Genomic DNA, 56,213 nt, shown 5'->3' with positions numbered 1-56,213 from the left:
GGGCGGCGGGTCGGATCCAGGGGGCGCAGGGCCTCGGTGACGTCCTTGGGGTCGAGGTGGTGGCCCTCGCGGACGCTGACACCCGCGACGGCCAGAGTGCGGCCGGAGTCGGTGGTGTGGGCGAACGCGACCTCCATGTCGACGGCGGCGATGTCGTTGAGCGCGTCGACGATCGGCTGGCTGTAGACCGGGCCGCGGGCTGTGAGCGTGACAGTGTCGCGGCGGTCCATCAGCCAGTAGTCGCCGTCGGAGTCGCGGCGGAACAGGTTTTCCGTGGGCATCCAGGCGTCGCCGGGCGCGAATACCCCGCGCAGGCCGCCCGAGGAGATGTCGACCGCCTCCGAGGCCCGGCCGATCAGCAGGCCTACCTCGTTGTCGGCCGTGCGGCGCGCGAAACCCCTTGCGTTGGTGATGATCTCGCCCTTCACCGGATCATAGGAGATCAGCTCCACCCGGGCCGTTCCGGGCACCGGGCGGCCCTTGCAGCCGATCTTGGATCCGGCCACGTTGGCCAGCACCACATCGCCCTCGATGGATGCGTAGAACTCCAGAACCCGCGCGGGCGAGAATCTTTCGACCGTCCGGCGCCACAGTCCGGCGGGCATGCCCGAGCCGATGAACAGCCGGATCGGATGCGTGTGCCCGCCGGGGAAGGTGTCGGCGTCCAGGATGTCGCGCAGCATCGTCCAGGTGTAGGTGACGACGGTGACCCCGTAGCGGTGCACCTCCTCGGCGAACCGGGAGGGGTCCAGCGAGCGGGCCAGCGCGATGCGGCTGCCACCGGCCACCGCGCCGCCCAGGCTGACCAGCAGTCCGGACGAATGATGCAGCGGCGCAAGGCAGTACACCGTGTCGCGACGGTCGAGGTCGGCGGAGGTCGCGGTGCCGAACGCGGACAGCGCCCAGCGGTGGTTGGTGATGTACTTCAGGTCCAGCTTCGATCCGGTGCCGGTGACCAGCACGAACGCCAGCTCGCGCGCCAGCCCCGGATCGGGCCGGTACCAGCCGGGCAGCGGCACCCGGGACGGATCGATCTGCTCGAGGTCGACCACGTCGGCGCCCGGCGGCACGGCCAGTTCGCGCGCGTCGCCGCCGCCCAGCACCAGCACCCGGCTGCCGGTGGCCGCGGCGTCGTGCAGATTCTCCGGATCGCAGACCACGATCGTCGCGCCGCTGAGCTCGACCGCGCGGGACAATTCACTGCCGGGGGCAAGCAGCACCGCCACCGCGCCGATGCGCGAGAGCGCCGATACCGCGGCCAGCGCGCTGGGCCTGGTCTCCATCAGTACGCCGACCCGGCTCGCCGGGCGCACGCCCGCCGAGATCAGCCCGCGCACCACGTTGTTGATGCGGGTGTCCACGGCCGCGTTGGTGTGCACACGGTCGTCGAACAGGAACAGCTCCCGCAGCGGCCCTCGGCGCGTCTGTTCGGACAGCAGGCGCCCCAGCGAAATTCGGGTGTGCGGCTGAATCATGCCCAGGCGGGTCAGCCGGGGCAGCGCGCGGGCGGCCTCGCCGGTCAGCTCCACCGAACCACGCAGCGCGCTCTCGGCGATATCGCCCAGTACACCGCCGAATTCGGTGCCGGCCTCGGCGATGGCGCCCATGGCGTGCACGACGCGGATGGCCGCCGAGCGCGGCCGGTCCACCGGGACGTTCTCACCCATCGGCACGATCTGCTCGGGTCGCTGCGCCTGACCGCTCAGCCAGCGCACCCATTCGCGCACCAGCGGCCAGGTCTGGTTGGTGGCGGTACTGCCGGCCACGAGCCCGAAATGCCCGGCCACCAGCGATGCCTCGTACACCTCGGCATTGGGCGCGGCGCGCACGATGCCGCGCACCGCCGGGGGCTGCCCGATATCGTCGACCTCGCCGACGAAGGCCAGGATCGGGCATTCCAGTTCGGCCAGGGAGACCGGTCGGTCGCGAATCACGAACCCGCCCAGCATCATCCGGTTGTGCACCACGAACTGTTCGAGCAGATCCGCCGCGGCCGGGCCCGAATACCCGACCCAGCCGTCGTGTTCGAGGAAACGGCGCTGACGCTCCTTGGGCAGCAACGCCTCCCGGTTGTGCAACTGACGCAGGAAGTCCAGCCGGGACTTGGCGGTCTTGACCGGATCGAGCATCTGAAAGCCCAGGCGCACCATGGAATCGGTGATCGGCAGCCGGGTCAGCACGTGGTTCGCCAGGAATTCGGCCACATCGGACACCAGGCCGTACGGCAGGCCGAACGGTAGCCCCGCGACGATATCGACCGGGCTGCCGAAGGTGACGATGCTCTCCACACCCTTGCCGTACCGGTAGGCCGCGGCCTGGTAGGCGAACATGCCGCCCTGCGAATAGCCCATGAGGTGCACACCGCGGCCGGTCAGCTCGTTGACCGTGTCGATCGCGGCGCTCAGTGCCAGCACGTGGTCGGCCAGATCGCGCTGCCAGCCACCCTCTTCGGTGGCGGGCGAGCCGAAATCCACCACCCAGCAATCGATCCCGGCGCGGTTCAGGATGCTGACGGCGCCACCGTCGGCGTTCACGTCGTAGACGTCGGCGCTGACCATCAACGGCGGCACCAGCACGGCGACCGGACCCGAGGCGTTCGCAGGGTCGGCCGCCTCGCTCCCGGGGAAGTAATGACGCAGCCGGTACATCCGCTTGCGCTCGGTCACCTCGTACGGCGAGGACTCCTCGTCCGTGGCCAGCCCGCCGAACCGGATAACCTCGAGCCCGTTCTGCGCAGTTGCCACCAGCCGCCGAACCGACCCGGCGACCGACTCCGCACCGAAGAACTTCACGCCTGACTCCCAGCACTTACCAGCACGTGGCGCACCCACCACGAACCCCTGCGTACACCCGACGAGCTTGCCACATCAACAGCCTACGCAGTGCTTATTTGCCGGCGCTTCGCTCCACCGTGTTTCCGGCGTCCGCCGGCACGGCGTCCGGTTGCCCCATGACGTTGTGGAACATGGTCACCACCGGGTCCGGGCTGACGCTCAGGTCGCCCCGGAAGGGGTAGTCCATCGCGGCGATGAGGAAGATCATCGTGCCCAGGAAGAACGCGAACAGACCGCCCAGCAGCATATGCGCCCCCCGCGTGGAGATGCTGAACAGGCACAGCAGGGAGAAGTTCACCAGTGCGCCCAGCACGATCACATCCCACAGCACGTCGGGCAGCCCGCCGGAGCCGGCGTTGATGCGCTGGCGGCGCTCGTCGTCGAACTTGGCGAACTGCTCGATCGCGGCCTGGTGGATGATCTCCTGCGGCTTGGTCTGCGGCTGGAAGGACAGCAGGTCGCGCTGGAACCGGGTTTCCAGCGCGGTGCCGCCCGGCGGGTCCTCGCCCTTGCGTAGGTCGGGGAACGCGACATTCATCAGATTGTCCGTATAGTCGACCAAATCCTTTTGCAGCACAGGGCGTTCGGGCTCGGGATAGGCCGAGACCTCGCGATACAGGGTGCTGATCGCGGCGGCCTCGCTGGAGACGAGATCTTGGGCGGTGTCGAAGGCCTGATAGGTGGCGGCGGCGACCAGGCCCAGGAGCAGGCCGTAGAACACGCCACCGACCGTGAGCACCATGGTGACCTGTTCGTTGCGACCCGGTTCGGGTCCGAACACCTTGTGGACGAACGGACGCAGCAGCCAGATGCCGCCGCAGGTGAGCAGTACCGAGACCCCGGTGATGATCAGGAACCCGGACCAGACGGGTATGTCGTAGAGCCAGGTGAACATTGGCGACTCCCAGGGCGTGCGCGACAGAGGACGGACCTACGGGGAGAACGAGTGGCGAATGCCGAGCTACACGGTAGCGCATGCCCCGGCGGATGATTGATCGTTCGACCAGAGGTCGGTCCGGACTGTTTTCCGGCCGCATCGATGCGACATCGTTATCACCCGCGAGCTACCTATGTGCATTCGCCGATAACCCTTCCAAACGTACTTGCGGATGCTTATGATCGAGGTGCTGGAACGCACTGTCGCGCTACACAATTCATTCATGTGTATGTCACCCGCAGGCCTCTGTCGCCTGCCATACCCGCCTGTCATCATATCGCCCCGTCGCTCCGTGGCAATCTCAAGGTGAGGACGCAGCATGACCATCGATACGCCACCACAGACCGAAAACCACGTCCGCAAGACACTTTCCACCGAGGCCGCGCACCAACTCGCGCATACCACCAAGTCCGAACCGCAGATGCAGGGCATCACCTCCCGGTGGCTGACCCGCGCGCTGCCCTGGACCCAGGTGCACGGCGGTGTATACCGGGTCAACCGGCGCCTCACGCACACCCTCGGCAACGGCGAGGTGGAGTACGTCATCGACGGCGGGCAGGCCCGCGTCATCCCGATGGAACTGCAGGAACTGCCGCAGCTGCGCGGGTTCGAGGACGAGGAGATCCTGCGCGCGCTGGCGCAGCGTTTCGTACAGCAGGATCTCGAACCCGGCACGACCGTAGCGGAATTCGGCAACCCGATGGACCGGGTGCTGCTGATCGTGCACGGCAAGCTGAACAAGTTCGGCACCGGCGAGTACGGCGAGACCACCAGGGTCGGCATGCTCGGCGGCGGTGATTTCTTCGGCGACACCATGCTCACCGACACCGATGCCATCTGGCCGGTCACGCTGCGGACCGTCACCCGCACCACGCTTCTGTCGCTGCCGCGCACCGCGCTCGACCAGTTGACCGAGGAGATCCCCGCACTGCGTGAGCATCTCGACGGTGTCGCCGCGGCGCCGACACAGCGGCAGAACAAGCACGGCGAGGCCGAGATCGAGATCCACTCCGGCCACGACGGCGAGCCGCTGCTGCAAGGCACCTTCGTCGACTACGACTCCACCCCGCGCGAATACGAATTGAGCTTGGCGCAGAGCGTACTTCGCATACACACCCGAGTCGCGGACCTGTTCAACGAGCCGCACAACCAGATCGAGCAGCAACTGCGGCTGACCATCGAGGCCCTGTACGAGCGCCGCGAATACGACCTGGTCAACAATGCGGACTACGGTTTGCTGAACAACTGCGACCTGAAGCAGCGCATCTACACCGAGCAAGGCGCGCCGACACCCGACGACATGGACGAACTGCTGAGCATGCGCCGCAGCACGAAACTGTTTCTGGCACACCCGAAGGCGATCGCCGCGTTCGGGCGCGAGTGCAACAAGCGCGGCCTCTACCCGGATCCGGTGGAGATCAACGGCCACCGCATCCCGTCCTGGCGCGGGGTGCCGATCTACCCATGTGGGAAGATTCCGGTCAGCGAGGCGCACACCACCTCCATCCTGGCGATGCGCACTGGCGAGCAGGAGCAGGGCGTGATCGGCCTGCACCAGACCGGAATTCCCGACGAGTTCGAGCCGAGCCTGAATGTCCGATTCAAGGGCGTCGACGACCAGTCGATCATCTCGTATCTGATCAGCTGCTACTACTCCGCGGCGGTGCTGGTGCCGGACGCGCTGGGCATCCTGGACAACGTACTGGTCGCCCGACAGGGCGAGTAGCGAAGGGGCACAGGCCATGTCGGTGCTCTCGCGCGCCGCGGCACCGCCCGCCACCTCAGAGGTGGCGGGTGTGATCGTCGCGCTGCTGTCCAATCTCGACAACGCTCCCCCGGCCAGCTTGGGCTGGGTGCCGGAAAACAAGCTGCCCCAGTCGCATTCGACGGACGAGTCACTGGCGGCCGCCACGGCGCCGCTGGCAGCGATGATGATGCAGGGCGGGCCGCAGCGACTACTCGGCCCGGTCGGCCTCGGGGCGGCGGCGGTGTCGATCACACCGCCGCAGGTCAGCGCACCCGTCGGCGCCACGGCCGACCCCACCGCGGTCACCGCCGCGCCCGAGACCGGCGCACCGCAGCGCGGCCCCGTGCCTTCGGGAACGGGACTGCCGTTCGGCCCCACCGGAATCGGCACGACATCGACGCGCCCGCACGCGTTGATCACCCCGGCGCCGGATCCGGCGACCGGCCGGGGCAGTTCGTCCGGCCACGGCATGCTCGGTGACAGAGCCAGGGGATTGCTCGGTGGCGGAACGAGTCTGGCACTGCTGCGCCACGGCCCATCGGACAAGGCCGAAACGCCCGAATCCGAGAGCCGGCCCTCGGCGATTCCCGCCCTCTACTGCCCGCCCCCGGTCCGCGACAACCCCGCGCTGGCCGAAGCGGTCAATCAGGGAATCCTGTTGTGGGCCCGGGAGATCGGACTCTACGAAGGTCGCCTGGAGGACCTGAGCAAGGCGGATTTCGGTCGCCTTATCATGCTCGCGCACCCGGATTGCGACGATCCGGACCGCCTGCTGGCCGCGGCCAAATGCGCGGTGACGGAATGGTCGGTCGACGACTACTACTGCGAGGAGGACGCCGACGACCACGCGCCGGACGGCACCCCGTCCACCGCCGAGTTCGAGCTGGGCCCCCGACTGGAATTGGCCGCCGCGGCAATGGATCCGGTGCATCTTCCGGTGAGGTACCAGGCGCGGTTGGAGGAGGCGATGGTGGCCGATCCCATCCTGCGCGCCTTCCGCACCTCGTTCGAACACCTCTCGCACTACGCGACCCCGGCCCAGGTGGCACGGTTGCGCACCGAGATCGCGGGGTGGTTCATCGCCCTGACGGCGGAGGGCGGCTGGCGGGCGGCGAATCGCATGCCGCCGGTCTGGGAGTACCTCACCAACCGGCAGCCGCACAGCTTCCTGCCGTGTATGGCGCCGATCGATGCGGTCGGCGGCTATGAGCTCGGCGCCGCCGAATACACCGATCCGCGGATGCGCCGGGTGGTCACCACGGCCGCACTCGCCTCGCAGATGGTCAACGACCTGTATTCGATGGCCCGCGAGGACCTGTCCGAGGGCCGGGAATTCAACCTGCCCACGGTCCTGGCGGCCGAGGAGGGGTGCAGCCGCCGCGACGCGGTCCAGCGAACCGCCGAGGTACACGACGAGCTCGTCCACCGCTTCGAAAGCGAAGCGACCGTGCTCGCCGCGACCGGGTCACCGGAGCTGCGACGGTTCCTGGGTGGCTTGTGGGCCTGGATGGGCGGTAACCGCGCCTGGCATGCCGGTAGTCGTAGATATAACGAATTGTCCTGATACACAACATAATAGCTGATTATCGACGCGGCGCTCGCCCATGCCGCGCCGACGGTTCAGTGCACCCTGTTACCCGAGAGGATGATCCGACATGACCATGCTCGAGCCCCAGACCGATACCGTTTTACAGTCCAGCTACCAGCGTTCGGTGGCGAACTACTGGAACAACAACCCCAACGACGACCGTGTCAACGTCAAACTGGGCGAGGTCGATGGCCTCTATCACCATCACTACGGCATCGGCGAACCCGATCTGTCGGTGCTGGAGGGGCCCGAGAGCACCCGGCAGGAGCGGATCGTGCGCGAACTGCACCGGCTGGAGACCGCCCAGGCCGATCTGCTGCTCGACAGCCTCGGCGATGTGCGGTCCACCGATCGGCTGTTGGACGGCGGATCGGGGCGCGGCGGCACCAGCATCATGGCCAACGCGCGCTTCGGCTGCCGAGTGGACGGGGTGAGCATCTCCGAATACCAGGTGGGTTTCGCCAACGACCAGGCTCGGCAGCGCGGGGTCTCGGACAGCGTGCAATTCCATTACCGCAACATGCTGGATACCGGATTCGACTCCCGGTCCATGCGGGGGGCGTGGACCAACGAGACCGATATGTACGTCGAGCTGCCGGATCTGTTCGCCGAACTCTCGCGGCTGCTGGAACCGGGCGGGCGCTACGTGTGCGTGACCGGCTGCTCCAACGACGTCACCGGCGGTCGCTCCGCGGCGGTGAGCTGGATCGACGCGCACTACGGGTGCATGATCCATCCGCGCAGCGAGTACTTCAAGGCGATGACGGCCAACAACCTGGTACCGATCGCGGTGACCGATCTCACTCCGGCGACGATCCCGTACTGGGATCTGCGCACCCATTCCGAGCTGGCCACGGGTGTGGAGAAGCCGTTCCTGAGCTCCTATCGGGACGGGAGTTTCCAATATCTGCTGATCGCGGCGGATAAAGTGGGCCGGTGACCACCGCACCGGAGACGAACCATGCGGCCCGGACCGCCGATCGCGAGACCCTGCCCGTCGAGCTGGTGGACGAGCAGGGCCGGGCGACCGGCGAGTGCCCGGTCGCGCGGGCGCACACCGCGCCCGGTCTGCTGCACCGCGCGTTCTCGGTGCTGCTGGCCGACGCGCGGGGCAGGGTGCTGATGCAGCGCCGGGCCGCGGTGAAGACCCGGTTCCCGCTGCTGTGGACGAACACCTGCTGTGGGCATCCGGCGCCCGGCCGGTCCGTCACGGCCGCCGCGGCGGTACGGCTGGGCGAGGAACTCGGCATCGTGATCGATCCGGGCGAGCTGACCGAGGCGGGTGTGTTCAGCTATCGGGCGGCGGACTCGGCCTCCGGCCGCGTCGAGCACGAATGGGATCACGTCGTCGTCGGCCGGTTCGAGGGCGATCCGCCGAATCCGGATCCCGCCGAGATCGCCGAGTGGGCGTGGGTGCGTCCGGAGGACCTGATCACCGCGGTCCGGGCTTATCCCGCGCACTACACACCCTGGTTGCCCGGAGTTCTCGAGATCACCTATCCGGAGTGATCGGGGCGATCCGTCATCCCAGTGCGGGATCTACCCCTCACCTCGCACTGGATACCGCCCTCACCCCGCGGCGGAATCCAACCGTCACCCGCGGCGGAATCCAATCCGGCCACCCCGCGGCGGAATTCAGCCGTTATCCCGGCGCGCTTATCGGCCGGGATCCACCAGGACCGACTCGGTCACGGTGGATCCCGGCCACAAGCATGCCGGGATGATGGACAGCGGCCCTGCCGGAGATGACGGACAGGAACAGCGACTACGCCGGGACGACAGCGATCAGACGTTCCGCACGAACCGGGGCGCGAGCAGGCGGTAGACGATCAGCGCCAGGGCGCAGCCGATGAACCAGCTGTACTGGGCGGCGGTGTACATGCCGGGCAGGCTCCCGGCCAGGACCGGGATCACCGCGACGACCGCGCCGACGACGGTGGCCGCGATAGCTGCTGGGTTGTATCCCTTTCGGTACCAATAGATTCCGGTCTCCGAACGGGTGAACAGCTGGTCCACCACGATATTCCGGCGACGCACCAGGTAATAGTCGGCGATCAGCACACCGAACAGCGGGCCGATGAACGCGCCGAGCACCTCGAGGGTGTAATGGATGACATCCGGGTTGTTGTAGAGGTTCCACGGCGTGATGACGATCGAGCCGATCGCGGCGATCATGCCGCCCGCCCGCCAGCTGATTCGCTGCGGACTCGCGTGGGAGAAGTCGAAGGCCGGGGAGATGAAGTTCGCGACGATGTTGATGCCGACCGTCGCGATGGCGAAGGTCAACGCGCCCAGCACGATGGCGAACGTGCTGTCGATATGCGCGACGGTCTGCACCGGATCGGTGATCAGCTTGCCGTACACCGGCACGGTCAGCGACGCGGTGATCACCACCAGCAGGGAGAACATCAGGAAGTTCACCGGCAGCCCCAGCAGATTGCCGCGCCGCACCGCGGCCATCGACCGGGTGTAGCGGGAGAAGTCGCCGAAGTTCAGCATCGGGCCCGAAAAGTACGACACCACAAGCGCTATCGCGCCGAGCATCACCGGAAGTGCGTGCAGGCCGCTGTACTGCACCCGGCCCAGATTCAGATCGATCGCACCCCATCCGGCCTTGGCGATCAGGTATCCGCACAGCGCGAACATCACGACATACACCGCGGGACCGCAGAAGTCGATGAATCGCCGGATGGACTCCATGCCGCGCCAGAACACACATGCCTGCACCACCCACAGCAGCAGATACGCGCCCCAGCCGAGTGCCGACAGCCCGACGAACCCGTACCGGTGCACATCGGCGTACGGCGCCAGTCCCGGCCACAGCTTCAGCGCGACCACCAGCAGCGCCGCCGAGGCCAGATAGGTCTGAATTCCGTACCACGCCACCGCGATCAGTCCCCGGATGATCGCCGGGATATTCGCGCCGAGCACCCCGAAGGAACTGCGGCACACCACCGGATACGGCACCCCCGCCCGCTGGCTCGGCATCGCGACGAGATTGCACAGCCCGTATACGATCGTGATACCGATCAACAGCGCGACCAACACCTGCCAGCTGGCCAGTCCGAGCGCGAACAGGCTTCCGGCGGTGACGTATCCGCCGACGCTGTGCACGTCCGACATCCAGAATGCGAAGATGTTGTAGGTCCCCCACTTCTGTTCCCGCAGCGGCGCCAGATCCACGTTGGTCAGGCGCGGGTCGTACTCGGGCGGGAACTCGGCGGCCGTACTCGCCGCGGGCTCGATGGTCTCGGTCATGGTGCATCCGATCCGAAGTCGTAACTAACGAACCGAACGGTAGATCCACCCCATTGCCCACCGATTGCTCCACTATTTCCCCCCTATTGCGCGAAAGATATATCCTTCTCGACCGTCTCGGCATACACGCGTCAGTCGCCGAACGGCTCATCGTGGCAGCGCCAGCCGGCCGTCCCGTCGCCGTGAACGTGCAGCAGGAACTCGGCCACCGGGCTGCCGTCGGGAAACGTCATCGACAGTTCCGCGCGAATCCGCGAATACGCCTCGTCGAGCCGGTCCCAGTCCTCATCGTCCGCCGCCCGCAGTTGCTCCTCGAACAGCTGCCGGAACGGCTCGAAGCCCGGCGATGTCTCGATATTCGCGCGAATCCAGGGCCAATCCACCTCGGTCTCCGTCATCCGCGCCAACTCGTCGCCGCCCCGCCACAGTTTCCAGACGCGCCCCGCAGCCGGTTCACCGTTCGTCATGCGGCCAGTATGGCCGCGACCACCGACATGTCGGTGGTCGATGCGCCCGGCCGCAGCACGCCGTGGTCCCGGAGGGATGTCGCGCTCACATAGCAGTATTTCCCGCGATCGCTGATCTCGGTGTGATGATTTTTCCTCTGATGCCTGGCAATATGACCGGAATGGAGCTGATCGGGCTGGATCGGATCGAGGCGGCGACGAAGCTGGTGGGGCCCGCGGTGCGGCGGACGCCGCTCATCGCCGCGCGGGTGCTGGCGGAGCGGGCCGGGGTCGAGGTGCGGCTCAAATGTGAGAATCTGCAGCGGACCGGGTCGTTCAAGCCGCGCGGGGCGTACAACCGGATCGCCAATCTGCCCGAGGCCGAGCGCGCGCGGGGCGTGGTCGCGGCCAGCGCGGGCAACCACGCGCAGGGGGTGGCGTGGTCGGCCACGACGCTGGGCATCGCCTCGACGGTGTTCATGCCGGTCGGTGCGTCACTGCCGAAGTTGGTGGCCACCAGGGCCTATGGCGCGACGGTGCATCAGGTCGGCGAGACCATCGATCAATCACTCGCCGCCGCAATAGAATTCGCCGAGCAGACCGGGGCGACGCTGATCCATCCGTTCGACCATCCCGATATCGTCGCGGGGCAGGCGACGGTCGGAGTGGAGTTGCTCGAGCAGCTTCCGGAGGTGGATACCGTGATCGTGCCCACCGGCGGCGGTGGACTGCTGGCGGGCATCGCCGTGGCATTGGAGCATCTCGCGCCGCATGTGCGCGTCGTGGGAGTTCAGGCGGCCCAGGCCGCGGCGTGGCCGGGATCGCTCGCGGCCGGTAAACCCGTTGCGCTGGACAAGATGTCGACGATGGCCGACGGCATCGCGGTGGGACGGCCGGGCGAGGTGCCGTTCGCGCATGTGGCGCAGCGCGTATCGAAGGTCGTCACGGTCGACGAGGATGCGTTGTCGCGGGCCATGCTGCTGTGCATGGAGCGTGCCAAGCTGATCGTGGAGCCCGCGGGCGCGGCGGCGGTCGCGGCGCTGATGACGTACTCACCCGACGAACTCGGCATCGGCGGCCCGGTCTGCGCGATCCTGTCCGGGGGCAACGTCGATCCCCTGCTGCTGACCCGTTTGATCGGCCATGGCCTCGGTGCCGCCGGGAGATATCTCGTTCTGCGCGTGAAGATCTCGGATCATCCGGGCAGCCTCGGGCGGCTGCTGGCCGAGATCGGGCGCACCGGCGCGAGCGTCTTCGAGATCGCGCATTCACGCACCGGGACATGGCTCGCGATGGACGAGGCCGATGTCTCGCTCACCCTGGAGACGCGCGGTCCCACGCACCGGGACGAGGTGATCGAGGCCCTGGAGGACGCGGGATACGCGGTGCGCGTACAGGAGTGATCAGCACTTGCTCTTGTAGAAGTACTTCGACATCGAGTCCGTATCGGCCTGGGTGATCGAGACCATATCGGTCTGGATGTGCCTGGTCACCGGCTTGCCGGTGAGCGCATCGACGGCCTGGTCGACGCCGTCCACGCCGATCGTGCCCGGATCCTGCGCGATCAGCGCCTGGATCGTTCCGGCCTTCAGGTCCTGGACCTGCTGCGGGCTCGCGTCGAAGCCGACGATCTTGACCTGACCGAGTTTGTTCGCGTTGCGCAGGCCGGTGGCCGCGCCCTCGGCCGAACTCAGGTTGGTGGCGAAGATTCCGGCCAGATCCGGATGCGCTGCCAGCGTCGCGGTGACGATCGAGGCAGCCACGGCGGCGTCATTGTTGTTGTACTGCACGCCGAGTGAACTCATGCCCGGATGGCTCTTCAGCTCGTCGCCGAAGCCCTGCGCCCGCTGGTCGGTCGTGGAGGTTCCGGCCTTGGTGTTGATCACCAGCGTAGATCCCTTGTCCCCCACCAGTTTCGCGAGAGTCTGCGCGGCGAGCTTGCCGCCGGCGATATTGTCCGAGGAGATCGAGGACAGCGCGATGGACTGGTCGTCCAGGGCGGTGTCGACCTCGATCATCTTGATCCCGGCGTTCTTGGCCTGCTGCATCGGCGCGGCCATCGCGGTCGCGTGGGTCGGGGCGATCAGGATCGCGCCCGGTTTGTTCGCGATGACGCCGGTGAGGATGGGGGTCTGCAGTGAGGCGTCGAACTGCGTGGGCGCCTGAGTGTTCAGGTGGTAGCCCAGCTTCTCGGCCTCGGTCTGGGCGCCGCACTGCATCGAGATGTAGAACGGCTCGTTGGCCACACCGGGTATGAGCACCAGGTTCTTGGTGTTGGTGCTACCCGAATTGCTCACCGACCCACCGCATCCGGCCAATACGGACGCGGCCGCCAACACCACTGCGCCTACCACGGCGGCCCGCTTCACGCTTCTCATCTCCGCCACATCCTTACTTCGGTTGTATTACTTACTTCTCCCGGGACTTGCGCCGGTTCTGGTCGAACCAGACGGCCGCCACGAGGACAAGGCTCACCGCGATCGGCTGCCAGAACACCGGCACCCCCGCGATGACGAATCCCTTGCGCAGCACCGACGGGATGAACACTCCGATCACGGTGCCCACGACCGATCCCACACCGCCGAACAGGCTGGTGCCGCCGATCACGACACCGGCGATGGCGTCGAGGTTGTCGGTGCCGTGTCCGGCGATGGTGGTGGTGCCGAAATAGGCGAGGTTCATGAAACCCGCGAGGCCGGAGAGCAATCCGGTCATCAGGTACACCAGCACCAGATGACGGGTGACGCCGATGCCGGAGCGACGGGCGGCCTCGGCGCTGGAGCCGATGGCGTAGGTGTAGCGGCCGAATCTGGTGGTGTGCAGCAGCCACGCGCCGAACAGGGTGACCACCAGCGCGACCAGCACCAGATCCGGTATGCCGCCGAGCAGCGTGCCGAAACCCAGTGAATTGCGCAGACTCTCGGGCACCGTCCGGGTGTCGACACCGCCGGTGATCAGCTGTGCCGCGCCCAGGGCCGCGCCGAACGAGCCGAGGGTGACGATCAGCGGCGGAATCTTCGCGCGCGCCACCAGAACTCCGTTGATCAGGCCCCAGAGTCCGCCCCCGGCAAGGGATACCACGAATCCGATCGCGATGATCCCCCAGCCGGCGTGGGTGGCGTCACCGCCCGGGCTGAGCCACTCCATGGTCTTGGAGGCGATCACACCCGCGAAGATCAGCACCATGCCCACCGACAGATCGATGCCCGCGGTGATGATCACGAAGGTCATCCCGATCGACAGCACCAGCAGCACCGACGTCTCGATCAGCAGGGTCTGCAGGGTGAAGCGGGTCGGGAACGCGTCGGGCTTCCAGATGCTGAACCCGATGTACAGCAGGATGAGCACGATGCCGATCCAGAGCGTGCTCACGCCCGAAAGGCGCTGCCACAGTGTGCGTTCAGGCAGTCCGACGGTTTCGACGCCAGTTCCGGCCGGCTCACTCATGCGGTAACTCCTCCGGCACGGCCGGACGTCCGTGGTCACGCTCCGCTGCCTGGTCGCTGTGCGCATTCATGCCGCATCCTCGATGGTCAGAGCGCCGGTCATCGCACCCACGAGTTGTTCGAGGGTGGCGTCGGATCCGAAGCGCGCCACCCGCCTGCCCAGCCGCAGCACCTCGATCCGGTCGGCCACCGACAGCACCTCCGGCATGTTGTGGCTGATCAGCACGACCGCGATGCCCTGATCGCGGACCCGGCCGATGACCTCCAGCACCCGTTCGCGCTGCACCACGCCCAGCGCCGCGGTCGGCTCGTCCATGAACACCACCCGGCTCGCCCACATCACCGCGCGGGCCACCGCCACGGTCTGGCGCTGGCCGCCCGAGAGTGCGCCGATCGGCACATCAGCACGGGGCAACACCACTCCCAGGCGCTGAAAGTGCTCGGTGGCTTGGGTTTTCATGGCCTTGCGGTCCAGCATGCCGAGCCTGCCCGCGATGCCACGACGGAGCACCTCGCGCCCGAGGAACAGATTCGCGGCGGGATCGAGGTCCGGCGCCACGGCCAGATCCTGATAGACGGTCTCCACCCCGAGCCCCCGCGCCTCGAGCGGCGAGCCCATTCGCACCGGTTCGCCGTCGAGCAGGATCCGCCCGCCATCCGGCTGTTCGGCGCCCGAAAGACACTTCACCAGCGTGGATTTCCCGGCCCCGTTATCCCCGATCAGCGCGACGACCTCACCCTCGCGCACCTGAAAATTGGCCCCCCGCAACGCCTCCACGCCTCCGTAGCGTTTGACCAGCCCATCGGCTTCGAGCACCACGGCAGCCATGGCATCACCCCGTCAACATCGACCGAGCGGACCGATATGCATCCGCCCGCTGCGATGTTAACGTTCACTGCTCACCCCCGGGTCCGAATCGCCGAAGATCAGCGACACGGTGACTGGTCACCGCGCTGCCCCGAGCTCGAGCGCCAACACGCCGAGAATCACCAACACGATCCCACCGACCTGAACCAACGTCAGCCCCTCCCCCAAAAACAACGCCCCGATCACCGCCACCGCCGCCACCCCGATAGCCGCCCACACCCCGTAGGCCACCCCCAGCGCCATCCCCCGCTTCAACGTCGCCGACAAAAAGAAGAACGCCGCCAAATACCCGACAACCACCACAATCGAAGGCGTCACCTTGCTGAACCCCTCGGACAGCTTCAACGACACCGTCGCCGAAACCTCCGACACGATCGCAAGCGCGAGCAGCAGAAAAGCCATTGCCGCAGGATATCCGGCACCCGACGAAGGCCGTAAAGCCCCAGTCATCGGCGTGGCCACCGCACAGCCGTGACGGTCCTGCCTGCCGTTCCGGATCGGGGGCCTACCCAGCCTTGGACAGCGGCTGAAATTCCACAGTCAGCCGCATCTGGAACGCCTCCGCAATCCGCTCCAACATAGGAATCGTCGGCATCGTGCCACCAGCCTCGAGGCGGGCGACGGCCGGCTGCTTCAACCCAGCGCGATCGGCCAGTTCGGACTGAGTCCATCCGGATTCTTCGCGCAGCGCGCGAACCGCTTCTCCGAGCTCGAACCGGATTCGAGCCGCCTCGTACACCGCAGCGGCCCCGGGACGTCCCATGACCTCCGCGCGCATCTCGGCCCAGCTACTACGTTCGTCCATGGAAATCAGTATTGGTAAAATCAGCCGAGCCTGGCGCGGGCGGACAGGATGGATTGGCGGACCTCGTCCAACTGTTTGGCGACCTGGACTCCGGCGGTGCCGCCGCGGGCGTTGCGGGAGGCGATGGAACCCTCGACTGTCAGGACCTCGCGGACCTTCGGGGTCAGGGCCGGGTCTACGGCCGCGAATTCGGCGTCGGTGAGTTCGTCCAGGCCGACGTTGCGGGATTCTGCGGTGCGGACACAGGCGCCGGCTGCTTCGTGGGCTACCCGGAATGGGACGCCCTGGCGGACAAGCCATTCGGCGATGTCGGTGGCCAGGGTGAAACCTGCGGGGGCGAGCTCGGCCATGCGGTCGGTGTGGAACGTCAGAGTCGACACGAGACCCGCGATGGCGGGGAGCAGCAGTTCCAGCTGGGCCACCGAATCGAACAGTGGTTCTTTGTCTTCCTGGAGGTCCCGGTTGTATGCCAGCGGCTGGGCCTTCAGGGTTGCCAGCAGGCCGGTGAGGTTACCGATCAGGCGGCCCGCTTTGCCTCGGGTCAGCTCGGAGACGTCGGGGTTCTTCTTCTGCGGCATGATCGAGGAGCCGGTGGACCAGGCGTCGGCCAGGGTGATGTAGCCGAATTCCGGTGTGCTCCACAGGATCACCTCCTCGGCCATGCGAGACAGGTCCACCGCGATCATGGCGAAGACGAAGGCGGCCTCGGCGGCGAAGTCACGGGAGGAGGTGGCGTCGATCGAATTCGCGGCGGCCGCATCGAAATCCAGGTCGGCGGCGATCGCCTCGGGGTCCAGGCCGAGCGAGGAGCCCGCGAGCGCGCCCGAGCCGTACGGGGAGATCGCGGCGCGTTTATCGAAGTCGCGCAGCCGATCGATGTCGCGCAGCAGCGGATGGGCGTGGGCGAGCAGGTGATGCGCGAGCAGCACCGGCTGCGCGGCCTGCAGGTGGGTCTTGCCGGGCATGACCGCGTCGGGGTGCGCGGCGGCTTGTGCGGCGAGCGCGTCCACCACGTCCAGCACGCCCGCCGCGACCCGGCGCGCCGCATCGCGCAACCACATTCGAAACAGCGTGGCCACCTGGTCGTTGCGGGAGCGCCCGGCGCGCAGTCGCCCGCCCAGTTCCACGCCGACGCGTTCGATCAGCCCGCGTTCCAGCGCGCCGTGCACGTCCTCATCGGAATCGGCGGGGGTGAACGCGCCCGAATCCACGTCGGCGGCAAGCCGATCCAGCCCGGAAAGCATGCTGTCGAGATCCTCGGCCGACAGCAGCCCGGCCTTGTGCAGCACTCGCGCGTGCGCCTTGGACGCGCGAACGTCGTAGGGCGCCAGCGCCCAGTCGAAGTGCGTCGACTTGCTCAGCGCGGCCATCGCCGCGGCCGGGCCGTCGGCGAACCGCCCGCCCCAGAGCGCTCCTTCGTTGGTGCTGCCGCCCTGATTCATCAGTCTCCTTGTCGTATGGCGGTCATCAGGACCATCCGGTCGAAATCCGTATGGGCCGTCTCGGACACCTCACGGCCGTGCTCGGTCAGAATATTCGCGGCGTCACCGCTCGAGACCGTCCACCCGCGTTCGGCGAACCAGCCCCGGGGATCGGTGCGGCCCTCGGACGAATAGAAAAGGTTCTCCACGTCGAGCCGGATTCCGGCCTCCGCCAACGCCTTCGCCCGGGCCTCGCGTGATTCCGAGTTCATCTGCCGCTCGCCCATGCCGATATTCAGCGCGACTCGGCTGCCCGGTGCACTGAGTTCGACGATGTTCTCGCACAACCGATCCTGTGCGTCGTGCGGGAGATAGCGCAGCAGCCCCTCGGCCAGCCACGCTGTCGGCCGCGACGGATCGAAACCGTTCTCGCGCAACGCGGCCGGCCAATCCTGGCGCAGGTCGATGGCGATCGTGCGCCGCTCGGCGGCCGGGGTGTCATCGGCGAGCGCACCGGCCTTGAACTCCAGCACCTTCGGCTGATCCAGCTCGAAAACCACCGTGCCGGCAGGCCATTCGAGCCGATATGCCCGGGCGTCCAGACCCGACGCGAGGATCACCACCTGCCGGATACCATCGGCCACCGCCGCACGGAAATACTCGTCGAAGTACAACGTGCGGGCCGTCATCATCCCGCCCATCGGGCCGTACAGGCGGTTGCGCTCGGGATCGATCTGCACCTCGCCGCGCATGATGCGGCTCCACCCGTCGCCGACCGCCTCGACCAGCTTGGCCGCGTAGGGGTCATGGAACAGGGCGTCCGGACGAGCGCTCTCGACCGCCCGCGCGGCCGCGACGCCCACGGCCGTCACGCCCACGCTCTCGGTGATATCCCAGCTGTCGTTGTCAGTCCGCACGAGCACCTCCAATAGCAACGTGACCAGGTGCTGCGCAGGCTACTCCTGTTTGCCGACAGCGCGCCCGAGCCCTTGCAGGGCCCCGACGCGAGCCGACCACTACTTGCTGAGATCCCTGCGCGCGGCGACCTTCGAGGACAGTCCGTGGATCTGCACGAAGCCCTTGGCCAGCGACTGGTCGAACGAGTCGCCCTCGTCGTAGGTGGCCAGGTTGAAGTCGTACAGGGACTGCTCGCTGCGGCGGCCGTTGACCACGACGTTGCCGCCGTGCAGCACCAGGCGGATATCGCCGGACACGTGCTCCTGGGTGTCCTGCACGAACGCGTCCAGGGCCCGCTTGAGCGGGGAGTACCACAGGCCGTCATAGGCCAGCTCGGCCCAGCGCTGCTCGACCTGCCGCTTGTAGCGACCCAGCTCACGTTCCAGGGTGACGTTCTCCAGCGCCTGGTGCGCGGTGATCAGCGCGATCGCGCCGGGGGCCTCGTAGATCTCGCGGCTCTTGATGCCGACGAGACGGTCCTCGACCATGTCCAGGCGGCCGACGCCCTGACGGCCCGCACGACGGTTCATCTCGGTGATCGCCTCGAGCACGGTGACCTCGCGGCCGTCGATGGCGACCGGGACGCCCTTGGCGAAGGTGATGATCAGCTCGTCGGGAGCCTCGAAGTTGACGGTCGGGTCGACGGTGTAGTCGTACACGTCCTTGGTGGGCGCGTTCCACAGATCCTCGAGGAAGCCCGTCTCCACCGCGCGGCCCCACACGTTCTGGTCGATGGAGAACGGCGACTTCTTGGTGACGTTGATCGGCAGCGAGTTCTGCTCGGCGAAGGCGATGGCCTTCTCCCGGGTCCAGGCGTAGTCACGGACCGGGGCGATGACGGTCAGATCGGGAGCCAACGCGCCGATGCCGACCTCGAATCGGACCTGGTCGTTGCCCTTGCCGGTGCAGCCGTGCGCGACGGTGCTCGCGCCGTGGAACTTGGCGGCCTCGACCAGGTGCTTGACGATCAACGGCCGGCTGATCGCCGACACCAGCGGATATTCGCCCTGGTAGAGGGCGTTGGCCTGGACGGTGGGCAGGCAGTAGTCGTCGGCGAACTCGTCTCGGGCATCGACCACGACCGCCTCGACCGCGCCGCAGTCCAGCGCGCGCTGGCGCACGACGTTCATGTCCTCGCCGCCCTGCCCCAGGTCGATCGCGACGGCGACGACCTCGGCCCCGGTCTCCTTGCCGATCCAGCTGATGGCGACAGAGGTGTCCAGCCCGCCGGAGTAGGCGAGTACGACGCGATCGGTCATGGTGTAGCTCCTTGGGTCCTTGGTAAGTTCGTTGCCCGCCTGACGCCGGTATGCCGCAACGGGGATGTTCGCGGTGCTCTCGCTCATCCCGAGCCGTATACAAATGATTATGCACGCCCATGCAAGCCCATTCATAACCAGGGGTGGCAACGAGGCTCCAGCACCTTGATTTGCCGACAGAACCGGCAGCAAGCACTGTTGATAGCGAGGGTCGAACGATTGCTAGCGCCCGGCCATGGTCACCCGCGCACCGTAGGAGGTCAACCAGCGTGACGCACTACGACAGCCTGGTGGTCGACGGCATCACCACGGCACCGGACGAACAGGTCACAGGCGCTCACGGCGGTGTTCGGTGACTACCGCACAGCGCCACACCGCCGCGCTCGCGGCGCTCGCCGACATCGTCGGACCCGCGCATGTACTGACAGACCCCGACCTGGTGGCAGGGTACGAGACCGATTGGACCGGCCGCTGGCACGGTCACGCCGCGGCGGTGGTGCGGCCCGGGTCCACGAGTGAGGTGGCCGCGGTGCTGGCCGCGTGTACCCGTCACCGCCTGCCGGTGGTCCCGCAGGGCGGCAACACCGGGCTCGTCGGCGGGTCCGTGCCGATGGACGGGGAACTGGTCCTGAGCCTGCGCCGGCTGAGCGAGGTGACCGAGGTGGATCCGGTCGCGCGCACCCTGGCCGCCGGCGCGGGAGTCACTGTGGCACAGGCACAGCGGGCCGCCCGCGACCATGGGCTGGATTTCGGGATCGATCTCGCGTCGCGCGATACGGCGACCCTCGGCGGCATAGTCTCGACCAACGCCGGGGGCGTCCGGATGATCAGATACGGCAACACCCGTGCCCAAGTGCTCGGCGTCGAGGCGGTGCTGGCCGACGGGCGGGTGCTGACCCGCTGGAAACAGCTGACCAAGGACAACGTCGGCTACGACCTGCCGGGACTGCTGACCGGCGCCGAGGGCACCCTGGCGGTGTTGACCAAGGTGTTGATGAAGCTCGTGATTCCCGGCGACGCGACGCAGGTCGCGCTGGTCGGCATCGATCGCGTCGACGACGCGCTGACACTGCTCGGCGCTGCATCGAGAACCGGCCTCGTGCTGGAAGCCGCCGAGTTGATGACGGCGGCCGGGGTCGATCTGGTGGCCCGGCACACCGCCACCGGACGCCCGTTCACCCACGCCGCGCCGTTTTACCTCCTGGTCGAGGTGTCGGGCCCGGGCGACATCGAGTCACGACTACTGGGTGTCTTGGACGACGCCGGATCGCTGGTGCTGGACGCGACGATCGCCTCGGGCCCGGCCGACAAGTTGTGGCGGTATCGAGAAGCCCATACCGAGGCGGTAGCCGCGTCCTCGCGCACACCCGTGGTGAAACTGGACCTGTCCACTCCACACCGTTCGATCGGGCGCTTCATCGATGACCTGACCGCCGGCCTGAGCGACCGATTCCCGCAGCTTCGCGTCATCTGCTTCGGCCACGTCGCGGACGGCAACGTCCATGTGAATCTGCTGGACGTGCCCGCCGCGTCGCAGGAGCGCGTCACCGAGTTCGTCTTCGATCTCGTGACCCGCTACGACGGCAGTATCAGCGCCGAACACGGCATCGGCCGGGCGAAGGCGCGCTGGATCGAGTTGAGCCGCTCGCCCGTCGACATCGACGTCATGCGGGACATCCGCACCGCGCTCGACCCGGCCGGGCTGCTGAACCCGCACGTGTTGTTCTGACGAGCGGGGCTGCCGATGGTCAGCCGCCGCCCGCATTACCTCTGGCAATCTCGGTGCAAATCGGACAAATCAACGAGACCTATTGGTACGAAATGTAATTCGAGCATCTCACGGCCCCTGCATGTGTCATCGTGGAGGTGACAGCACGATCTGCGGGGCAAGGAGGAGCGAATGTACGGCGCATGGGACTTCCTCAGCATGATCGGATGGGATGTCATGGCACTGGGCCAGTCCCTCGCGGATATGGTCGGCGATCTGATGGGCCTCGGCTCGAGCGGCGGCGGGGGCCTCGGCGCCTCCTTCCCGCCCGGCCAGTACCCGCTCGGCTGAGACGCACAATCCGCCGGGGTGTCCGGCCGTTCGCCCGCCGCGTCCACATCGTCCGATGATCAGCGATAGGAGCGACATATGTTCGGCCCGTGGGACTGGATGGCGTTCGGCCAAGCGGTTCTCGACATGCTGAGCCAGTTCAGCAGCCTCAGCGGCGGCGGGGAGTACCCGCTGGGCTGAGATTTCCGGCCTCATCGCCGACGGTGCGCCGACAAACCCGATAGGACCCGGGTTCGGTCGACACCGCGATCTCCCGCAGCCGCGCAAGCTCCTTCTGAATCAGTGCATCCGCCAACACATCCCGAACATGCTGCTCGCGCTCCCGGCCCCGTGGATGCCATCGCCGGGCTAGACGATGCCGACGGCGTGCCACACCCGGATGTCGTCATCGGACGCGGGTGTCGGCCCGGCCCCTCCTAGGCGAGGGCCGTTGTCGCACCGGGGGAGAAGCAGGCCGCGACGACCATTACCTGTCACTCGATAGAAACAACGGCAACCCAGAAGTTACCGGCGGCAGCACAAGCGATACGTGTGCGTCACCGAAAACAACCGCGGACCGGAAAAACTGTCACCTGACAGGTAGAGCCGGAGGAGTGGTTCATGGGTACTGCGGTTGTGACGACGTCCGCGGACGTCGCTGGCATCGATGAGCTGCGCGTTTCATTCCGGCGCGGCGATCGCGACCTGCACGCGTTGCGTGGGGTGTCGCTGACGATACGCCGGGGCGAGATCCTCGGGCTGGTCGGCGAATCCGGTTCGGGCAAGAGTGTTCTGGGGTATTCGCTGTTGGGATTGCTACCGCGCGGCGCGCAGGTGTACGGCGGCGTCCGGGTCGCCGGTATCGATATGGTTCACGGTTCGGCGCCGGCACTGGATCGGGTTCGCAGGCTCGACCTCGGCGCGGTGTTCCAGGACCCGATGACCTCGTTGAATCCGACCATGCGGATCGGTGCGCAGGTGATAGAGGCGGCCGGGAGTGAGACCGAGGCGCGGCGGCTGCTGGCGGCGGTCGGTATCCCCGAACCCGAGCGCCGCATGCGCAGCTATCCGCACGAGTTGTCCGGTGGCCTGCGCCAGCGCGTCATGATCGCGATGGCCATCGCCGGGGAGCCGGAGCTCATCGTCGCGGACGAACCGACCACCGCGCTGGACGTCACGGTGCAGGCTCAGGTGCTGGCGCTGCTGCTGCGCATCCGCGACGAATTGGGTTGCGGCATCCTGATGATCACACACGACCTGGGCGTCGCGGCGCAGATCTCCGATCGCCTGGCCGTGCTGTACGCCGGCCGGATCGCCGAGATCGGCCCCACCACCGAGGTGCTCGCCGCACCGGCCCACCCGTACACCCGCGGCCTGCTCCGCTCGCGCCTGACCCTGACCACCCGCACCGATCGACCGCTGGCCGCGATGCCCGGAGAGGTGCCGAGCCCTGCCGCTCCCCTGCCCGGTTGCGCCTTCGCTCCACGCTGCGCGCATACCGGCGAGCAATGCTCCACCAGCCCACCGGATCCCGTCCCCATCGCCCCCGAACGCAGCTCGGCGTGCATCCTGTCTCCGGACGCGCTCGAGGAATCGGATCCCGAAGTGCCGGGAGACAATACGACCGCACCGACCGAGCATCCCGGCGCCGAGGGCGCAATCACCCTGCGGGACATCACCAAAACCTTCACCGTGCGCGGGATGCGACGACACACGAGCCTCCAAGCCCTGCGGCGAGTGTCGCTGACGGTCGGACGCGGCGAATCGGTGGCGCTGGTCGGCGAGAGTGGCTGCGGCAAATCCACACTGCTGCGGGTGATCGCGGGACTGGAGCGACCCAGTGGCGGCACCGTCGACCTGGCCGATGGGCAGCGCCCGCAGATGGTATTCCAGGACGCGGGCGCCTCGCTCACCCCCTGGATGCCGGTGGGCGAGCTGATCTCCGAGCGGTTGCGCGGTTCGAGGCTGTCCCGTGCCGAGCGCGCGGACCGGGTCGAACAGGCGCTGCGCCGGGTCGGGCTGACACCCGAGATCGCCACCGCTCGCGCCCGGCAACTGTCCGGCGGTCAGCGGCAACGGGTTTCGCTGGCACGCGCCACCGTGGTACCGCCGTCGGTGCTGCTGTGCGACGAGCCGACCAGTGCGCTGGACGTATCGCTGGCCGCCTCGGTGATCAACCTCATCGGCGAACTGCGCCGGAGCCTGGACATGTCCGTCGTCTTCGTCACCCACGATCTGGCCGTCGCGCGGGTGGTGGCCGACCGGATCGCGGTGATGTACCTCGGCCGGATCGTCGAAATCGGCACGGCCGACACAATTCTCGACGATCCGGCGCATCCTTACACCCGAGCGCTGATCTCCTCGATTCCGGATCCGTCGCATCCGCCCGCCTCACCCGAGGGCGAGCCCGCGAGCCCGCTCTCCCCGCCGCCGGGTTGCGCATTCCATCCACGCTGCCCGATCGCGGTCTCGACCTGCCGCGACGAAGAGCTGGACGTGCGGCTCGAGGGTATGCCCGGACGCTCCCATCAGGTGGCCTGTATCCAGACGAAGGTGAGCTGAGATGGCCGTCGCCGTACCCGCGCTGGGACGCATCCGCAGCGCGCGAATCACTCTGGTGCCGCGCACCTCACCGAATACGCTGAACTGGCTGGGATTCTCGCTGATCGGCGTGGTGACGCTGGTGGCGATCGCGGCTCCGGTTCTCGCACCACATGATCCGCTGATCCCCGTCGGAATGCCGCTGCGACCACCGGGGACCAGTGGGTTCCTGCTGGGCACCGACAACATCGGTCGGGACCTGCTCTCGCGCGTCCTGTACGGCATGCGGGCCAGTTGGTTCGCCGCACTGGCGGTGGTGGCCAGTGGCCTTCTCGTCGGTGGGACGGTCGGCACGATCGCGGGTACGGCCGGTGGTTGGATCGACACACTCTTGATGCGGATCACCGACGCCTTCCTCGCATTGCCCGCACCGGTGCTGGCGATCGCCGTCGTCGCCGCGCTGGGACCGAGTTTCGTGCACACCCTGCTCGCGGTGTCCATCGTCTGGTGGCCGTTCTACGCCCGGCTGGTCCGTGGCGAGGTCACCGCGCTCGCGGCGCGACCGCATGTCGAAGCGGCGAAACTCGCGGGGGCCGGACGGGTTCGGATAGCGACACGACATCTTCTCCCCGGCGCCGCACCCGCCGCACTGGTGGCGGCCAGCCTGGACCTGGGCACGCTGATCCTCACGCTGACCTCGCTGTCTTTCCTGGGTCTCGGCCAGCCCGCGCCCGCCCCCGAACTCGGCGCCGACGCCGCCCGCAATCTCAGTTATTTCCTGCAGCAGTGGTGGATTCCGGTGATGCCGGGCCTCGGGGTCCTGGTACTTGCCCTGATCGGCACCATTGCCGGCGACTGTCTGCGCAACCTCATGAACAAGGACCGATGACGTGCGTAGATTCGTTCTCACCCGGCTGGTGTCCATGGTGGCGATCCTCATCACGCTGACCGCGATCATGTTCTTCCTGCAACGTATTTCGCCGCTGGATCCGGTGCACGCGCAACTCGGCGGGAACGCCTCGCGCGCGGACATCGCCGCGCGCCGGCACGCACTGGGCCTGGATCGTCCTGTGCCCGTGCAGTTCTGGAATTATCTGCTCAACGCAGCGCATGGTGACTTCGGCACGTCCTACCGCACCCGCCGCCCGGTGAGCACCGATCTGGCGACCTTCCTGCCCGCGACGCTCGAATTGGCGCTCTGCGCATTGATTATCGCCCTGGCCCTGGCCGCGCTGCTGGCCTTCGCGACGTCGCTGCGCTGGCCCGGCGCCGGTGTGGTGCGGGCGGTGCTGTTCGTCGGCTCGTCGGCTCCACTGTTCCTCCTGGGCATCGGCGGGCTGATCCTGTTCTACCAACGTCTGGGCTGGATTCCGGCCAACGGGCGGAGTTCGATCGCGAACGCGCCCACCGGCCCGACCGGCATGCTGACGGTCGACGGCCTGCTGGCCGGACGTCCGGACGTGGTCGGCGACGCGCTACACCACCTGATTCTGCCCGCGATCGTGGTGGCCCTGGGCCCGGCGGTGGCCATCGGGCGCGTGCTGCGCTCGAGCCTGGTCGCCGATATCGACAGCGATTACGCGCGCACGGCAAAGGCCAAGGGCCTCGGGCCGAGCCGGATTTTACTGCGGCACGTACTGCGCAACTGCGTCAGCGCGGCGCTGTCGATGACGGGTTTGCAAGTGGGACTGATGTTCTCGGGAGTACTCGTGGTCGAGCAGGTGTTCGGCTGGCCGGGCATCGGACAGTACATCGCCCAGAGCATCCCGGTCGCCGACTTCCCGGCCATCGCCGGGGTCACCCTGCTGCTGGGCGCCACCTACGTCGTCATCAACACCGTCGTCGACCTCCTGCAGGCCGCGGCCGATCCCCGCATCGTCGCGGTCTGAGCTCCCCGTCCCGGCTACCCCACTCCTTGATCCACATCGTCACCTCGAAGGAATTCCTATGTTCCGTTCCACCCGAAGGCTTTTCGGCGTCAGTGCGGCCGCTTCCGCGGCTCTGCTCGCCCTCACCGCGTGCGGCGGGTCCGCCGACCACACACCTAATCCACCACCCACCGATCATGTTCTGCGCCTGTCGTTCCTGCAGGACCCCGGGCAGCCGCCGGACCCGGACATCTTCTACGCCGCCCAGGGGCTGCTGCTGACCACCAATACCTATGAGGGCCTGCTGCAATTCGCCCCGGGGACCGACAAGGTTCAACTGCAACCGCTGCTGGCCACGTCCTGGACGGCCTCACCGGACAACCGGGTGTTCACCTTCCAACTGCGGCAGGGAGTGACATTCCACGACGGCACCCCGTTCACCTCGGCCGCGATCAAGGCGTCGTTCGATCGGCGTACTGCGGTCGATCAAGGTCCGGCCTATATGGTTTCGGATGTCGATTCGGTGACCACCCAGGGCGATTACGCGGTCACCATCACGTTGAAGGCCCCGAACGCGGTATTCCTGGACTATCTGGCCTCACCCTACGGTCCGCGCATGATGAGCCCGACCGGACTGGCCGCGCACGCCGGAACGGACCACGACCAAGCGTATCTGACCACCCATGACCTTGGCACCGGGCCGTACACGCTGACCGACGCCCGCGTCGGCTCGCATTACGCGATGGCCTCCTATGCCGGATATTGGGGCGCCAAACCGTATTTCACGAGTGTGGATATTCCGGTGATCACCGATACCTCCGCCGAGCAGTTGCAATTCAACAACGGTCAGCTCGCCGCGATCATGCACGATCTGCCGTCCTCGGCGGTGTCGTCGTACATCGGCAATTCCAAGTTCGCGAATTACTCACTGCCCACGATGATGTCGAACTACCTGTACGTGAACCCGCACAAGGGGATGTTCACCGATCAGGCCACGCGCATGGCGCTGCTGAAGACCATCGACGTGAAACAGATCGTGCAGCAGACCTATTTCGGTCGCGGCGGTGTCGCGACCCAGGTCTATCCGCCGAACATGATCGCCGCCTCCTATGCGAAACAGAATGTTTCCCACGACATCTCGGCATTCGCGAAGGTGGTCTCGAGCCTGCCCGCCGGCCAGAAGACGATCACCGTCGGCTACGACTCGGGCAGCGTGGACAACCAGCTGGTGAGCAATCTGATCCAAACTCAGCTGGCCGCACTGGGACTCACCGTGAAGGTGCAGCCCTATCCGACCTCGCAGATCTACGGCTGGGTCGGCACCACAGCCGCCGACGCGCCGGAGATCCTGGTCAACGTGGGCTGGCCGGACGCGCCGTCGCCATACACCTGGGCGCATATCAGCTTCGACCCCGACGGCGGGCTCAACTACCTGAACTGCTCCTCGCCCGATGTGACGGCCTCGCTGGCGGTCGCCCGCGGCACCGGCGCGGACGACGAGTTCTCCACCGCGGGCGAACATGCCTCGGCCACCGGATGCTGGCTCAATATGGCCGATCTCAACGATTTCATGGTCGCCCAGCCGTGGCTGAAGGGCGTCGCGCAGTCGCACGTGGTCTCCAACCCGAACACGCTGCGGATCGCCGGATTGTCGGTGGGCTGAGATGACAACGACCGGAGTCCGACGCATCGTCCTGCTCACCCTGGGCTGGGAGGAATTGCCCAAATCCATTTCGGTGCACGGCGCACCGCCGCAGGAGCGGCTGCGCGAACCCACCCCGGGCGTGCTGTTGCAGACCGACGGCGGCTGGGTGCTGCTGGACACGGGATTCAACACCGCCCTGATCCGGGATCCCGCGCTGTACAAACGGTTCTATCCGAGCGTGGAATACATCCCGGTGCTGCCGGGTCCGGGTGAACCGATCGAGGAGTCGCTGCACGATATCGGAATCGACGTCGACGACGTGCACGCGGTCGCCGTCAGCCATCTGCACCACGACCACGCCGGCGGGCTCAAGCTGTTCGCCGGCCGGGTTCCCGTGCACGCGCAACGTCGCGAAGTGGAGTATGGGCTGTCGAATCATCCCGAGCCGGAACATCATGCGATGGCCCGGATCGATTACGACGATCCCCGGATCGACTGGCGACTGGCCGACGGCGAGTCCTCGATCGCACCCGGTATCACCGCGATTCCCACCTACGGCCACACTCCGGGCCACCAGAGCTTCATGGTGGAGCTGGACTCCTCGGTGGGCGGCGGCGGATTCGTATTCGCTTTCGACGCGGCCGATCTCACCGAGAATATCGAGCGAGAATTGGCGATCGGCGGATTCGTCGGAGTCGAGGCGGCCGAGACCGTCGAGCCGATCCGGCGCCTGAAAAAGATTGCCGCCGAACGCGATTATCCGCTGATCCCCGGTCACGACCCGCACGCGTGGCCGGAATGGACACAGCATTTCCACGAACGGTTCGGCCGATGAAGGTAATCGAACCGCCCGTATCCATGGCGCGGTGCCGGGGACTGTGGCGGCGCACCCTGCTGATCGAGGCCGACGGAACCAGCGACAGACGAACCGATGTGCGCTGGTTGCAGGGGCACACGCGCTTCGTCGATCTGCGCAGGCCCGCTCCCCGGCCGGATTTCGGCGGTGTGAGATGTAAGGCCGAACTCGGTGCACAGCAGCAGGATTGGCTGATCCGTCAGGACGGCTTCGCCGGTGAGCTCACACAGTCCGGGGACGTATTCCATTGGCAGCGACATATCGAGCTACACCCGCCCGGACCGTTTCCGGACGAGGGCCGAATGAGCCTTTCGGCAGACGTCCTGGTCGAAAAGGGAGTGCACGCGGACTATGTCGAGCATTGGACACGGGATACCGATCCCGGCGCGTGCTGGGCGCTGGACATGGCCTCCGACACAGGGGGACGCGCGCTGCTGCTGCGGGTCGGAGACATGTTCGGCTGGGCACGGTTCGATCCGTCGGGGGGCGTGGAACTGTCGCTCGGAGACGTGACCGATGACGAGTGGATGCTCACCGATTCCACACTGCCGTACCGGGAGCGGCGGACTCTCGCTCCACGCTGGCACACACCGGGTCGTGTCCTGCACACCGACGATATCGACGATATCGGCACGCCGATCACCCGGACGTGGCTGACCACCTATACGGAAGGACTTCCAACGCTATGAACAACGCGACCCCGTTCACCCAGGTTCCGGTCATCGACGTGAGCGGCCTGCGATCGCCCGACGAGTCGGTCCGCCGCGCGGTCGCGGACGAGATCGGCAGCGCCGCACGTGAAGTCGGATTCCTCTATGTCAGCGGCACAGGTATCGATCCACTCCTGTTCACCGATATGCTGCGGTCGACGAAAGCATTCTTCGCCCTGCCGCTCGAGGAGAAGATGCGCAGCTACATCGGCCTGTCCCGCTGCCATCGCGGCTATGTGCCAACGGGCGAAGAGGGTTTCGAGAGGCCGATCCCGGATCTGAAGGAGGCCTTCGACACCGCCCTGGACCTGCCCGACGACGACCCGGATTATCTGGCGGGCAACCCCATGCTCGGCCCGAACGTCTGGCCCGGCATCCCCGGCTTCGCCGAGGCGGTGACCGCCTACTACCGGGCCGCGCTGAACCTCGGCCGAGAGCTGCTGTGGGCCTTCGCCGTAACCCTCGGCGAGGATCCGGGCGTCTTCCTGCGTTACGCCACCAAAACCCCCAGCCAACTACGGCTGCTCCACTACCCGTACAACCCCGCGGCCGACGACGCCATAGGCATCGGCGCACACAGCGACTTCGAATGCTTCACCCTGCTCAAACCGACCGCCCCCGGCCTCGAGGTGCTCAACGGCGCGGGCGAGTGGATCGACGTCCCCCCGATCGAGGACACCTTCGTGGTCAACATCGGCGACATGCTCGAACTGTGGACCAACGGCGAGTTCATCGCCACCACCCACCGCGTACGCAAGGTGAAAGAGGAACGCTACGCCTTCCCTTTGTTCTTCAACGTCGACTACGACACCGTAGTCCGCCCGCTCCCTCGATTCCGCTCGCCCGGACGTCCCGAACGCGCGCCCTTGCGCGCCGGAGAGCATCTTTTCGCCCAAACCGCCCAGATCTTCCGTTATCTGCACACCCGACTGGAGAACGGCGAACTGCAACTCCCGGAGGGCTCGATGCCGCTCGGATCCTTCGGGCAGGAGGCCCGGCAGGCGGCCGGCGCACCGCCGGTCGCCGCGTCGTGAAGAAACCGGACCCGCACGCAGTGCGCGCGGTCCCGATTGCCATGCCCATATCGACAAAGGTCAGCTGTAACCCTGGCTGAAGCCGTAGTTGAAGCTGTGGCCCTGGGAGGTGCAGGAGATCTCACCACGGAAGTTGCTGGTGGTGCAGGTTGCGCCACCGTATGTGAGGGTCGTGTTGGTGCCGTAGACCGGGTTGTCGAGGATGCGGCTGCCGGCTTGGCCGTGAGTGCCCAGGGGGCCCAAAGCCGGGTGGGCGGGCAGGAAGGGCAGGTCTATGGAGATATTCGTGACAGGGAGACCGGCCCAGTTCATGGTTTGGCCGGTCAGATCGCAGCCGACCCAGCCGTTGGACTGCATGGCGCAGTTGGCCCCGATGTAGCTGAAGTAGACCGTGTTGCCTACCAAGTAGTTCGACGGGTTGGCTACCGTGTCGGCACTCGCGACCGGGGTACCGAATATCGTGATCGCAGCGGCCGCGGCCACCGTCCCGGCGACCGCGGCCCCGATGCGGGTCAGCCCACCCCTGCGTGAACCCCGCAGGCGGCCTGTCACTGTTCGCTTACTCATCGTGCTCCTCTGTCCTCCCTGACTCGGATCAACCAAAAGCCGCAGCCTATCCGGGGAATCTCTATACCGTCGAATAGGTTTCGCAGCAGTGGGAACGTGCGTTACCGCTTGTCCGGCGGGAACTATCGACGCCCCTCCAGCAAGCGGACGTGGTCCGGCTCCAGTTCCTCGATCGACCTCACGCCCAGCAGTTTCATCGTCCGGATGACCTGCGAGCGCAGGATGTCGATGGCGCGGTCCACTCCGGCCTCGCCGCCTGCCATCAGGCCGTACAGATAGGCCCGGCCGACCAGGGTGAATCTTGCGCCCAACGCCAAGGCGGCGACGATGTCCGCGCCGTGGGTGATACCGGTGTCGAGGTGGATCTCGAGGTCGTCGCCGACCTCGCGTACTACCTCGGGCAGTAGATGCAGCGGAACCGGCGCCCGATCCAATTGGCGCCCACCGTGATTCGACAGGACGATGCCGTCCACTCCCGCGTCGGCCAAGCGCTTGGCGTCGGCGACGGTCTGCACGCCTTTCGCCAGGACCTTGCCGGGCCAGGATTCCCGGATCCAGGTCAGGTCGTCGAAACCGACGGTGGGATCGAACATCACGTCGAGCAGGTCGGCGACCGTACCGGACCAGCGGTCCAGGGAGGCGAAGGACAGCGGTTCGGTGGTCAGGAAGTCCCACCACCACCAGGGGCGGCGCAGGGCGTCCACGGCGCCGCCGAGGGTGATCGAGGGCGGAATGGTCATACCGTTGCGGGCATCGCGCAGACGGTTGCCGGCGACCGGGACGTCGACTGTCACCACGAGGGTGTCGAAGTCGGCCTTCGCGGCACGCTCGACCAGGGCCATCGAGCGGTCCCGGTCCTTCCACATGTACAGCTGGAACCAGTTGCGCGCATCCGGACCCGTTGCGGCAGCGACATCTTCGATCGCCGTGGTGCCCATGGTGGAGAGCGTGAACGGGATTCCGGCACGCTCGGCGGCATGCGCGCCCGCGATCTCCCCGGCGGTGTGCATCATGCGGGTGAAGCCGGTGGGCGCGATGCCGAAGGGCAGCCGGGACTGTTTGCCGAGAACCGTTGTGGCGGCGTTCGTTTCCGCGACATTGCGCAGGATCGCGGGACGGAATTCGATATCCGCGAATGCCTCGCGCGCCCGCCGCAGGCTGATCTCCGCGTCGGCCGCGCCGTCGGTATAGTCGAAGGCCACCTTGGGCGTGCGCTTGCGGGCCAGCTCGCGCAGATCCCAGATGGTCTGGGCGCGCTTCAGCCTGGCGTCACGACCGCCGAAGGGTTGCTCGAACTTCATCAGCGGTGCCAGATCATGCCATTTCGGAACGCGGCGCTCACTCATGCGGATACGTCCTATCTGCTGCGTCGAAGCTGATTCATCGGATGATATCCGGGGCCGTTCAGGATTCCGCGGGTCGCAGACGCAGCGAATGCATCCCGCCGTCGACCTCGAGCATGGTGCCCGCGGTCGACGCTGCCGCGGGGCTCGCCAGATACAGCACTGCCGCGGCGACCTCGGTGGCGGTGACCAGGCGCCCGTGTGGCTGACGGGCATTGAGCGCGGCGAGTTCGGCGGCCGGATCGGGCGCGGAGGCGAGCAGTCGCTGCACCCATGGCGTGTCCGCGGTGCCCGGATTGACGCAGTTCACCCGGATGCCCTCACGCAGATGGTCCGCGGCCATCGCCCGGGTCAGGGCCAGTATCGCGCCCTTGCTGGCACTGTAGGCGGCACGGGCGGGTAGGCCCGTGGTGGCCGCGATCGAGCAGGTGTTGACGATCGCGGCGGCGGGCGAGCGCCGCAGATGCGGCAGCGACGCGCGCGAAACACGCACGGCTCCCATAACATTCACATCGAACACGCGTCGCCACTCATCGTCGGGGTTGTCCTCGACGGTGCCCTGCGCACCGATCCCGGCGTTGTTCACCACGATGTCCAGCCGGCCGAATTCGGTCACGACCGCCTCGATCGCCGCCCGCACCGAATCGTCGTCGCACACATCGCACGTCAGCGCCAGACCCTCGGACCCCGGGTTCAGGTCCAGCACCGCCACCCGCGCACCCGCGACGAGAAATGCTGCGGCGACGGCCTTTCCGATCCCGGAACCGCCGCCGGTGACCACCGCCACCAGCCCCTCGAGCTGTCCCTGCACCATATCGACCCCATCACTCATCCGATGTTTATCGCTGGCGAAGATAGCACCGACCGGTCACCTTTGCGCGATATTCGCCGCCTACCGGCCGAAATCCGCAATTTTTCGATCAGGCCTTGCATGGTAAGACATCGGATGTATAGTCGTGAGCCAGATCACTGTTGAAGCAAGGATCGCGCTATGTCACACCTCACGGCGCTGGAGACGCTCGACGTCCGGTTCCCGACGTCGGAGCAGCTGGACGGCTCCGACGCGATGAATCCGGATCCGGATTATTCGGCCGCCTACGCGATCCTGCGCACCGACGCGCCGGACGGGCTCACGGGCCACGGCTTCGCCTTCACCATCGGCCGCGGCAACGACGTGCAGCGTGTGGCCATCGAGGCGCTGACCCATCTGGTCGTCGACCGCAACCTCGACGAGATCCTCGGCGATCTGGGCGGATTCGCGCGCGACCTGACCGCGGACTCCCAATTGCGTTGGCTGGGACCGGAAAAGGGGGTCATGCACATGGCCATCGGCGCGGTGGTCAACGCGGCCTGGGATCTGGCCGCCAAGCGAGCGGGAAAGCCGGTCTGGCAACTCGTTTCGGAGATGTCGCCGGAGCAGATCGTCGCGCTGGTCGACTTCCGCTATCTCACCGACGCGCTCACCCCCGATGACGCCCTGGAGATCCTGCACCGCGCCGCGCCCGGACGCGCCGAGCGCACCGCCGAACTGCTCGCCACCGGTTATCCGGCCTACACCACCTCCCCCGGCTGGCTCGGTTACTCCGACGCCAAGCTGACGCGCCTGGCCCGGCAGGCCGTCGCCGACGGATTCCGCACCATCAAGATCAAGGTCGGCCGCGACGTCGAGGAGGACGTGCGCCGGGTGACGATCGCCCGCGCGGCCATCGGCCCGGATATCGGCCTGGCGGTGGACGCCAATCAGCGCTGGGATGTGACCGAGGCGGCCCAGTGGATCACCCGCCTCGCGCCCGCCCGGCTGTCCTGGGTGGAGGAGCCCACCAGCCCCGACGACATCCTGGGCCACGCCGCGATCCGCAAGGCCGTTGCGGGCGTTCGTATCTCGACCGGTGAGCACGGGCAGAACCGGATCCTGTTCAAACAACTGCTCCAGGCGGACGCGGTCGATGTGCTGCAGATCGACGCGGCTCGGGTCGGCGGGGTCAACGAGAATCTGGCGATCCTGTTGCTGGCGGCCAAATTCGGCGTCCCGGTGATCCCGCACGCGGGCGGGGTCGGGCTGTGCGAGCTGGTGCAACATCTGGCGATGATCGACTACGTCGCCATCTCGGGCGTCATGGACGGGCGCGCCATCGAATACGTCGATCACCTGCACGAACACTTCCGCGACCCGGTCCGGATCAGCGGCGGGCGCTATCGGGCCCCGCGCACACCGGGTTTCAGCGCCGAGATGCTGCCCGCCTCGCTCGCGGAGTACTCCTACCCCTTCGGCACGGCATGGCACGGCCACGTCGACTCACAACCAGCAGCCCAAGTTTCGGCAAAGGAGCACGAAAACTCATGAACACCAGGATCATCGGCGCGGCGTTGGCGGCCGTGCTGCTCGTCGCCGCGGCCGCGGGCTGCTCACGCCAATCCACCGGCAGCGGCGGCAGTTCGGCGGTCAACGTCGGCAACGGCGCGACCAACGGTGTACTCGTCGGCGCCGATCAGCCCCGCGAGGATTCCGACTTCTGGAGCGCCTATGCCGGGTATATGGGTCCCAAGGCCGCCGCAGCGGGTGTGACATTGGCGAACACCTCCTCGGACAACGACTCCAACCGCCTGAAATCCAATGTGGACACCCTGCTGGCGAAGAACGTCAAGGCGCTGATCATCGCGCCGCAGGACACCGCCGCGGTCAAGCCCGCCCTGGCCGCCGCGGCGGCCAAGAACGTCCCGGTGGTCAGCGTCGACACCCGTCCCGACGCGGGCGGGGCGTATATGGTCGTGCGCGCGGACAACCGGGCGTACGGCACCAAGTCGTGCGAGTATCTAGGCCAAACCCTGCACGGCACAGGTAAAGTCGCGGAGTTCGAGGGCGATCTGGCCTCCATCAACGGCCGTGACCGGACCGAGGCCTTCGCCGACTGCATGAAGTCGAAATACCCGGGCATCAAGGTGATCGCGATCCCCACCGACTGGGAGGCCGACAAGTCCGCCTCCGGACTGCAGGACAAGTTGCTCACCGACCCCGACATCAACGGGATCTACATGCAGGCCAGCATCTTCCTGCAATCCACACTGGCCCTGCTGCAGCGGGAGAACAAACTCGTCAAAACCGGTCAGCCGGGCCACATCACGATCGTGTCCAACGACGGGGTCAAGTCGGAGTTCAACGCCATCGACAACGGCCAGATCGACGCGACGATCTCCCAGCCCGCGGATCTGTACGCGCAGTACGCGATCTATTACGCCAAGGCCGCGACCGAGGGCAAGAAGTTCGCACCCGGCCCCACCGACCACAATTCGACGATCATCGACACCGGCGTGAACGGCCAGCTGGAAGATCAGCTGCCCGCTCCGGTCGTCACCCACACCGGCGGCAAGGTCGGCGATCTCGACACCCTGGCCACCACGGACCCGAGCCTGTGGGCCAACGGGCACTGACGGACAGGTCGGACGTGACGCAAACTCCGGTGGATTCGAACGGCCCGCCGATCGCGGAGGCGATCGGCGTCACCAAACGTTTCGGCCGCACCATCGCCCTGGACGGGGTCGGCCTCGCGGTGACCGCCGGGCGCACGCACGCGCTGGTCGGCCGCAATGGCGCGGGAAAATCCACGCTGGTCTCGATCCTGACCGGTCTGACCGCACCGGACGAGGGCCGGGTGCGATTCCAGGGGCAGCCCGCGCCCGCGCCGGGCGACCGCGACGCGTGGCGTTCGCGGGTGGCGTGCGTGTACCAGCACTCGACGATCATCCCGGACCTGTCGGTGGCGGAGAACCTGTTCATCAACCGGCAGGGTCAGGGCGGGCGAATAATCCACTGGCGCAACGTCAAATCCCGCGCCCGGGAACTCCTGGAGACCTGGTCGGTGCCCGTGGACGTGAACACGCCGGCCCGGGAGCTGTCGGTGGAGAACCGGCAGTTGGTGGAGATCGCGCGGTCGCTGTCGCACGGCACCCGGTTCATCATCCTGGACGAACCGACCGCGCAGTTGGACGGCGCGGCGATCAAACGCCTGTTCACCCGGATTCGTGATCTGCAGGATCAGGGGGTGACATTCCTGTTCATCTCGCATCACCTCGACGAGACCTACGAGATCTGCTCGGATGTCACGGTTTTCCGCGATGCCCGGCACGTGGTCACCGCCCCGGTCGCCGCGCTGGACAAGCGGGATCTGATCGCCGCCATGACCGGCGAATCGACCGAACTGACCGAGATCGTGCCCCGTGAGAGCCACGACGCCACCGCCGAACCCGCGCTGCGCCTGGAAAAGCTCACCCGCACCGGGGAATTCACCGGCGTCGACCTTCAGGTCCGGCCCGGGGAGATGGTCGGGCTGGCCGGAGGGGGCAGCAGCGGCCGGGTCGAGGTGGCCGAGACGATCGTCGGACTGCGGCGCGCGAACGCCGGATCTGTCATCGTCTCCGGAGTTCCCCTGCGCCGCGGCGGGGTTCGCGCGTCCCTGGACGCCGGGGTCGGTTTCGTGCCCCGGGACCGGCACGATGAGGGGCTGGTCCCGGGCATGAGCGTGGCCGACAACGCCACGCTCACCGTCCCGCGCCGATTGGGCCGGCTGGGACTGATGTCCCGCCGCACCCGAGACAGATTGGTACGCGGCGCGATCGGGAATCTGGACATCAAGACCGACGGCCCGGCACAGGGTGTGGCCGAACTGTCCGGCGGCAATCAGCAGAAGGTGGTGTTCGCCCGGGCCCTGGCCACCGATCCCGCGGTGCTGGTGCTCATCACCCCCACGGCGGGCGTCGACGTGCGCTCCAAGCAGACCCTGCTCGCGGTGGTGCGCGACGCGGCCGACCGTGGCACCGCGATTCTGGTGGTCTCCGACGAACTCGACGACCTGCGCGACTGCGACCGGGTATCGGTGATGGTGCAGGGCGAGGTCCGCGCGGAATACGAAAAGGGTTGGGACGACCGGGAACTGGTCGCGGCCATGGAAGGATTGACATAGCATGACGCAGACAGCGACCGGATCACAGGCCCCCGCAGGGCCCGCGGTCCCCCGGGCGCGCGGTGCGGTGCGCTGGGCCGCGCTGCGCGATTTCCTGTTGGTGCCGCCGATCGTGCTGGTGCTGATCGTCGGATACTTCATCAACACGAGCTTCATCTCCGGCGCCAATATGAGCAATGTGCTCACCACCATGAGCGGCATCGCCCTGCTCGTGCTGGCCGAGGTGCTCGTGCTGGTTGTCGGGTACATGGATCTGTCGCTGGAGTCGACCTTCGGGCTGGCGCCGGGCGTCGCGATCTGGGTCACCATGGGCACCGCCAAGGTCGGGGCGTTCACCTGGGCCGCGCCGTGGATGACGATTCCGATCGCGCTGGTGGTCGGGCTCGTGGTCGGCGTGGTGAACGGCCTGTTGATCGTGCGGTTCGGGCTCAACGGGTTCATCGTCACCCTCGCGATGCAGATCGCGCTGCGCGGCCTGCTGACCTTCCTCACCGGCGGCTTCACACTCACCAGAATTCCGAATTCGGTTCTGTGGATGGGGAATTCGCGCGTCGCCGGAGTTCCGGTGAACATCGTGATCTGTCTGGTCCTGTTCGTCATCGGCTATCTCGTGCTGAACTACACCACCCCCGGCCGCGCGCTCTACGCGGTCGGCGGCAACCAGGCCGCCGCGCGCGCCGCGGGTATCCGCACCGACCGGGTGGTGATCGCGGTCCTGGTCATCGCCGGTGTGCTCGCGGCGATCGGCGGGCTGATCTACTCCGGCCAGTTCGCCAGTGTGCAGGTCGCGCAGGGCGACGGGATGATCTTCAACGTGTTCGCGGCCTGCGTGATCGGCGGGGTCTCACTCAACGGCGGGCGCGGATCGGTCCTAGGCGCGTTCTTCGGCATCCTGATTCTCACGCTGATCGAGAAGTTGCTGTCCTATGGCGGAGTCAGCGCCGACTCGCTGAAGTTCATCAACGGCGCGCTGATCCTGGTCGCGCTGGTCATCACCCGCATCGCCAGCGGCCGGCGGCAGGAGTGAGCGGTATGCGAATCGCGTTGCACACCAGGCTGAAACCGGGTTCGCAGGAGGAGTACGAGGCCGCTCACCGAGAAGTGCCCGCCGAATTGGCGGCCGCCATCCGCGCGGCGGGCGCCACCGACTGGACCATCTGGCGCAGCGGGCTGGACCTGTTCCACGTCATCGACTGCGACTCCTATGATCTGCTGCTGGCGAGGTTGGCCGATCTGCCGGTGAACATCGCCTGGCAGGCCCGGATGGGCGGATACCTCGATGTGCCGCACGACTATTCGGACGGCGAGGCCGGGCTGCCGGTCGTCTGGGAGCTCGAGCCCGACCAGTCCGCCGAATGATCCCCGCACACGATACGACGAATGGCGGGCCGCCCGAATGTCGCACCCGGTCGGCCGAGCCGACCGAACCTGGCATTCGGCGGGCGCGGCCGCGCGCTGTGGACAGCGTGGTGGTGCTGGGCGGCGCGGGATACGCGGGGTTGTATCGCGCGGTGAACGACGACGCGGCCACCGAGGCGCTGGCCACGGCTTGGGACAACGGGATTCGCGCCTTCGATACCGCGCCCCACTATGGCGGCGGGCTCAGCGAGGAACGCCTCGGCCGGTTCCTGCGCACGCGCGGCCGCGCCGAGTTCACCGTGTCGACCAAGGTCGGGCGGCTGCTCTATGACGACCCGGACGCACAAGAAGGCGCGGAGGGTTTCTACGGGGCGCCGAAACGCTCACGTCGCCGGGACTATTCGGCCGCAGGCGTGCGACGCTCGGTGGAGGAGTCGCTGGCCCGGCTCAGCTTGGACCGAGTGGATCAACTGCTGGTCCATGATCCGGAAGACCACATGGCGCAGGCCCTGTCCGAGGCGCTCCCCGAGCTCGCGCGAATGCGGGACGAAGGGCTCACCACCGGAATCGGGCTGGGCGTCAACCATGTCGAGGTGGCCCTGCGATTCGTCCGCGAGGCCCCGATCGACCATGTCCTCATCGCGGGCCGGTATTCACTGCTGGACCGCCGCGCCGAGGCCGAACTCCTGCCCGAATGCGCACGGCGCGGTGTCCGGGTACTGGTTGCCGGAGTGCTCAACAGCGGCGTGCTCGCGGATCCGATGCGGCAGGGCACCTTCGACTATGTCGCGGCCGAACCGCGGGTGATCGACCGCGCTCGGGCGATGGAGAAGATATGTGCCGCATACGATGTGCCGCTGCGGGCCGCGGCGATGCAATTCCCGCTGCGACATCCGGCAGTCGACGCTGTTGTGCTCGGATCGGGCACCCGCGCCGAGATTCTGGACAGCCTCGCGATGCTCGATGTCACCGTGCCGGAGGGACTCTGGGCGGACCTCGAGTCAGGGGCGCTGTGGTAGGCAGCGCCCCCGCACGCTCATCCCGCAGCCCGTTCCAGCCACTCCATCACGCCGGCGACATGTGCCAGTGCCCGAGCGTGCGCGAGCCGCGGATCGCGCGCGGCGATGGCGTCGCAGATGCCGCGATGTTCGGCGACCGTGCGCTCGAACGCGCCCTCCTCGGTGATGCCCCGCCAGATCCGCGCGCGCGTGGTCGGCATGGACAGCGAATCCAGCAGGGAGGCAAGTACTTTATTGCCCGAGGCGGCGGCGATCGCGGCGTGGAAGTTCAGATCCAGGGCTACCAGATCCGTCACCGAGGCGCCCTCGGGCTGGACCAGGGTGCGCAGGTGAGTCACCTCCGCCTCGCTCATCCGTTGGGCCGCAAGGGCAGTCGCCTCCGACTCGAGGACGCGCCTTACGCCCAGGATTTCCAGCACCGAATCGTCCTGGTGGAATTCGAGCAGGAAGCTCATCGCGTCCAGCAGCGAATTCGGTTCCAGACTGGACACGTATGTGCCGTCGCCCTGGCGCACGTCCAGAATCCGCACCAACGACAGCGCCCGGACCGCCTCGCGCAGCGAGTTGCGCGACACACCGAGCTCGGCGGCCAGATCGGCCTCGCGGGGCAGCCGGGAGCCCGGGCGCAGATCGCCGGAGACGATCATCGCCTTGATCTTCGCAATCGCGTCGTCCGTGACCGACAATCCGCACCTTCACCTTCGAGGACGTGAACCTATGCCTCCGATGACTGTAGACGCCCACGTTCATATTTGGGACATTCAAGGTGGAAAATACCATGTCGAGTACGACTGGCTGACAGAAACATCGGATGTTTTATATCGAAGCTACACCCTCGCCGACCTCGCACCGCATCTGGGTGAACACGGCGTCGGCGCGCTGATACTGGTACAGGCGTCGGATTCGATCGCCGAGAGCTACGCGCTACTGGACGCCGCCGCGGCGGCGCCGTGCCCGGCCACGGTGGTCGGATGGCTGCCGCTGCACGAACCGGACCGCGCCGCCGACCAACTCGCGCGGCTGCGCCGGCCCGCGTTCGTCGGGGTGCGGCATATGATCCACCGCGATCCCGATCCGGCGTGGCTGCTGCGCCCGGAGGTCTCCGAGGGACTGGCGCTGCTGGCCGAAGCGGGGTTGAGCTTCGACGCGGTCGCCGAGACCACCGAACTGCTGGCACAGGTCCCGGTGATCGCGGCCGAACATCCCACGCTCACTGTGATTCTCGACCATCTGGGCAAGCCGCCGGTCGCCGCCGGGGACTGGCAGCCGTGGGCGGATCTGCTCGGCGCGGCCGCGCAGGCGCCCAATGTGGTGGCCAAGATCTCGGGCCTGGCAACGGTTTCCGCGCCCGGCTTCACCGCCGCCCACTGGCAGCGATACGTCGATCACGCGCTGGCGGTGTTCGGGCCCGATCGCGTGATGGTCGGTGGGGACTGGCCGTTCACGCTCACCGCCGCGTCGTATCGCGAGGTCTGGCAGGCAACCCTCGGCACCCTGGCGGGCCTGTCACCCGCGGACCGCGCCCAGGTTCTCTCGGGCACCGCATCGCGGGTCTACAAGTTGCCAGGATGACGAGCGTCAGCGGGAACGGGACCGCCTGGCGGCCGCGACGATCCCCAGGATCCCGACGACGATCAGCACGATGCCCAGATATGTCCACTGCGAGTGGCCGGTCATCGGCGAACCGTGGACGCTGCCGGTGCCCTGACCGATCCACAGCGCCCCGACCAGGCATAGCACTACGCCCACCACCCCGATGATCAACCGTCGCATGAGTCCTCCTCGTATCGGGTCAGCACGTCAAGTATTACTCGCCTCGGGCGTATACCGGCGGATACGATTTCCATGCGTATTCGGTTCATCGGCCTAGGCTTGGCGTGCGAGGGTCTCCGACGGCAACTGGGTGGCGTAGATGACCTCGTGAATCGGCGTCGCCACCCCCGAGGCCCGGCCGAACCGGACCACCGCACCGCTCTGGTAATGCAGTTCCGAGGGGCGGCCGGCGGCCAGATCGCGCTGCATCGAGGAGGTCGTCTCCGCGCTGAAATTCTCGTAGACCCCCATCATGCGGTCCACATCGTCGTCGTCCAGCGCGATTCCTCGCGCGCGGGCCACGTCGCGCACCTCGGCCATCGCCGCGCGCACCAGCGCCGCGGTCTCCGGTTCGGCCGAGGTGACCCCGACCGGTTGGTGGGCCAGCGCACCGATGCCGCCGTAGGAGGAGATCAGCATCAGCTTGCGCCACAGGGTGGCCTCGATATCGGCCGACCGGGTCACCGCGATGCCAGAAGGCGTCAGCGCCTCGGCGACCGCCTCGACTCGGGCGTCCGAATCAGGAACCAGCGCACCGATTTCCACCGACGCGTGCGCACCGAGACAGCGCACCGCCCACGGCCCGATGCGCTCCGCGATCACCACACAGGAACAGCCCAGCACGCGCTCCGAACCCAGTACCGCCGCCAGGTCCGCGGAGGCCTCCACACCGTTCTGCAGCGGCAGGACCGTGGTCTGCGGCCCGACAACGGCTTTCAGCGCGACCGCCGCCTCGCCGACCTGCCATGCCTTCACCGCGACGATCACCAGATCCGGAAACGGCTCGCGCGGATCGAATTCGGCGATGGCCCGCACATCGGGCACCGAACTCTCTTCCCCCGCACGGGACATCAGCAGCGGCCCCTCCTGCGCCGCGCGCACGGTCTGCTCGCGCCCGAACACCGTCACCCGATGTCCGGCCCGCGCCAGCATCCCCGCGAAATACAGTCCGATTCCACCCGCCCCGAATACCGTAATGCGCACGAGTCAGGGCCTCCAGATCTTCGATGACCGCATTTGATAAATGCGTACGCATACGCTATCGCCACCCCACCGGCCATATCAATGGGTACGCACGGTAACGGAATTCACTCGGTGAGGTCCCGCGCGGCACTCGGCGACGCTCCGAGCAGGACAGTGGTGAAATGCGACATCCCGGGCGACGGGTCAGTAGTGTGTTAGCGATCACAACGCCGTGGGCACCTCCGCGGCGAGCTGCACGTTTCGAATCGAGTTGTACTGTGACGATCGATGACGACCCCGCGCCGGCCACCGCCGGCCCCGCCCCGCGCCTGACCTCGATACAGCGCAGAGCCTTCTGGGGCTCGTTCGGCGGCTGGGCCATGGACGGATTCAACTGGACCGTCTTCGCGCTGGTGCTGGCGCCGACGATGACGGCGCTGCTGCCGCGCGTGGGTATCGTGCCGAACGCGACCAATATCGGCTGGTACGGGCAGATCAGCGCCGCGCTGTTCCTGCTGGGCTGGGGCTGTTCGGCGATCTGGGGCCCGCTGGCCGACCGGTTCGGCCGCATGCCCATGATGACCGCGTCCATCGCGATGTACGGCGTGTTCACCGCCTTGGCGGGCGCGGCCACGAACCTCTGGGAGTGGAACGCATTCCGGTTCATCGCCGCGATCGGCATCGGCGGCGAATGGGCGATGGCCGGAACGCTGTTGTCCGAGGTGATGCCCGAGCGCGCGCGGGCGCGGTTCGGCGGCGCCATGCATTCGGCCGCGTACGTCGGGGTGCTCATCGTCTCCGCGCTGTATCTGGTGGCCGGACCGCAGCTGGGCTGGCGCGGGATGTTCTTCGTCGGCGGCATTCCCGCCTTGGCGGTGTTCATCATTCGCCGCACCACACCCGAACCCGAACGCTGGAAGCAGGATTCGGCCGAGCAGGAGCAGAAGTCGGTGTGGCAGCCCATCGTCGGCGTGCTCACCCCGCCCTATCGCGCCCGTACCCTGGGCAACCTGACGCTGCTGGTGGTCTGCGTGATCGGGCTGTGGGCCGGATCCACCTATGTGCCCACCGCGATCACCGATCTGGCGCATCACGCCCACTACGGCGCGACGGCTACCGTACGCCTGGCCGGCATCTCCTCGATGACGGTGGCCGCGTTCACGATCCTCGGCTGCTTCCTGGTTCCGGCGCTGGCCGACCGGTTCGGCCGCCGCGCCACCCTCGCCGGGCTGTTCGTGCTGATGGCGATCGGCGCGGTCGGGGTGTACGGCATTGCGTATCCGGCGAATTCGATCGGGCTGACGTTCGTGTTCCTGCCGATCCTCGGGCTCGGCGGCGCGAACTTCGCGGTGTTCACCGTCTGGCTGCCCGAGCAGTATCCGACCCGCATGCGGGCCACGGCGTTCGCGTTCACCACGACGTTCTCCCGCTGGTTCGCCGCTGCCGGAACGTTTCTCATCGGCTACGGCATCCACGCCAGCGGGTCGCTGGCAATCCCGTTGAGCGCCACCGCCGTCATCTTCATTCTGGGCATAGGCCTGGTCGGTCTGGCGCCCGAGACGCGGGGGCAGGTCCTGCCGGACTGAGCCGGGCTCAGGCCAGATGTTCGATCATGGCGGCGAGTTCGGCTCCGGTGAGTGGTTCGCGGGCGATGACGGCGATGGTGTCGTCGCCGGCGATGGTGCCGACGATCTCGGGCAGCGAGGAGCGATCCAGGGCGCTGGCCAGGAAGTGCGCGGCGCCGGGTGGCGTGCGCAGGACCGCGATGTTGCCGCTGTGGTCGGTCGAAACCAAGAGGTCGCCGAGGAGTTTCGACAGCCGGTCGGTGCCGCCGGTGACGCCGCGGACCGGACTGCCGTCCTCCGGGACGATGTACACCCCGGCGCCGCCGTCGGCGGCGCGCAGCTTCACCGCACCCAGCTCGTCCAGATCCCGCGACAGCGTCGCCTGGGTGGTCTCGATACCCTCCGCGGCGAGCAGGGCCGCGAGTTCGGTCTGGCTGCGCACCGAATGCGAGGACAGCATCTCCACGATGCGCTGCTGACGGCCCGCCCGGGTGCGGGCCGTCGCCGCGCCGGACCGGGCCACCTCGCCGTTCGGCTTGCTCATCGCTTGTCCAGTAACCACACCAGCAGCGCCTTCTGCGCGTGCAGGCGGTTCTCCGCCTCGTCCCACACCCCGCTGTGCGGGCCGTCCAGCACCTCGTCGGTGATCTCCTCCCCGCGATGCGCCGGAAGGCAGTGCAGCACCACCGCATCGGGATCGGCGTGGGACAGCAGCTCGGCGTTCAGCTGATACGGCCGGAACGGGCCCACCCGGTCGAGACCGTCGTTCTCCTGGCCCATCGAGGTCCAGGCGTCGGTGGCCAGCGCGTCGGCCCCGGTCGCGGCGGCGACGGGATCATTGCCGACCGTGATGCTCGCACCGGTCTCGGCGGCGCGCTTGCGGGCGGCCTCCAGTACCCATTCCACGGGCTCGAATCCCGGTGGGGCGGCGATGCTCACGTTCAGTCCGGCCGTCGCACCGCCGAGCATCAGCGAATGCGCCATATTGTTGGCGCCGTCGCCGAAATAGGCCAGAGTCCGTCCGCGCAGGTCGCCCTTGCGTTCGGTGAGAGTCTGCAGATCGGCCAGCACCTGGCAGGGGTGGAATTCGTTGGACAGCGCATTGACCACCGGTACCGTTGCCGCCGAGGCCATCTCGTCGAGGCGGGCCTGTTCGAAGGTGCGCCACACGACCGCCTCCACATAGCGGGACAGCACGCGGCCGGTGTCCGCGAGGGTCTCCTCACGGCCCAATTGCGTTGTGCGCCCGTCCACCACGACCGCATGCCCGCCCATCTGGGCGATGGCCATCTCGAAGGAGAATCGGGTCCGGGTGGAGTTCTTCTCGAAGATCACCCCGATACCGCGCGGCCCCTCGAGCGGCTGCCGCGCGAACGGGTCGCGCTTGAGTTCGGCCGCGAGAGCGAGCACCTCGGACTGTTCGGCCGGGGTCAGGTCATCGTCGCGCAGGAAGTGCCGGATCGTCACGAGGTCTCCTCGATGGTTGTCGTGGCGGTGTCGAGAATGCCGGGCAGATCGCCGAGGAACGCCCGGGCCTGATCATCGGACAGGATCAACGGCGGCGCCAGGCGGATCACGTCGGGCTTGGCCGGGTTCACCAGATAGCCCGCGGCCCGGGCGCTTTCCTCGACCTGCTTGGCCACCTCGCGGTTCAGCTGGATGCCGATCAGCAGGCCGGCGCCGCGCACGTGATCGACCAGCGGATGCCCGATCTCGGCGATGCCGTCCGCGAGCGTCTTGCCGACCGATTCCACATGGTGCAGCAGATCGTCCTTATCGATCGTGCGCAGAACCGCCAGCGCCGCGGCCGCGCAGACCGGGTTGCCGCCGAAGGTCGTGCCGTGCAGGCCCGGGGTGAGCAGATCGGCCGCGCGGCCCTGAGCGAGCACCGCGCCGATGGGCAGGCCGCCGCCCAGGCCCTTGGCCAGGGTGATCACGTCGGGCACCAGCCCGGCAGCCTGATGGGCGTAGAAGTGGCCGGTGCGGCCGATACCGGTCTGCACCTCGTCCAGGATCAGCAGCGCACCGAACTCGGCGGTGATCGCGCGGGCGCGGGCCAGATAGTCCTGCGGCGGCACGACAACACCGCTCTCGCCCATCATCGGTTCCAGGAAGACCGCTGCGGTATCCGAATCGACCACGGCGGCAAGGGCATCCGCGTCACCGTAGGGCACGTGCACGACACCGGCGGGCATGGGTTCGAACGGTGCGCGCTTGGACGGCTGGCCGGTCAGCGCGAGCGAACCCATGGTGCGACCGTGGAACGCCTCCTCGCAGGCGATGATCTTCGGCCGCCCGGTCAGTCGCGCGATCTTGAAGGCCGCCTCGTTTGCCTCGGTGCCGGAATTGCAGAAGAACGCCCGGCCCGCGCCGTCGCCGAAATGCGCCAGCAGGCGCTCGGCCAGTTCGATGACCGGCTCGCTGGCATACAGATTCGACACGTGCCCGAGCGTGCTCAGCTGCGCGGTGACCGCCTCGATGATCGCGGGATGCGCGTGCCCGAGGCTGTTCACCGCTATGCCGCCGAGGAAGTCGACATAACGTTTACCGTCGGCGTCGAAAACCTCTGCGCCCGAACCGCGCACGAGCGCGACCGCGGGCGTGCCGTAGTTGTTCATCAGCGAGGCGGACCACCGTTGCTGAAAGTCCTGAGTACTCATGCGTTCTCCGTCTCATCGGACGGGGAAGGTGACACCATCGTGCCGATCCCCTCCCCGGTGAACAGTTCCAGCAGCACCGAATGCGGCACCCGGCCGTCGATGACGTGCGCGGTCGGCACGCCGCCCTGCACCGCGCGCAGGCAGGCCTCCATCTTGGGCACCATGCCGGAATCCAGGCTGGGCAGCAGCTTCGCGAGAGCATCGGTATCGATGCGACTGGTCAGCGACGACCGATCGGGCCAGTTCGTGTACAGGCCTTCGACATCGGTGAGTACGACCAGTTTCTCCGCGCCGACGGCCACCGCCAGCGCGGCCGCGGCGGTGTCGGCGTTGACGTTGTGCACCACGCCGTCGGCATCGGGCGCCAGCGTCGAGACCACCGGAATGCGGCCCGCGTGAACGATATCCAGCACCGCCTCCGGATTCACCGAGGTAACGTCGCCGACCAGGCCGATATCGGTTGTCCGGCCGTCTATTTCGAGGGTGCGGCGAGTCGCGGTGAACAGGCGCGCATCCTCACCGGAGATACCGACGCCGTACGGGCCGTGCTTGTTGATCAGCCCGACCAACTCGCGGCCCACCTGACCGAACAGCACCATCCGCGCGACCTCGAGGACCTCGGGGGTGGTCACCCGCAGCCCGCCCTTGAATTCGCCTTGCAGGCCGAGCCTTTTCAGCATCGCACTGATCTGCGGCCCGCCGCCGTGTACCACGATCGGGTGCACGCCCACCGTGCGCAGGAACACCATATCGGCGGCGAAGGCCTGCTTGAGTTCGCCGTCGATCATGGCGTTGCCGCCGTACTTCACCACGACGATGCGGTCGCGGAACTTCTGCAGCCACGGCAGCGCGTCGGCGAGCACATGCGCCTTGTCCAGCGCCGTCAGGCCGGCCAGCGAAGCGGAGGTCATGAGCTGTACGCCGAATTCTCTTCCACGTACCCGTGCGACAGGTCCGTGGTGCGGATGGTGGCCTCACCGTCGCCAAGGCCGAGATCGACCGTGACGTGAATATCCGCGCCGGACAGATCGACATCGCGCGCGCCCGGCGCGCCCATGCCATCGATGCAGACCGGACTTCCGTTGAAGGATACCGAGATACGGTTCGGATCCAGCTCGATCGGCGCGATGCCGATCGCGGCCAGCACGCGGCCCCAGTTCGGATCCGAGCCGAAGAACGCTGTCTTGACCAAAGAGTCGCGCGCCACCGCGCGGGCGCCGGTCAGCGCCTGCTCCTCGCTGACCGCGCCCCGCACGGTCACCAGGACCCGCTTGGTCACACCCTCGGCGTCGGCCATCAACTGGGCGGCCAGATCGTCGCAGACGGCCAGCACCGCGGCATCGAGGTCGTCCTGCGACGGCGTGACCTCGCTGGCACCGTTGGCCAGCAGCAGCACCGTGTCGTTGGTGGAGCAGGATCCGTCGACGTCCAGGCGGTCGAAGGTGCGCGCGGTGGCCTTGCGCAGCGCGGCATCGAGTTGTTCGGGGGTGGCCACGGCGTCGGTGGTCAGCACCACCAGCATCGTCGCCAGGGAGGGCGCCAGCATGCCCGCGCCCTTGGCCATCCCGCCGACGTTCCACTTGTCGTGGTGGTGAAACGCCGCCTCCTTCGGGACCGTGTCGGTGGTCATGATGGCGTGCGCGGCGTCGGTCCCGCCGGACAGGCCCCCGGCCATCTCGTGCACGATCTCCGCGACCCCGGCCAGTACCTTGTCCATCGGCAGCCGGTCGCCGATCAAACCGGTCGAGCAGACCGCGATCTCACCCGCGCCGGTCTCGGTTCCCCAGTTGCTCAACGCCTTCGCCAGCTCTTCGGCGGTGGTGTGGGTGTCCTGGAATCCGCCCGGACCCGTACAGGCGTTCGCGCCGCCGGAGTTCAGGATGACCGCGCGCAGATGTGCGCCGGTGAGCACCTGCTGCGACCACAGCACCGGCGCGGCCTTGACCTTGTTGCGGGTGAAGACTCCGGCCGCTGCGGTGTCCGGGCCCTCGTTGACCACCAGGGCCAGATCCGGCTTGCCGCTGTTCTTGATTCCGGCGGCGATGCCCGCGGCGCGGAAGCCCAGCGGTGCGGTGACGCCCTGCGTGCGGACCAGTTTGTCGGTGGATGTCACGGTGCCACTCCTACGGTGGAAAGTCCTGCGGTTTCGTCGAATCCGAGCGCCAGGTTCATCGATTGCACGGCAGCGCCGCCGGTGCCCTTGGTGAGGTTGTCGATCGCGCCGATCACCACCAGCAGTCCGGCGTCGGCGTCGACGGTGACCTGGAGGGTGACGGCGTTGGAGCCCAGGACCGAACCGGTCTGCGGCAGTTGCCCTTGCGGCAGCAGATGAACGAACGGCTCATCGGCGTAGGCCTTCTCGTACACCGCCCGGGCCTGCGCGGCGTCGACCTCGGTGGACGCGGTGCAGGTGGCCAGGATGCCGCGCGCCATGGGCGCGAGCACCGGGGTGAAGGAGACCGCGATATCGGCTCCGGCACAGTCGAACTCACGCCCCGCGGCGGCGCTGGCGGCCGCCGCCCTCAGATTCTGCGCGATCTCGGGCGTATGCCGGTGTGCCCCCGCGATGTTGTAGGCGCGCGCCGACCCCATCACCTCCGAACCCAGCAATCCCACATCGAGTTTGCGCCCGGCGCCCGAGGTTCCACTGACCGCGACCACGTTCACGCTGGGCTCGACGATCCCCGCCGCGACCGCCGGGGCCAGCGCCAGGCTCGCCACCGTCGGATAGCAGCCCGGCACCGCGATCCGCCGCGCACCGCGCAGTCTGTCCCGCCCGCCCGGAAGCTCCGGCAGTCCATAGGGCCAGCTGCCCGCGTGCGGGGTCTTGTAGTATTTCTCCCACAACTTGGCATCGGTGAGCCGGAAGTCCGCGCCGCAGTCGATGATCACCGTGGAGTCGGGCAGCGCGTTCGCGATGGCCCCGGACTGCCCGTGCGGCAGCCCCAGGAACACCACGTCGTGCCCGGCCAGGATCTCGGGAGTGGTCTCGGTCAGCACCCGGTCGGCCAGCGGCAGAAGGTGCGGCTGCAACTCCCCCAGCGCGGTCCCGGCGTTGGACGCCCCGGTCACCGCCCCGATCTCGAGGCGCCCGGCTCGGTACTCGGGATGCCCCAGCAGCAGCCGCAGGATCTCACCGCCCGCGTAACCGCTCGCACCAGCCACCGCGACCCGCCGTAAGGGCCCACTCGAGGTATCCGCCATGTGATGATTATGCATGAGACTGCAATCTCATGCAGAGCCAGGGCCGCATCGAAATACTTGTTTCACGCGAACAACTACTTTATCGTTGTTTCATGGAAGCAAATAAGGACCAGATCGCGGCGTTGGTTCGCACCGTCTCCCGCTTCGCCGAGGCCAACCGCCAGGGGCAGGCGCGGGAATTCGATCCGGTCCGGCTCGGCGTCCTGCAACAGGCCGCCGAGCATGGTCCGCTCCGCGCGGGCGAGGTGGCCGAACGGCTGGACGCGCTCCCCTCCTCGATCACCCGGCATGTCCGGGTGCTGGCCGACGCCGGCCTGGTGCTCACCGAGCCGGATCCGGCCGACCGCCGGGCCGTACTGGTCACCGCCACCGAGACCGGGCGGGCAGAACTCGCGCAGTTCCTCCAGGTCGGCGAACAGGTCTTCGGCGCCGTGATCGCCGACTGGACGGCGAACGAGGTGGTGGCCCTGACCGAGTTGCTTACCAAATTGACCGACGCCTGGGAACGGCACGGCCTGGAACAGCAACGGGCCGCCCGGCGTCGTCACCGGCCCTTCGGCTGGAGCCAGATTTGAAACCCCTGTCCACATGGGTAATTGAACAGATCGGAAGTGTATTCTGATGTCCCCCAACAACTCTCTGCACGTTATTGTCGCCGGTGGCGGTATCGGCGGCCTCGCCCTGGCGCACGGCCTGCGCAAGGCGGGGGTGAGCGTCGCGGTCTACGAGCGAGACCGGCACCGCACCGACCGGCTGCAGGGCTTCCGCATCCATATCAGCCCGCGCGGCAGCCGGGCGCTGTACGAGCTGCTGCCCGAGCACCTGTACCGCGCATTCGTGGCGAGCGCCGGGGAGAATGATCCCGACTCCGGATTCGGCTTTGCCACAGAACATTTCGAGATGCTCCTGGATCTCGATATGACGACCATCGAGGGCAGGCCGACCGGGGACGTGGACCGGAACTTCGGCATCAGCCGCATTACGCTGCGCCAGATCCTGCTGTCGGATCTGGACGATATCGTGCACTACGACAAGGCCATCACCGGCTACCGCCACCTGCCCGGCGGCCGGGTAGAGGCCGAATTCGCGGACGGCACCACGGCTGTCGGAGATGTGCTGGTCGGGGCGGACGGCGCGACCTCACGGGTGCGCGCCCAGCTGCTTCCGCACGCCGAACGGGTGGACACCGGAATCGTCAGCATCGCGGGCAAATACATGCTCACCCCTGGAGGCGAGGCACGACTCGCACCACGCCTGCAAGCCTCGCCCATCGCGGTCATGCCGGCGCGGAGGGGCGGAATGTTCGCCGCCCCACACATATTCTCCCGGCCCGATCCCGCGTCGGGCGGAATCGGCGGCAACGACGGCGTCGCCGAACTGCATCCGGGCGCGCTGTTCGACAACACCGAACCCTACGTGTTCTGGAGCTATTCGGCCCGGCGCGGCGACTATCCGGTCGATCGCGAGCTGGAATCGTTGCGACCCAGCGAACTTCGCGACCTCGTGGACCGCCTCACCACCGGCTGGTCACCGGAACTGCGCGAGCTGATCACAGGAGGTGACCCGGAAACCGTGACCCTGCTGCCGATCCGCACCTCCATCCCGGTCGATCCCTGGCCGACCACAGTCGTCACCCTGCTCGGCGACGCCATCCACAGCATGACCCCGTTCCGGGGCATCGGCGCGAACGTCGCCCTGCGCGACGCCCACGAACTGCGCGACCGACTGATCTCCGTCGCACACGGCGAGCAGGAACTGCTCCCCGCCCTGCACGACTACGAGACCGAGATGCTCACCTACGGCTTCGCCGCGGTACGCGCCTCGATGAAAGCGGCCGAGCAGGCGGTCTCCCACAGCCGCCTCACCCGATCCCTCGGCCGCACGATCTTTCGTCTCGCCGAGGCATGTCCCCCGCTGAAGCGCAAGATGTTCGGCGGCCTGGGCACCGAGCCCACACCGGCGAACGCATAGGGCGTCCAACGGGTATTCCGGGGCCGACCGCACCAAGGTCCTGCGCCCCGGCCCGGGTCGGTGATCAGCTGACGATCTCGAACAGGATCGCGGCTACCGCGAAACTCACTACCGACAGCACGGTTTCCAGCACGCTCCAGGTCTGCAGGGTTTGTTTGACCGATAGGTTGAAGAATTTCGAGACCATCCAGAAGCCGCCGTCGTTGACGTGGCTCAGGATGATCGAGCCGGCGCTGACGGCCATGGCTATCAGCGCCAGCGACATCTGCGAATAGCCGTGTCCTTCCACCAGGGGACCGACGATTCCGGCGGTGGCGACGATCGCGACGGTGGCCGAGCCCTGGGCGATGCGCAGTCCGCAGCTGATCACGTAGGCGAGCACGATCACCGGCATACCCGCCTCGGACATGCTGTGCGCCAGGACCTTTCCGATGCCGGTTGCCGAGATGACCGCGCCGAAGAACGCACCCGCGCCGATCACCAACAGCAGCATGCCCACCGGGCGCAGGGAGGACGCGGTCAGCTCACCGAGTTCCTGCACGGTCGAGCCGCGCCGCAGTCCCAGCACATAGAACGCGACCAGCACCGCGATCAGCAGCGCCACCGCCGGGTTGCCCAGGAAGGTGAGCACCTCGAGCAGTGTGGATTTCGCCTTCAACAGCTGGCTGCCGAATGTGGCGCCGAGGATCAGTATCAGTGGGATGGCGATGATCCCGCCGACCACTCCCAGCGACGGGGCCTTCTTCTCCGGCGCGGGCTCCTGCGTCTCGGACGTGCCCTCTTCCGAATTCTCCTGCGTTTCGGTGCGTTCGGGTTCGGCGGCCAGGAACTCCTGCGGCACATCCACGATGACCCGCTTGCCGATGAACGAACCCCAGACGATGCCCGCCGCGATGAACCCCGGCAGACCGCACACCAGGCCCATCAGGATCAGCCAGCCCAAGCTCACGCCCATCAGTCCGCCGATCGCCACCGGCCCCGGGTGCGGGGGCAGAAATGCATGGGTCATGGACAGACCCGCGACCATCGGCATCGCATACAGGACCAGCGATCCGCCACCGCGCTTGGCGGCCACATAGATCAGCGGGGCGAGCACGAAGATGCCGATATCGAAGAACACCGGAATACCGAAGATCAAACCGACCAGACCCATGGCGACCGGAGCGCCCCTACGCCCGAACAGCTTCTGCAACCTCGCGGCCAGCACATCCGCGCCGCCCGAGCGCTCCAGGATCGCGCCGAGCACCGTACCGAGGCCGATGATCACCGAGATGTGGCCCAGAATGCCGCCGAATCCGGTCTCCAGCACCGAATCCGAGGATTTCAACGGTGTGCCGACGAGTTTGGACACCGGTAGTCCGGCCGCCAGCGCCAAGACCAGGGAGGTCAGCAGCAGCGCGATGAACGGCTCCAGCTTGAACCGGATGATCGCGAACAGCAGTATCGCGATCGCGAGGCCACACAGTATCAGCAGGCCCGGGGTGGTAGTGCGGAGCCAGTCGACGACAGACATCGTTGTCCCTATCTCACTTCATGGATCTGACGAAAGACGCCGCACGCGAGGCGATCTCGGACCACCGTCCCGCGGCGACAGCCGCGGGTGCGACGACGTCGGTGCCGGCGGTGACCGCCGCCGCGCCGTGCGCGAGGAATTCAGCGGCGTTGCCGGCGTTCACGCCGCCGGAGGGGATGAGCGCGGCGTCCGGAAAGGGGCCGTGCAGATCCTTCAGGTAACCGGGACCCAGGGCACGGGCGGGAAAGATCTTCACCGCCGCCGCGCCCATATCCAGGGCGTCCATCACCTCGCTCGGAGTGAAAGCGCCCATCACGACAGGGATGTCGTGCCGGCCGGCGGCGCGCGCCACGGCCGGGCGCAGTCCGGGCGTGACGAGGAATCGCGCCCCCGCATCGATGGCCGCCTCGGCCTGCTCCCCGGTCAGCACGGTCCCCGCGCCGACGACGGCACGCGCCGAGGCCGCCGCGGATCTCAACGCCTCCAGCACATCCGGGGTGGTGAATGTCAGTTCCACGGCCCGGATTCCCGCACCGGCCAAGGCATCGACCAGGGCCAGCGGATCGGGGATATGTGGTGCGCGCACGACGGTGAGCACGCGGTCACCATGAATCACGTCCATCGCGGTGGTCAACGGACACCCTTCTGTTCATGGGAGACGGCAGACACGCCTCCGGACACCGGATCCCGGCGTAGTGCCCGCCCGGCCAGCACACCCGTCGGGGCGCCGGTATCAATGGCGAACACGCCGTTGACCAACACGTGCACGATCCCTTGCGCCTGCTGTTTGGGGTGCTCGAAGGTCGCTGTGTCACAGACTGTTTCGGGATCGAAGAGCACCAGGTCCGCAGCGTGACCGGTACGGATCAGGCCGCGATCACGCAGACCCAGCCGCTGCGCGGGACGCCCGGTCAGGTGATGCACGCAGTCCTCCAGCCCGAGTACGCCCAGCTCCCGCGTGTAGCGGCCCAGATAGCGCGGAAAGGTGCCCCAGGCCCGGGGATGCGGCCGTTCACCCACCAGCAGCCCGTCGCTGCCGCCCATATGGCGCGAGTGCCGCATGATGGCCCGCACATTCTCCTCGTGCCCGACATGCTGCAGGATTGTGGTCGCGAGCTCGTCACGCCGCAACAGATCGAAGAAAACCTCCACCGGCGCAACGCCTTCCCTCTCGCCGATCTCGGCGATGGTGCACCCGGTGTAGCTGCTCAGCTCGGCGTTGGCGACGCCGGCGATCTGGATGGTCTCCCAGTCGATCGTGACCCCGTGGCAGCCGTCCGAGCCGTGCACCGTCACGTCGGCGGTGATCCGCTCCCGCTCGGCCGGATCGTCCAGGCGCGCCAGCACCGCGTCCGGCCCACCGGAATACGCCCAACTCGGCAGCATCGCCGCCAGGGTGGTGGATCCGGGCAGATACGGGTAGGTATCGAGGCTGATGTCACAGCCCTGCGCCAGCGCCGCGTCGATCATGGCGAGCAGTTCCGGTGCGCGCCCGCGGTTCTCGGCGAAGTTCATGGTGGCATGGGTCAGATGCACTGCGCAGCCGGTGCTGCGGGCCAAGCCGATCATCTCGGCGTAGGCGTCCAGGGCGCCCGCGCCGTAGGAGCGGGTGTGCGGCGCGTAGAAGCCGCCCGCCGCGGCGACCACCTCGCACAATGTCGCCAATTCCCCTGTAGCCGCGTACATTCCGGGCGTATAGGTCAATCCGCTGGACATACCGACCGCCCCCTCGGCCAGGCCCTGCGCGAGCAGCGCGCACATGCGGTCGATCTCGGCCCGGGTTGCCGCACGCCGCTCGGACCCGACGACGAGCAGCCGCAACGTGCCCTGCGGTACCAGATACGCCGCGTTGGGCGTGATTCCGGCGTCGAGACGGTCCAGGTACTCCCCGACGGTGCGCCAGGAGAAGTCCAGATCCACGGGATTGCCGTTCCATCCGGCGATCTGGCGGCGCAGGACCGCCAGAGCGGCCTCGTCCACGGGCGCATAGGACAGCCCGTCCTGGCCGATCACCTCGGTGGTGACGCCCTGGCTGATCTTCGGGAAATGCCCGGGCTCGGTGAGCAGGTGCAGATCCGAATGCGCGTGCATATCGATGAAACCCGGTGCCAGCACGAGGTTCTCACCCTCGATGACTCGACCGCCGCCGGGTAGGGTACCCGATCCGCCGATCGCGGTGATCACTCCGTCCGTCACCGTGACATCGCCGCGGAATCGGTTCCTACCGGTCCCATCGACGACGTCGATATCGCGAATCAGTAGGTCACTCACTGTCTTTCGCCGCCCAGCCGCAGATCAGAAGAACGTGTGCACGAGGTCGACGACCCGCGGCCGCTGCGCCTCGGCGTCGTCGATCACCGGGATCAGGCGCCACTTGTCGAAGGCCGTGCACGGATGCGACAGACCCAGGCGCACCACGTCACCCACGGATATCTCGCCGCCCTCCGGTAGACGCAGAAAGGCGTGCTGATCGTTGAGCTTCGGCACATGCGCACCGACCGGGGTCGGCCCGCCCGAAACTCGTTGCGGCACCGGCAGCCCCTCGTCGTAGGGAAAATCCCGCTTTCCGGCGTCCAGCAGCGCGAGCTCCGGTTCCGGGTGGGACACCGTGCGTGCCCAGCCGTGCATGGCCGAGCGCAGCGCCCGCCCGGCGCGCGGGGCGGCCAGCGGGGAGATGCCGGAATAGAAGCCGTCGTCGTGCACGAGATAAGCGCCCGACCGCAGCATCACCGTGGCATCGGTCTCGTCGGCCAAGCCTGCCAGGCGCTCGATCACCAGATCCGGATACGCGCTGCCACCAGCGGTGACGATCGCCGGGCGCGGAGAGGAGTCGGCGAGTTCGCGGTGCAGGCGAGCCAGCTCGTCCAGATAGCCGCGCACGGCCGCGACACCCTCGGGACTGCGGTCGTGCGCCAGAGCGCCCTCGTAGCCGCCGACCCCTGCCAGCTCCAGACGCGCCGAACGACGCACCGCCGCAGCCACATCCAGGGCCTCGCGCACGCCGCGCGCACCGGTCCGCCC

Annotated in this window: 52 protein-coding genes; 24 read left to right on the top strand and 28 right to left on the bottom strand. The window is 67.5% G+C overall.

Features of this window, described 5'->3' with window-relative positions; genetic code table 11:
- A partial coding sequence (locus tag JZ791_RS21600; RefSeq protein WP_216896988.1) for an AMP-binding protein occupies positions 1-2,792 on the bottom strand: 2,792 nt, incomplete at its 3' end.
- A gap of 94 nt (positions 2,793-2,886) precedes the next feature.
- On the bottom strand, positions 2,887-3,729 hold the full coding sequence (locus tag JZ791_RS21595) for a bestrophin-like domain (protein ID WP_216896987.1): 843 nt from the start codon (positions 3,727-3,729) through the stop codon (positions 2,887-2,889).
- Positions 3,730-4,090: 361 nt separating this feature from the next.
- On the opposite strand from JZ791_RS21595, the gene JZ791_RS21590 reads away from it, so the two are divergent.
- The 4 genes from JZ791_RS21590 (at position 4,091) to idi (ending at position 8,615) form a co-directional block, all read left to right on the top strand.
- On the top strand, positions 4,091-5,497 hold the full coding sequence (locus JZ791_RS21590; RefSeq protein ID WP_216896986.1) for a family 2B encapsulin nanocompartment shell protein: 1,407 nt from the start codon (positions 4,091-4,093) through the stop codon (positions 5,495-5,497).
- A 16-nt stretch (positions 5,498-5,513) separates the two neighbouring features.
- Entirely contained in the window at positions 5,514-7,082 is a 1,569-nt protein-coding gene (locus JZ791_RS21585; RefSeq protein ID WP_216896985.1) for a family 2 encapsulin nanocompartment cargo protein terpene cyclase, read from the top strand.
- 91 nt (positions 7,083-7,173) lie between these two features.
- Positions 7,174-8,046 (top strand): geranyl diphosphate 2-C-methyltransferase, encoded by an 873-nt coding sequence (locus JZ791_RS21580; protein WP_216896984.1) that lies wholly within the window; start codon positions 7,174-7,176, stop codon positions 8,044-8,046.
- Positions 8,043-8,615 (top strand): isopentenyl-diphosphate Delta-isomerase, encoded by a 573-nt coding sequence (gene idi, locus JZ791_RS21575; RefSeq protein WP_308163024.1) that lies wholly within the window; start codon positions 8,043-8,045, stop codon positions 8,613-8,615. The genes JZ791_RS21580 and idi overlap by 4 nt, the downstream gene beginning before the upstream one ends.
- A gap of 276 nt (positions 8,616-8,891) precedes the next feature.
- Here idi and JZ791_RS21570 read toward each other — a convergent pair whose 3' ends face one another.
- Positions 8,892-10,364, bottom strand: a complete 1,473-nt coding sequence (locus JZ791_RS21570) for an NCS1 family nucleobase:cation symporter-1 (RefSeq protein WP_216896983.1) — start codon at positions 10,362-10,364, stop codon at positions 8,892-8,894.
- 131 nt (positions 10,365-10,495) lie between these two features.
- The gene (locus JZ791_RS21565; protein WP_216896982.1) at positions 10,496-10,831 is read right to left on the bottom strand and encodes a hypothetical protein; all 336 of its coding nucleotides are present in this window, start codon (positions 10,829-10,831) and stop codon (positions 10,496-10,498) included.
- Positions 10,832-10,983: 152 nt separating this feature from the next.
- Here JZ791_RS21565 and ilvA point away from each other — a divergent pair, with 152 nt between their 5' ends.
- Positions 10,984-12,213, top strand: coding sequence for a threonine ammonia-lyase (gene ilvA, locus JZ791_RS21560; RefSeq protein ID WP_216896994.1), 1,230 nt, complete (start codon positions 10,984-10,986; stop codon positions 12,211-12,213).
- Here ilvA and JZ791_RS21555 read toward each other — a convergent pair whose 3' ends face one another.
- The 8 genes from JZ791_RS21555 to JZ791_RS21520 all read right to left on the bottom strand — a co-directional run bounded on the left by JZ791_RS21555 (position 12,214) and on the right by JZ791_RS21520 (position 19,566).
- Positions 12,214-13,188, bottom strand: a complete 975-nt coding sequence (locus JZ791_RS21555; RefSeq protein WP_216896981.1) for an ABC transporter substrate-binding protein — start codon at positions 13,186-13,188, stop codon at positions 12,214-12,216.
- A 31-nt stretch (positions 13,189-13,219) separates the two neighbouring features.
- Positions 13,220-14,257: an ABC transporter permease gene (locus JZ791_RS21550; RefSeq protein ID WP_216896980.1), complete on the bottom strand. Its 1,038-nt coding sequence runs from the start codon at positions 14,255-14,257 to the stop codon at positions 13,220-13,222.
- Positions 14,258-14,323: 66 nt separating this feature from the next.
- Positions 14,324-15,085 (bottom strand): ATP-binding cassette domain-containing protein, encoded by a 762-nt coding sequence (locus JZ791_RS21545; RefSeq protein ID WP_216896979.1) that lies wholly within the window; start codon positions 15,083-15,085, stop codon positions 14,324-14,326.
- 117 nt (positions 15,086-15,202) lie between these two features.
- Positions 15,203-15,526, bottom strand: a complete 324-nt coding sequence (locus JZ791_RS21540) for a DMT family transporter (protein ID WP_216896978.1) — start codon at positions 15,524-15,526, stop codon at positions 15,203-15,205.
- 103 nt (positions 15,527-15,629) lie between these two features.
- On the bottom strand, positions 15,630-15,929 hold the full coding sequence (locus JZ791_RS21535) for a helix-turn-helix domain-containing protein (RefSeq protein WP_216896977.1): 300 nt from the start codon (positions 15,927-15,929) through the stop codon (positions 15,630-15,632).
- Between the two features lie 20 nt (positions 15,930-15,949).
- Positions 15,950-17,371: an argininosuccinate lyase gene (gene argH / locus JZ791_RS21530; RefSeq protein ID WP_216896976.1), complete on the bottom strand. Its 1,422-nt coding sequence runs from the start codon at positions 17,369-17,371 to the stop codon at positions 15,950-15,952.
- On the bottom strand, positions 17,371-18,267 hold the full coding sequence (locus JZ791_RS21525) for an SAM-dependent methyltransferase (RefSeq protein ID WP_216896975.1): 897 nt from the start codon (positions 18,265-18,267) through the stop codon (positions 17,371-17,373). Before JZ791_RS21525 ends, argH begins: the two co-directional genes overlap by 1 nt.
- Before the next feature lie 99 nt (positions 18,268-18,366).
- Positions 18,367-19,566 (bottom strand): argininosuccinate synthase, encoded by a 1,200-nt coding sequence (locus JZ791_RS21520; RefSeq protein ID WP_216896974.1) that lies wholly within the window; start codon positions 19,564-19,566, stop codon positions 18,367-18,369.
- A 352-nt stretch (positions 19,567-19,918) separates the two neighbouring features.
- On the opposite strand from JZ791_RS21520, the gene JZ791_RS21515 reads away from it, so the two are divergent.
- The 9 genes from JZ791_RS21515 to JZ791_RS21475 all read left to right on the top strand — a co-directional run bounded on the left by JZ791_RS21515 (position 19,919) and on the right by JZ791_RS21475 (position 30,258).
- Positions 19,919-21,295 carry an FAD-binding oxidoreductase gene (locus tag JZ791_RS21515; RefSeq protein WP_216896973.1) on the top strand — a complete coding sequence of 459 codons (1,377 nt, stop codon included), beginning with the start codon at positions 19,919-19,921 and terminating at the stop codon, positions 21,293-21,295.
- Positions 21,296-21,466: 171 nt separating this feature from the next.
- On the top strand, positions 21,467-21,625 hold the full coding sequence (locus tag JZ791_RS21510; RefSeq protein ID WP_216896972.1) for a hypothetical protein: 159 nt from the start codon (positions 21,467-21,469) through the stop codon (positions 21,623-21,625).
- A 600-nt stretch (positions 21,626-22,225) separates the two neighbouring features.
- Entirely contained in the window at positions 22,226-24,166 is a 1,941-nt protein-coding gene (locus tag JZ791_RS21505; RefSeq protein WP_216896971.1) for a dipeptide ABC transporter ATP-binding protein, read from the top strand.
- Position 24,167: 1 nt separating this feature from the next.
- Entirely contained in the window at positions 24,168-25,034 is an 867-nt protein-coding gene (locus JZ791_RS21500) for an ABC transporter permease (protein ID WP_216896970.1), read from the top strand.
- A 1-nt stretch (position 25,035) separates the two neighbouring features.
- The gene (locus tag JZ791_RS21495; RefSeq protein ID WP_216896969.1) at positions 25,036-26,034 is read left to right on the top strand and encodes an ABC transporter permease; all 999 of its coding nucleotides are present in this window, start codon (positions 25,036-25,038) and stop codon (positions 26,032-26,034) included.
- 58 nt (positions 26,035-26,092) lie between these two features.
- Entirely contained in the window at positions 26,093-27,676 is a 1,584-nt protein-coding gene (locus tag JZ791_RS21490; protein WP_216896968.1) for an ABC transporter substrate-binding protein, read from the top strand.
- A 1-nt stretch (position 27,677) separates the two neighbouring features.
- Complete coding sequence (locus JZ791_RS21485; protein WP_216896967.1) at positions 27,678-28,493, top strand: N-acyl homoserine lactonase family protein; 816 nt, start codon at positions 27,678-27,680, stop codon at positions 28,491-28,493.
- The gene (locus tag JZ791_RS21480; protein ID WP_216896966.1) at positions 28,490-29,203 is read left to right on the top strand and encodes a hypothetical protein; all 714 of its coding nucleotides are present in this window, start codon (positions 28,490-28,492) and stop codon (positions 29,201-29,203) included. Before JZ791_RS21485 ends, JZ791_RS21480 begins: the two co-directional genes overlap by 4 nt.
- A complete protein-coding gene (locus tag JZ791_RS21475) occupies positions 29,200-30,258 on the top strand; it encodes an isopenicillin N synthase family dioxygenase (RefSeq protein ID WP_216896965.1) in 1,059 nt (352 codons plus the stop codon). Before JZ791_RS21480 ends, JZ791_RS21475 begins: the two co-directional genes overlap by 4 nt.
- A 60-nt stretch (positions 30,259-30,318) precedes the next feature.
- Here JZ791_RS21475 and JZ791_RS21470 read toward each other — a convergent pair whose 3' ends face one another.
- The 3 genes from JZ791_RS21470 to JZ791_RS21460 all read right to left on the bottom strand — a co-directional run bounded on the left by JZ791_RS21470 (position 30,319) and on the right by JZ791_RS21460 (position 33,000).
- Entirely contained in the window at positions 30,319-30,825 is a 507-nt protein-coding gene (locus JZ791_RS21470) for a hypothetical protein (RefSeq protein ID WP_216896964.1), read from the bottom strand.
- A gap of 122 nt (positions 30,826-30,947) precedes the next feature.
- The gene (locus JZ791_RS21465; protein WP_216896963.1) at positions 30,948-32,171 is read right to left on the bottom strand and encodes an alpha-hydroxy acid oxidase; all 1,224 of its coding nucleotides are present in this window, start codon (positions 32,169-32,171) and stop codon (positions 30,948-30,950) included.
- Positions 32,172-32,229: 58 nt separating this feature from the next.
- On the bottom strand, positions 32,230-33,000 hold the full coding sequence (locus JZ791_RS21460; protein WP_254206058.1) for an SDR family NAD(P)-dependent oxidoreductase: 771 nt from the start codon (positions 32,998-33,000) through the stop codon (positions 32,230-32,232).
- Between the two features lie 159 nt (positions 33,001-33,159).
- Between JZ791_RS21460 and JZ791_RS21455 the strand changes: the two genes are divergently transcribed.
- The 6 genes from JZ791_RS21455 to JZ791_RS21430 all read left to right on the top strand — a co-directional run bounded on the left by JZ791_RS21455 (position 33,160) and on the right by JZ791_RS21430 (position 39,504).
- Positions 33,160-34,512, top strand: coding sequence for an L-fuconate dehydratase (locus JZ791_RS21455; protein WP_216896962.1), 1,353 nt, complete (start codon positions 33,160-33,162; stop codon positions 34,510-34,512).
- Positions 34,509-35,597 (top strand): sugar ABC transporter substrate-binding protein, encoded by a 1,089-nt coding sequence (locus tag JZ791_RS21450; RefSeq protein ID WP_216896961.1) that lies wholly within the window; start codon positions 34,509-34,511, stop codon positions 35,595-35,597. The genes JZ791_RS21455 and JZ791_RS21450 overlap by 4 nt, the downstream gene beginning before the upstream one ends.
- 14 nt (positions 35,598-35,611) lie before the next feature.
- Positions 35,612-37,126, top strand: a complete 1,515-nt coding sequence (locus JZ791_RS21445) for a sugar ABC transporter ATP-binding protein (RefSeq protein ID WP_308163023.1) — start codon at positions 35,612-35,614, stop codon at positions 37,124-37,126.
- Position 37,127: 1 nt separating this feature from the next.
- The gene (locus JZ791_RS21440) at positions 37,128-38,153 is read left to right on the top strand and encodes an ABC transporter permease (protein ID WP_216896960.1); all 1,026 of its coding nucleotides are present in this window, start codon (positions 37,128-37,130) and stop codon (positions 38,151-38,153) included.
- Between the two features lie 5 nt (positions 38,154-38,158).
- The gene (locus JZ791_RS21435) at positions 38,159-38,485 is read left to right on the top strand and encodes an L-rhamnose mutarotase (RefSeq protein ID WP_216896959.1); all 327 of its coding nucleotides are present in this window, start codon (positions 38,159-38,161) and stop codon (positions 38,483-38,485) included.
- 98 nt (positions 38,486-38,583) lie between these two features.
- Positions 38,584-39,504 carry an aldo/keto reductase gene (locus tag JZ791_RS21430; protein WP_308163022.1) on the top strand — a complete coding sequence of 307 codons (921 nt, stop codon included), beginning with the start codon at positions 38,584-38,586 and terminating at the stop codon, positions 39,502-39,504.
- A gap of 17 nt (positions 39,505-39,521) precedes the next feature.
- Here JZ791_RS21430 and JZ791_RS21425 read toward each other — a convergent pair whose 3' ends face one another.
- Positions 39,522-40,190: a FadR/GntR family transcriptional regulator gene (locus JZ791_RS21425; RefSeq protein WP_216896957.1), complete on the bottom strand. Its 669-nt coding sequence runs from the start codon at positions 40,188-40,190 to the stop codon at positions 39,522-39,524.
- Positions 40,191-40,230: 40 nt separating this feature from the next.
- Between JZ791_RS21425 and JZ791_RS21420 the strand changes: the two genes are divergently transcribed.
- Entirely contained in the window at positions 40,231-41,076 is an 846-nt protein-coding gene (locus tag JZ791_RS21420; RefSeq protein WP_216896956.1) for an amidohydrolase family protein, read from the top strand.
- Between the two features lie 6 nt (positions 41,077-41,082).
- Here JZ791_RS21420 and JZ791_RS21415 read toward each other — a convergent pair whose 3' ends face one another.
- Together JZ791_RS21415 and JZ791_RS21410 are read right to left on the bottom strand one after the other, a co-directional pair.
- The gene (locus tag JZ791_RS21415; protein ID WP_216896955.1) at positions 41,083-41,277 is read right to left on the bottom strand and encodes a hypothetical protein; all 195 of its coding nucleotides are present in this window, start codon (positions 41,275-41,277) and stop codon (positions 41,083-41,085) included.
- A 93-nt stretch (positions 41,278-41,370) separates the two neighbouring features.
- A complete protein-coding gene (locus JZ791_RS21410; RefSeq protein WP_308163021.1) occupies positions 41,371-42,300 on the bottom strand; it encodes a ketopantoate reductase family protein in 930 nt (309 codons plus the stop codon).
- 257 nt (positions 42,301-42,557) lie between these two features.
- Between JZ791_RS21410 and JZ791_RS21405 the strand changes: the two genes are divergently transcribed.
- On the top strand, positions 42,558-43,865 hold the full coding sequence (locus JZ791_RS21405) for an MFS transporter (RefSeq protein ID WP_216896954.1): 1,308 nt from the start codon (positions 42,558-42,560) through the stop codon (positions 43,863-43,865).
- A gap of 7 nt (positions 43,866-43,872) precedes the next feature.
- On the opposite strand, the gene JZ791_RS21400 is transcribed toward JZ791_RS21405, so the two are convergent.
- Genes JZ791_RS21400 through argC form a run of 6 tightly spaced genes read right to left on the bottom strand, consistent with a single transcriptional unit; the run spans position 43,873 to position 49,708 of the window.
- The gene (locus JZ791_RS21400; protein WP_216896953.1) at positions 43,873-44,388 is read right to left on the bottom strand and encodes an arginine repressor; all 516 of its coding nucleotides are present in this window, start codon (positions 44,386-44,388) and stop codon (positions 43,873-43,875) included.
- Positions 44,385-45,311: an ornithine carbamoyltransferase gene (gene argF / locus JZ791_RS21395; protein ID WP_216896952.1), complete on the bottom strand. Its 927-nt coding sequence runs from the start codon at positions 45,309-45,311 to the stop codon at positions 44,385-44,387. The genes JZ791_RS21400 and argF overlap by 4 nt, the downstream gene beginning before the upstream one ends.
- The gene (locus tag JZ791_RS21390; protein ID WP_216896951.1) at positions 45,308-46,504 is read right to left on the bottom strand and encodes an acetylornithine transaminase; all 1,197 of its coding nucleotides are present in this window, start codon (positions 46,502-46,504) and stop codon (positions 45,308-45,310) included. The genes argF and JZ791_RS21390 overlap by 4 nt, the downstream gene beginning before the upstream one ends.
- On the bottom strand, positions 46,501-47,415 hold the full coding sequence (gene argB, locus JZ791_RS21385) for an acetylglutamate kinase (protein WP_216896950.1): 915 nt from the start codon (positions 47,413-47,415) through the stop codon (positions 46,501-46,503). The genes JZ791_RS21390 and argB overlap by 4 nt, the downstream gene beginning before the upstream one ends.
- The gene (argJ, locus tag JZ791_RS21380; protein ID WP_438804551.1) at positions 47,412-48,659 is read right to left on the bottom strand and encodes a bifunctional glutamate N-acetyltransferase/amino-acid acetyltransferase ArgJ; all 1,248 of its coding nucleotides are present in this window, start codon (positions 48,657-48,659) and stop codon (positions 47,412-47,414) included. The genes argB and argJ overlap by 4 nt, the downstream gene beginning before the upstream one ends.
- Positions 48,614-49,708 (bottom strand): N-acetyl-gamma-glutamyl-phosphate reductase, encoded by a 1,095-nt coding sequence (gene argC, locus JZ791_RS21375; RefSeq protein WP_216896948.1) that lies wholly within the window; start codon positions 49,706-49,708, stop codon positions 48,614-48,616. The genes argJ and argC overlap by 46 nt, the downstream gene beginning before the upstream one ends.
- Positions 49,709-49,800: 92 nt before the next feature.
- Here argC and JZ791_RS21370 point away from each other — a divergent pair, with 92 nt between their 5' ends.
- Positions 49,801-50,283, top strand: a complete 483-nt coding sequence (locus JZ791_RS21370) for a MarR family winged helix-turn-helix transcriptional regulator (RefSeq protein ID WP_216896947.1) — start codon at positions 49,801-49,803, stop codon at positions 50,281-50,283.
- A 46-nt stretch (positions 50,284-50,329) separates the two neighbouring features.
- Complete coding sequence (locus tag JZ791_RS21365; protein ID WP_216896990.1) at positions 50,330-51,679, top strand: FAD-dependent oxidoreductase; 1,350 nt, start codon at positions 50,330-50,332, stop codon at positions 51,677-51,679.
- Positions 51,680-51,743: 64 nt separating this feature from the next.
- Here JZ791_RS21365 and JZ791_RS21360 read toward each other — a convergent pair whose 3' ends face one another.
- From JZ791_RS21360 to JZ791_RS21345, 4 genes are all read right to left on the bottom strand, one after another.
- On the bottom strand, positions 51,744-53,192 hold the full coding sequence (locus tag JZ791_RS21360) for a GntP family permease (protein ID WP_216896946.1): 1,449 nt from the start codon (positions 53,190-53,192) through the stop codon (positions 51,744-51,746).
- Positions 53,193-53,205: 13 nt separating this feature from the next.
- The gene (locus JZ791_RS21355) at positions 53,206-53,814 is read right to left on the bottom strand and encodes a bifunctional 4-hydroxy-2-oxoglutarate aldolase/2-dehydro-3-deoxy-phosphogluconate aldolase (protein WP_216896989.1); all 609 of its coding nucleotides are present in this window, start codon (positions 53,812-53,814) and stop codon (positions 53,206-53,208) included.
- Positions 53,815-53,822: 8 nt separating this feature from the next.
- Positions 53,823-55,463 carry an N-acyl-D-amino-acid deacylase family protein gene (locus JZ791_RS21350; protein WP_216896945.1) on the bottom strand — a complete coding sequence of 547 codons (1,641 nt, stop codon included), beginning with the start codon at positions 55,461-55,463 and terminating at the stop codon, positions 53,823-53,825.
- Positions 55,464-55,487: 24 nt separating this feature from the next.
- A partial coding sequence (locus tag JZ791_RS21345; protein WP_498049404.1) for a type III PLP-dependent enzyme domain-containing protein occupies positions 55,488-56,213 on the bottom strand: 726 nt, incomplete at its 5' end.

The sequence above is a fragment of the Nocardia alni genome, assembly GCF_019038435.1.
Lineage (GTDB): Bacteria > Actinomycetota > Actinomycetes > Mycobacteriales > Mycobacteriaceae > Nocardia > Nocardia alni.
This window is presented reverse-complemented; position numbering and strand designations above follow the sequence as displayed.

Bases quoted from the DNA above. Each gene is read 5' to 3' on its own strand.
- JZ791_RS21595 (WP_216896987.1), bottom strand. From the start codon at position 3,729: ATGTTCACCTGGCTCTACGACATACCCGTCTGGTCCGGGTTCCTGATC.
- JZ791_RS21590 (WP_216896986.1), top strand. From the start codon at position 4,091: ATGACCATCGATACGCCACCACAGACCGAAAACCACGTCCGCAAGACA.
- JZ791_RS21585 (WP_216896985.1), top strand. From the start codon at position 5,514: ATGTCGGTGCTCTCGCGCGCCGCGGCACCGCCCGCCACCTCAGAGGTG.
- JZ791_RS21580 (WP_216896984.1), top strand. From the start codon at position 7,174: ATGACCATGCTCGAGCCCCAGACCGATACCGTTTTACAGTCCAGCTAC.
- JZ791_RS21570 (WP_216896983.1), bottom strand. From the start codon at position 10,364: ATGACCGAGACCATCGAGCCCGCGGCGAGTACGGCCGCCGAGTTCCCG.
- JZ791_RS21565 (WP_216896982.1), bottom strand. From the start codon at position 10,831: ATGACGAACGGTGAACCGGCTGCGGGGCGCGTCTGGAAACTGTGGCGG.
- ilvA (WP_216896994.1), top strand. From the start codon at position 10,984: ATGACCGGAATGGAGCTGATCGGGCTGGATCGGATCGAGGCGGCGACG.
- JZ791_RS21555 (WP_216896981.1), bottom strand. From the start codon at position 13,188: ATGAGAAGCGTGAAGCGGGCCGCCGTGGTAGGCGCAGTGGTGTTGGCG.
- JZ791_RS21550 (WP_216896980.1), bottom strand. From the start codon at position 14,257: ATGAGTGAGCCGGCCGGAACTGGCGTCGAAACCGTCGGACTGCCTGAA.
- JZ791_RS21545 (WP_216896979.1), bottom strand. From the start codon at position 15,085: ATGGCTGCCGTGGTGCTCGAAGCCGATGGGCTGGTCAAACGCTACGGA.
- JZ791_RS21540 (WP_216896978.1), bottom strand. From the start codon at position 15,526: ATGGCTTTTCTGCTGCTCGCGCTTGCGATCGTGTCGGAGGTTTCGGCG.
- JZ791_RS21535 (WP_216896977.1), bottom strand. From the start codon at position 15,929: ATGGACGAACGTAGTAGCTGGGCCGAGATGCGCGCGGAGGTCATGGGA.
- argH (WP_216896976.1), bottom strand. From the start codon at position 17,371: ATGAATCAGGGCGGCAGCACCAACGAAGGAGCGCTCTGGGGCGGGCGG.
- JZ791_RS21520 (WP_216896974.1), bottom strand. From the start codon at position 19,566: ATGACCGATCGCGTCGTACTCGCCTACTCCGGCGGGCTGGACACCTCT.
- JZ791_RS21510 (WP_216896972.1), top strand. From the start codon at position 21,467: ATGTACGGCGCATGGGACTTCCTCAGCATGATCGGATGGGATGTCATG.
- JZ791_RS21505 (WP_216896971.1), top strand. From the start codon at position 22,226: ATGGGTACTGCGGTTGTGACGACGTCCGCGGACGTCGCTGGCATCGAT.
- JZ791_RS21500 (WP_216896970.1), top strand. From the start codon at position 24,168: ATGGCCGTCGCCGTACCCGCGCTGGGACGCATCCGCAGCGCGCGAATC.
- JZ791_RS21490 (WP_216896968.1), top strand. From the start codon at position 26,093: ATGTTCCGTTCCACCCGAAGGCTTTTCGGCGTCAGTGCGGCCGCTTCC.
- JZ791_RS21485 (WP_216896967.1), top strand. From the start codon at position 27,678: ATGACAACGACCGGAGTCCGACGCATCGTCCTGCTCACCCTGGGCTGG.
- JZ791_RS21480 (WP_216896966.1), top strand. From the start codon at position 28,490: ATGAAGGTAATCGAACCGCCCGTATCCATGGCGCGGTGCCGGGGACTG.
- JZ791_RS21475 (WP_216896965.1), top strand. From the start codon at position 29,200: ATGAACAACGCGACCCCGTTCACCCAGGTTCCGGTCATCGACGTGAGC.
- JZ791_RS21470 (WP_216896964.1), bottom strand. From the start codon at position 30,825: ATGAGTAAGCGAACAGTGACAGGCCGCCTGCGGGGTTCACGCAGGGGT.
- JZ791_RS21465 (WP_216896963.1), bottom strand. From the start codon at position 32,171: ATGAGTGAGCGCCGCGTTCCGAAATGGCATGATCTGGCACCGCTGATG.
- JZ791_RS21460 (WP_254206058.1), bottom strand. From the start codon at position 33,000: ATGAGTGATGGGGTCGATATGGTGCAGGGACAGCTCGAGGGGCTGGTG.
- JZ791_RS21455 (WP_216896962.1), top strand. From the start codon at position 33,160: ATGTCACACCTCACGGCGCTGGAGACGCTCGACGTCCGGTTCCCGACG.
- JZ791_RS21450 (WP_216896961.1), top strand. From the start codon at position 34,509: ATGAACACCAGGATCATCGGCGCGGCGTTGGCGGCCGTGCTGCTCGTC.
- JZ791_RS21440 (WP_216896960.1), top strand. From the start codon at position 37,128: ATGACGCAGACAGCGACCGGATCACAGGCCCCCGCAGGGCCCGCGGTC.
- JZ791_RS21435 (WP_216896959.1), top strand. From the start codon at position 38,159: ATGCGAATCGCGTTGCACACCAGGCTGAAACCGGGTTCGCAGGAGGAG.
- JZ791_RS21420 (WP_216896956.1), top strand. From the start codon at position 40,231: ATGACTGTAGACGCCCACGTTCATATTTGGGACATTCAAGGTGGAAAA.
- JZ791_RS21415 (WP_216896955.1), bottom strand. From the start codon at position 41,277: ATGCGACGGTTGATCATCGGGGTGGTGGGCGTAGTGCTATGCCTGGTC.
- JZ791_RS21400 (WP_216896953.1), bottom strand. From the start codon at position 44,388: ATGAGCAAGCCGAACGGCGAGGTGGCCCGGTCCGGCGCGGCGACGGCC.
- JZ791_RS21390 (WP_216896951.1), bottom strand. From the start codon at position 46,504: ATGAGTACTCAGGACTTTCAGCAACGGTGGTCCGCCTCGCTGATGAAC.
- argB (WP_216896950.1), bottom strand. From the start codon at position 47,415: ATGACCTCCGCTTCGCTGGCCGGCCTGACGGCGCTGGACAAGGCGCAT.
- argC (WP_216896948.1), bottom strand. From the start codon at position 49,708: ATGGCGGATACCTCGAGTGGGCCCTTACGGCGGGTCGCGGTGGCTGGT.
- JZ791_RS21370 (WP_216896947.1), top strand. From the start codon at position 49,801: ATGGAAGCAAATAAGGACCAGATCGCGGCGTTGGTTCGCACCGTCTCC.
- JZ791_RS21365 (WP_216896990.1), top strand. From the start codon at position 50,330: ATGTCCCCCAACAACTCTCTGCACGTTATTGTCGCCGGTGGCGGTATC.
- JZ791_RS21360 (WP_216896946.1), bottom strand. From the start codon at position 53,192: ATGTCTGTCGTCGACTGGCTCCGCACTACCACCCCGGGCCTGCTGATA.
- JZ791_RS21355 (WP_216896989.1), bottom strand. From the start codon at position 53,814: ATGGACGTGATTCATGGTGACCGCGTGCTCACCGTCGTGCGCGCACCA.